Raw genomic sequence first — 54,959 nt, forward strand, 5'->3', positions numbered from 1 at the left:
GCTAGTCGAGGCGAGGCCGGTCGGCCCCGACGGCATTGTGATCTTGACCTATCAGCCGTCGGACAAGAGGCAACAGGCCGCAGCGTAGGTCGCGTCACCGGTTGACCACGTCTCCCTTCGCGGAGGGCACTTCTCTGCCAGGCCCCCACGCGGACGCATGATCACCGATGGCGCTCATCGTCCACCAACCGAATGACATCGCAGAAATGAGGATCCACATGCAGAAGGCGACATCGGCCGACGGCACCACCATCGCCTACGACCAGGTCGGGAGCGGCCCGTCTGTCATCCTCGTCGGCGGCGGCTTCGCCGAACGGACAGACCCGATCTTCGCTGCCCTGGCCCACGCGCTGGCACCACATTTCACCGTGTTCAACTACGACCGGCGGGGCAGGGGTGACAGTGGCAACACCGCGCCATACGAGGTCCGGCGCGAGATCGAGGACCTCGCCGCCCTTATCAAGGCGGCTGGAGGGCAGGCGATGGTTTTCGGCGGCTCCTCCGGCGGCGCCCTCGCCCTGGAGGCGGCCGCCGAGGGACTGGCGATCACCAGGCTGGCGGTGTTCGAGCCTCCCTACGTCACCGACGGCAACCGCCCCGCGCTACCGAGCGAGAAGGAGATCAGCTCGCTGGTGGAGGCGGGCCGCCGAGGCGACGCGGTCGAGCTGTTCATGATCAAGGGTGCCGACGTTCCCGCCGAGATGGTCGGGCAGATGAAGACGCAGCCGTTCTGGGCAGGAATGGAGGCGGTGGCGCACACCCTCGCCTACGAAGCGGCCATCATCGGCCCAGGGACTGTCCCCGCCGAGCGGTTCGCTTCCGTCAACACCCCCACCCTGGTGCTGGCAGGTTCCCAGAGCCCGGCCCGTATGCGTGACGCGGCACAAGTGGTCGCCGACGTTCTCCCTAACGCCCGGCTTCAGCCTCTGGAAGGCCAGGCGCACGGACAGGTGGACCCGGAGAGCCTTGCCTCCGCGCTTGCAACCTTCTACGCAGCCTGACGCCAGGTACCGACCTCGACGCCCGCAAACGACCCCTACGAAAAGACCGAACACGGCACCTGTCAAGCATGTCCTGGGACTGCACTGTCAAGCATGTCCCGGGACAGGACATCAGCGTCAGCGTCTGTGCTGCCGAATTGTGCTTATAGGGACCGCGAGGCAGAGCACCGACTACTCCTCAAGGACCCGCCATTCACCCGCCCACCAGCCTTCCCCGCTGGTGTCCCGCACAGCCGACACGATGATGTCATCGACTATCTCGATGACGACCAAATCCCACGGCTCCTCGAAACCGTGAGCATGGCAATGTGGGCAACCCTCTAGAACGCCCTGGGCCGCCACGCGATGATGTCCGCGTTCGCCCTCTACATCCCACGTGTAGTCCCAATTCACCCTCTGGCCTACCTTGTACTCTTCAAGGTCGAGAGCGCCGAACTTGAACTGCGCTTTCCATGTCCCGGACTCCCCGCACTCCGGACAGACAAGCGGTTCGGGCATTCTTAACACGCTGAACATTCCCATAAGCACCGATAGTCCACGCCAGAGCGTTGGCCGGCCAACCCCATGTCCACCTGTTCCGACTCGTCCAGCAGAAGGCACCACGCCGCAAGATCGCGTCGCGCTTACGTCAGATGTCTTGCCTTCCGGACGAGCACCCAGGGCAGTTGGCCGAACGGCTTGTAGGAGCTGAGCGCGACGGTCACGATCAGCACGCCGCACGCACCTCCGGAGTCCTTGACCAGCGCGAACGGGTCAGCGAGAGCTCGACCGGCGAGCGCCGTGGCGGCAGCGTCTTCGAGGGTGGGCACAAGCACGAACAGGGCCAGGATGGTGCCGCCGGTGGTGAGCAGGAACTTGAGGAGCACCCACCAGTGGCGCAGCACCCCCCACGGAGTGAGCAGGCCCAGCGCAAGGCCGGTGGCGAGGGAGAGCAGCGCCAGGGGAATGATGAGCGCCAGGCCCAGCAGGTGCGCCGCCGGATAGATGCTCACAGGGTCGGCTCCCTGCCACCCGGCGATGACGAGAGCGAGGATGGCGGAGTCCGCACCCAGCAGCCCCACCGAACTGATCACATGCAAGGTGCGCAGGGCCTTGCGCCACGGCGGGGACAGCAGAGTCCCGGGCCGCCCGCGGAGCTGCCGCGCTCCGACCGTCCCGCGCGCGTCAGGCGGCCTCGGCCTGCCGTGAGATGCCTGCGCGCCTTGTCCCCTGTCCACTGGAACTCCCTCTGAGTTGATTGCCGGATTCGCTGGGCCACGCCCGGCCGACCGAACCGTCAGCCGGGCGTGCCGTTGGGGGGGAGGTGACGGTTCAGTTGCCGTTCCAGAAGGCGCAGTCATGCTCGGTGGCGAGGTCCACCGGCCGGATGCCGTCCGGCCCGGAAGCGAGCGAGAGCGTGGCGCCACCACCGGAGCGATAGGCCGGCCAACGCGGCAGCCCGGGACCGTTGGGGTCGCCGGTCGCGGCGAAGCGCGTCCAGTAGGCGATCATGCCGCGTGACAGCTCCTGCTTCGCAGGGGTGGTGGGCGGCGTGCCTGGGCCGTCCAGGAGGTAGGGCACGTCGGTGCCGTGCGCAGCGCCGAGCGGGAGGCCGACGATCTCCTGCCCAGAGTCTTCGGCGAACTCGAATTCGTATACCGGCATATGGCGGGCCGCCGCCTCGGCGGCCGGAAGCTGGGAGCAGGCGCCGAGCTTACGGCCCCAGTCGCTCAGGACGGTGGCCAGCGCCAGACTGGGCGTGGCGAAGCGGCCGAGCGGATAGCGATCGAGCACGGCTCTGGCGTCGTCGCCCATGAGGTCGACGAGGATCTGCGGGTACTGCTGCGCCGTTACGGGCAGACCCTGTGCGTCGAACTGCACGGCGACGAAGGGACGCATTTCATCATGGGTGCCGCCCTGGATCAGCGGCACCCGCGCGGTGCGCGCGCGGCGCAGCGCGTCAAGGGGCTGCAGCGGAAGCGCGGGCGTGCCCGCGGTGAAGATCCAGGGCATGTCGCCGATGCGGGCGGTCGCGGTGAAGACCCGGTCGGAGCCGATGGGCAGCAGATCCATCACGGGCTTTGCCCGCAGGCAGGACAGCACCTGCGTCGTACACCCGAGGTCGGAGGCGATCTTCGTGGCCCGTGCCCGGGCCTCCTTGAGGGTGACGAAATCATTGCCGCAGGGACCGCTCTGCACGATCGCCTTCTGGAACAGCCCTCGTGAGCCCGGCGCTTCGAGATGGGCGCACACGCTGAAGCCGCCGGCCGACTCGCCGAAGATCGTGACGTTGGCGGGGTCACCGCCGAAGGCCGTGATGTTGCTCTTCACCCAGCGCAGCGCGGCCTGCTGGTCCGCAAGCGCGTAGTTGCCCGCGTACGGGTCACGCAGGTCGGGATGGGCCAGATAGCCCAGAGCTCCCAGCCGGTAGTTGAGGGCCACCGTGATGACCTTCCCCTGCGTGGTCAGTCGGGTCGGGTCGTAGTCGCTGCCCGCGCCCTGCACGAACCCTCCGCCGTGGATCCAGACCATGACGGGAAGCGGCCCGGAGGAGCGCGCAGCGGGGGTGGTGACGTTGAGGAAGAGGCAGTTCTCGTTACCGACCACCTTGGGTGGCTGGCCGGGGGTGCTGCCGTCGAGCTGGGGACAGGGGCTGCCGGGTTTGGTGGCGTCGCGCACCCCCGTCCACACCGGAGCGCGGCCCGGGGGTTGCCAGCGCCGCGCGCCGATCGGCGGCGCAGCGTAGGGGATGCCGGAGAAGGTCCGGACGTCTGAGGTGACGACACCCTCCAGGGTGCCCTCGGCGGTATGCACGGTGGCCCTTTGGGGATCACCCGACGCCTGCGCATGCGTTGTCCCTGGCAGCAAGGCTACGACGGCGGCCAAGATCAGCAATGGGAACCCTATTCGCATGGAGAAAGCGTTTCAATCCTCCCGCTGTTTCACGTCGTCTCACTGATGTCCCCGCGACTACACCCCCCGTCGTACGGGTCGGCCGGAGCGAACCGACCCACTTCATCGTCGCGCCATTAGCCATGGTGACGAGCACCATGATCGTCGTGCCGTTAACCCCGGTAAGACAAGGGCACTCACGGTCATTAACGACCGGCCCCAGCCGCAGGCCAGCGCCCTCCACAAGGCATGTTCTCTGCAATGGCGCTTTCAGCGCGGGTTCGATTCCCGTCACCCGCTCCAACAGCAAAGGCCTAGGTCAGAGGATGTTTCCCGACCCGGGCCTTGATTGTTTTCTGGGTGATTTATCTTCACGGGCTCCCCCGAAAGCCGGCGCCATTCGGACGTGAGGGTGCGCGGTTCAGACGACGAGGGTGCCGATGTCGGCGGCGACTCGGGCGAGGGCCCGGATGCGCTCGTTCTCGGTCTCGGTGCGCCACACCAGGGCATATGGCAGGGCGTCGATGTCGCTGACGGGCAGATAGGCGATGTCGGGCCGGTTCCAATAGCGCGTCATGTGGGCGGGGAAGAGGTTGACGAGCTCCCCGGTGCTGGTCAGGGTGAAAATCTCCTCCGTATTGCGTACCAACGGGCCGCGTTCGATAGGGCGGCCCTTTCGGGTGTAGAACGGGCAGAAGCTGTCGGCCCAGTAGTCCGGTATCGACGGGCCGTCGCTGTGCTGGAAGTCGGCGAGCATCTCCAGCGAGACGGAGGTGCGCCGGGTGAGTTCGTGGTCGGCGGCCACGGCCACCACCCGCGGGTCGGCGAACAAGACCGGGCCCACCGTCAGGTCGGGTTCTTCGACCGGCAGCCAACAGATCAGGATGTCGAGGTCGCCGCGGCGCAACCCGGCGAACGAGTCGACGAAGGGGGCGTGCTGGATCTGCAGCTTCCACTGCGGGTGGCGGGCGCGGAAGGTCTCCCAGTAGGGACGCAGCTCGTGGGCGTTGAGGGGGATCATGCCGACGCGCAGCACGGCGGTGACGCCCTGGGCGGCCAGCTTGGCACGGCGCATGCCGTCCTGCAGCCCGGAGTAGACGGGCGAGAGATCGTCGCGGAGCTGCCGGCCGAGCGGGGTCAACCGGACCGTGCGGCTGGTGCGCTCGAACAGCTGGCCGCCGATCTGGCGTTCCTGTTTCTTGACGGCCTGGGTGATGCGGGCGGTGGTCACGCGCAGCCGTTCGGCGGTCCGCCCGAAATGCAGCTCTTCGGCCAGGGTCAGGAAGATCTCGATGTCGCGAAGTTCCACGACTCCCTCTCGCGTTAACTCGGGGGGTTAGTACGGCCCTGCGCAAGTTGCTGTTGTTTCGGGGTGTTCGTCACGTTGATCCTAGTCACCGGCCCGAGTCGGGCCACTTCTGCAGTGACGACATGACACCTTCGATGGGCAAACCTGGCGGCCCCGGCGACGAGGTCATCTGTGATCGACAGGCTATTAGCGGGCCAGCGCTCGAATCCCGGCCGGCCGCGTTGAAGAAGTCAGCTCAGCGCGGCCGCCTTGCGCAACAGCACGGAGCGTTCGCGCTGGTTGGCGCACAGCCGGGCCGCCAGCTCCAGCTCGGCGCGCGCCTCCGGTCGCCGTCCGAGGCGGGCCAGCAGCTCACCGCGTACGGTCGGGACCAGATGCGAACCGGGGAGCCGGTCCAAGGCGATCAGCTCGTCCACGATGGCCAGGGCTTGCGCCGGACCTGAGGCCATGGCCACGGCGACGGCCCGGTTGAGTTCGACCACCGGCGAGGGTGCGACTCGGCCGAGTGCCTCGTAGAGCACCACGATTCGGTCCCAGTCGGTTGCCTCGACGGAAGGACCCGACGCGTGGGCGGCGGCGATCGCGGCCTGCAGGCCGTAGGGGCCGAGCCCGCGAGTCGATGCCTTGGCCAGCGCGGCCAGCCCACGGCGGATCGCCGAGAAGTCCCACCGCCGCCGGTCCTGGTCCGCCAGCAGGATCGGCGAGCCGTCCGGGCCGGTCCGGGCCGGGAAGCGCGCGGCCGTCAGCTCGCACAGCGCGAGCAGGCCGTGCACGTCGGGCTCGTCCGGTTGCAGCGCGGCCAGTGTGCGGGCCAGCCGGATCGCCTCGTACGCGACGTCGGGGCGTAGCAGCCGGTCGCCCGACGTGGCCGTCGACCCCTCGGTGAAGATCACGTAGATGACGCTGAGCACGCCGCCCAGCCGTTCCCGGCGGTCGGCGGCCGGCGGCAGCTCGAACGGAACCCCGGCCGCCGCGATCGTCTTCTTCGCCCGGGTGATGCGGGCCTGCACGGTCGGCACGGGTACGAGGAACGCGCGGGCGATCTGTTCGGTGGACAGGCCGCCGACCACGCGCAGGGTCAGCGCCACCCGGGCCTCGGGGGAGAGCACCGGGTGGCAGCTGACGAACATCAGCGCCAGGATGTCGTCGTCGATCTTGTCGGGATCGATTTCTTCGTCAACCGCCGAGTCGACCGCCACGTCGGTCGCCAGCAGGGCGTATCGATCCTGGAGGGCGGTCCGGCGGCGGATCGCGTCGATCGCCCGCCGCCGGGCCGTGGCCATTAGCCAGCCGGCCGGATTCGCCGGAGAGGCGAGCGGCCACGACACCAGCGCCTCGGCCACCGCCTCCTGGGCGGCGTCCTCGGCCAGCCCGAAATCGCCGGTGAACCGGGTCAGCGCGGCGACGATCCGCGCCGACTCGATCCGCCAGACGGCCTCGACGTCGGCCGTACCCATCAGATCCGGCCGGTGCTCTCGCGCCCGGCCCAGTCCTTTACGGTCACTCGTCGACCTGCGGGACCTCGTCGTCCCCGGGCACCCGCCGGATCTCGATCTTGGACCCGGGGGCCGCCGGGACCCGCTTGGCCCACTCGACCGCCTCCTGTTTCGAGGCGACGTCGAGCATGAAGAAGCCCCCGAACAGTTCCTTGGTCTCTCCGTACGGCCCGTCCGTGACCACCGGGGCCTCACCGCTGAAGTCGACCACGACGCCCTGGCCTGGATCGTCCAGCCCTTCCGCCGCGAGGAGAACGCCGGCCTTGACCGTCTCCTCGATGAACTGGCGGGTCTTGGCCATCATCTCGTGGATGTCGGCCATCATGGCCGCGTTCGACTCATCGGTGCCCCGCATGATCAGCAGGTACTTCGGCATCGCGTTCTCCTCATCCGGCGGGGCCGCCTCTCGACCCTCGCACCCTCACGTCGAACGAGCGGACCGCGGATCGACACGGCCCCGGAGAAATCTCTCACCGCGACCCAGCCGAATCCGTCCGACCCGCGTTGCGCCCGTCAGACCTGGAAACGCTGATCGAGATCACTTGAACGCGTCACCGGTCGGGACAGAACGACAGGGCTCTGGGAACCCGGTCGCCCATCTGCATCCGGTCAACGAGTGCGAGCATGTCGGCGCGCTCGCCTGCCGTCAATGGCAGTTCCTCCTCGGAGAGCACGTCGGCCATCCGTTCGAGGGCAAGGCCCAGTTCGTTCGCGTCGATGAACTCAGCGATCAAGTTGAGGTCCTTGCCCGAGATGTTCCGCGGCCTGAGTCTTGCGCCGTGAGATGACTGTCCTATCCGCAGAAGCCCGCGTCATGGGTGCGGGTGGTGTCGGTTAGAGGGTCTTGACCTGGCCGCCGTCGAGGATGAACTCGGCGCCGGTGGTATTGGCGGAGCGAGCGGAGGCGAGGAACAGCACCAGGTCGGCGACCTCGCCGGGCTCGGTGATCCGGCCGGTGCTGATCGCCATGCTCTGCGGCACAACCTCGTCGAGCGCTTGCTGGGCGGTGACTCCGGCGCCGGAGGCGACGGCGTCCGCGAAGCCGCCCGGGTCGGTCCAGAACGGGGTCCGCACCGGGCCGGGCGAGACAGCGTTGACCCGCACGCCACGCGGCGCGAACTCCTCCGACAGGGTCTTGGTCAGGTTGGCCACCGCCGCCTTCGCCGCCGAGTAGTCGACCACCATCGGGAACGGCAGCCGGGCATTGATGCTGCTGATGTTGACGATCACCCCGCCGGTGTCCAGCAGAGCGGGCAGGGCCGCCCTGCTGGTGCGCACGGCGCTGAAGAACGTCACGTCGAAGATCCGGGCCCACTCGGCGTCGTCGACGTCGAGGAAACCCGACCGGGCACCGCCGGCGCCAACGTTGTTGACCAGCACATCCAGGCGCCCGTACGTCGAGAGCGCGGCGTCGATGAGCCGCTGCGGGACACCCGGGTCAGTGATGTCGGCCAGCACCACAGTGGCGCCACGCGCGGCCAGGGCGTCTAGTTCGGGGGTGCTCGTGCGGCTGCTCGCCACCACGTGCGCACCCTCGTCGAGCAACGCCGCCACGGTGGCCAGGCCGATGCCCTTGCTCGCGCCGGTGACGACCGCGACCTTGCCCTGCAGTTCGAGATCCACTACAACTCCTCAATTGTTGACTGATCAGTTCCTAATTCGGGCAGCAAAAATACTTCGGGTAGCAAAAGTCAGTCGAGCGCGCCCACGGCCACCTTGACGGCGTTTTCGAGGAACACTCGATCCGCGCGGGCCTTGCCCATCACCCGCAGACCCTGCAGGAACGTGGTCAGGAACTGGGCCAGTTCCTGCGGCTTCTTGTCCGCTGCGATGTCCCCGCGGGCCCGGGCCCGCTCCAACGCCCCGGCCAGGGCCGACTCAATCTGGCCCATTGTGCGGGAGGCCTGCTGCACCGTGTCCGGGTGCGCCGAGCGCTCCGTGGCCGCGTTGACCAGCAGGCACCCCCGCTCCGGATCGGCCAGGTCGGCCTCCACCAACTCCAAGAGCACCGCCCGGATCGCCGGACGCACCTGCTCCGCCCGGTCCAGTATCTCGATCAGCCCCTCCGCGTGGCGCTGGCAGTAACGGCGAAGCGCCATCGCATAGAGCTGCTCCTTGGATCCGAACGCCTTGTACAGGCTGCCCCGGGCGATCCCGAGACCCTCCACGAGATCCTCCGTCGAGGTCGCCTCGAACCCCTGACGCCAGAACAACTCCATCGCGCGGTCCACCGCCGTATCGATGTCGAACGTCCTTGGCCTACCCATGCGACGACCATACGGATAAGGAACCGATCAGTCAACAACTGTCCGCCGCCGTCTGAGCAACCACCTATATATGCAGTAGCCGCGATGGCCAGCATGACGATCTTGGCCGGAGTACTCTGTTGCTGATCTAGCACGTAGTGGCGACGCCAGGGCGGGGGCGGCGATGAGCGCCGAAGACCGGATCGAACGGGCCAAGACGCTCTATGAACGGGCAGTGTTCAGCGGTGACGCCAGCGTGCTGACCAACGCCGAACGGGGCCTGGACGCGGTGGAGGCCGATGCCGCGTTGGCCCGTGGGCGGATCCTGCATGCGCGGTTTCTCAACGAGCGCGCCAGCGCCGGCTCGTCACCCGTCGAGGACCCGGCTGAACTGCCGTTGTTCGAGCGCGCGATCGAGCTGTACCGGGCGCTGGGCGACGCGCGCGGCGAGGCCGAGGCGTTGTTCTGGATCGGCTGCCTACATCAGGTCATCCGGCGTGACAACGAGACTGCGGTTCCGGAACTGGAGCAGTCCTGCCGGCTGGCGGCGCAGGTCGGCGACAAGCCGACCCAGTCCGAGGCCCTGCGGCACTTGGGCATCGCGGCACACATGGCCGGTCGGCTGGATGAAGCGCGCGAGCGACTGGAGGAGTCGTCGCGACTGCGCCGGGAAGTCGGGGCCCTGCCGGGCGTGGCCGCCAACATGGTCGGGCTGGCCTACATCGCCGCCGCCCAGGACCGCCGGGCGGACGCGCTCGCGACACTCGACGAGGCTCACGCCATCGCACAGGCGCATGGTGCCCATGCCATCGTGCGGCAAATCGAGCAGGCGAGAACGGAGATCTAGCTAGGAAGATGTATCGCTTTCGGACACCTGCTTGATTCAAGCTGTCAGAAAGTCCGAGTGAGCAACGGAACGCCATACGTGTTGCGCCCAGGACAGGTCCTGCGGGTCGTCCCTCTGAATGCTCGGAGCACGCCTAGAAGGACAGCAGGGCCTCCTTCACTCCTTCGCGGCCGCCGCCACGTGTTCAAGGACGTATGTTGCCCACGTCTCCGGCGCCTCCAACGGGCTGAAGTGCCCGACGTTCTTCATGACGTGCAGGCTGTAGTCGCTGTAGTAGTCGTCCAGGGTGTCGCTCCACTCCGGGGGGAAGAGCGGGTCGCTGTCCGGCCACAGGATGGTGATGTTTCTTGGAGAACCGGTCGGACGGAGCCGGCTTGGTCTCATTGGCGTAGTAGGTGATCGGGTTGCCTTCGGGGTGCCGGAACCACATCACGCCGGCCAGGAAGGCGCCCGGTGCGGAATGGTTCTCGGTGAGGTGGTCGAGGAGTTCGTCGACGACGGAGGATCCGGGGGCCGACCAGTTCTGCAGGTTCTCCTTCAGCGCAGCCCGGACGGCGTCAGGCTTCCCGTCGATGAGATCCTCGACGAGTCTGGTTTTGTACAAGATCGCGTGCAGGAAGGCGTTGACGGCATCTTCCTCCAGGACCCGCCGCCCCACCCCGATGGGCGGATTCGAGTGATCATCGCAAGGCTTACCGGTCAGGTGGAGACTGGTTGCCGATGAGTTCCAGCAACGCTGCGTGCGTCTCCTGGTCAGCTGCCACGACGAGCCCACCTGCGCCGGTGTGCAGTGGCTGACCATGGATGCCGGTAACCACGCATCCGGCGGCTTGACACAACGCGATCCCGCTGGCGAAGTGCACGCTGTCTTGTAGATGGCCGTCAGTGACGTATGCGGCTCGCCGGCCGGCGGCGACCCAGGCCACGGCCAAGGTGGTGGAGACGACTCTCGGCCGGAATCGCTCGACGAACCCCTCGTCGGCAAGCAGCCGGACAGCCCGGAAAGTGGTTCGTTCGGAAACGGTGGATCAAGGTTGACATCCACCAGTCGCGAATCGGGCGACGGCGTGAGTTCCTCATCCACGCCGTCGCGGCGGACGTACGCGTGGTCGCTGTCCGAGCACCGGATGGTTTCCCCCAGCCACCCTCGCCCATCGGGCCATTAGCCAGGCTGACGGCGGTCGCGAAAACAGGTGGAGCTTGTGGACGGTGATCGCCTAGCTTGGGTTCTCCCCCAACGTGAGGACTTCGCGCGCATGACGCCGCCTGCTCTTTAGACCTGACACTCCCCTGCGCATTGGTCGCCGACGACGCCGTCGGCTCTGTTTTCCATGCTCTTCGTCGGGTCTTCAGAGAGATCATGTCTTCACATCCTCATATCGTGCTGCCCTGGGCCGTGCGGCGCACCCGCCTGCCCCTGCTCGCCCTCCGGTGCGTGGCCTGCCCCTCCGACCGCGCCACCGTCGGCAACGGCAGATTCCGCGTCAACGCCAACGGCAAACTTCTCGACGTCTGGCTCCTGGTCAACTGCGTTTCCTGTGGCTGGACCAGCAAGCTCACCGTCCACGATCGCGTCCCGGTCCGCTCACTGCCCGCTGACCTTCTGGCCGGTTACTCGGCCAACTCGCCTTCCCTCGTCGTGGATACCCTTCTCGACCCGTTGATCGCCCGGCGCAACCGGTTCGCGCTCGTTTGGGACGGGTGCTGGGAACTCCACGCACCTCCCGTTCCCGAGGATCCGTGGCCCCTTCAGATCACGGTCACCTTCGACGATCCCGTGCCAGTCCGTCCCGAACGGCTCATCGCTCATGGATTAGGCATCAGCCGTAATGAGCTCGCCCACAGAGTCAAGATCGATATGCCGCTGAACCGCAGGACGAAACTGGATTTCTCATTCGTCCTGATGCCGTCGGTCAAGTAGGTCCAGGTGTCGGGACGACGCTCTCCGCCAGGCAGGCGGGCCCAGCAGCCCTTCTCCTCGGTCGCCTCGAGCACCCCAACGCCTCTCCGCGGGCGCGATGAGTTCCGACCCCACCGCCGGTATGTATCGACGAGTTCGCCCGAATACCCCGGGCGAACCGATCACAAGGGAGAATCCGATGTCAGACAGTCGTGCGGAAGACAAGGCCGCCATCCAGGCGGTACTCGTTGCCTCCTACAAGGCGTGGGAGGCCGGCAACGCCGACGGCATGGTCGCCGACTACACCGCGGACGCGACCGCCATCATGACCGGCTCGCTCCGCGACAGCCGTGACGTGATCCGCGAGAACATGGCCCTGGCCTTCGACGGGCCGCTCAAGGGCAGCTCGACCTACAACAAGCAGCTCAGCCTCCGCTTCGTCGGCAGGGACGCCGCGATCGTCGTCAGCGAATCCGGCATCCTGTTCGCCGGCGAGACCGAGGTTCCGGACACGGGCAAGGTGAATGCGACCTGGGTTTTCGAGAAGCGGGACGGCCGGTGGCTGATCGCCGCCTATCACAACAGCCCAATGCTGGCGCCTGGGCAGTGAACCCTTCCCTGTAACCGGCGGTGTCCTTGTGTGGTGACGCAGGGGTCTGACGTAGCTGGCCCCGAGGTTCGAGCCCTGCCGTCGAACGGCGTGAAGCCCCTGGTAGAAGTCGGTCTTGACTAGCGACCAACTTTCATGGGGGCTTCACGTGGACACCATCGTGACAAGCCCGAGCGACCTATGGATTCAGGATCCGGGCTTTGATCTTTCTCGGACTTGTGGCCTACCGGAGTAGCGGTCAGTGGGTCGAGGTGGCCACGTGCAGGCCCAAGGCAATGAGAACGGCGCCGCTAACAGCTTCCAGGCGACGACGGGAACCAGCCTCCGGCACGGCCCACCGCGGCCGCCAGGGTGAGATAAGGGCGGTCTCGATCGCCACCTGCGCCAGCGCCAGCAGAGCGGTGGTGGCGAACAGCGGCCGGTTCGACGGCACGAACTGCGGATAGAAAGCGATCATGAACACTGCGGCTTTCGGGTTCGCGAGCATTACCACGATGCCCTCGCCGAAGGCCGTCCACCAGCCACGCGCGCTGCGCGACAGTGACTCTTCAACGACCTCCGGCGTCACTTCGGCCCCGCGGCTGCGCCAGGCCGTACGCCAGGCCTTCACCCCGAGATACAGCAGAAACAGCTCACCGATCACGCGGAGGACGACGAAGGCCACCTCCGAGGCGGCGACCAGGACGGCCAGGCCGCCTGCCGCGCATAGCGCCCAGACATACAGACCCGCCTCCAGTCCCAGCACCGTGGGCACCGCTCCGGTGAAGCCCCGCAGCGCGGCACGACGAAAATCAATGCCATCGCCGGCCCCGGCGAGGCCGAGATCAGCACGACGGCGACCACGAAGGCGAGGGCTGACAGCGCGGGTTCGATTCCCGTCATCCGCTCTAATCACAAAGACCCAGGTCAGGGAATGATTACCGACCCGGGCCTTGATTGTTTTGGGTGCCACTTCGGCACCTTGCGAGCCCTGAACGCCGCTCCGGCGAGATCAGCTCGCTTCCCGTAGCGGCTGGAACTGGACACTCAGCCGCATTTCCAAAGCCTCCGCGAGCCGCTCCAGCATCGGTATGGTCGGCATCGTTCCCCCCGCTTCGAACCGTGCCACCGCCGGCTGCTTCAGCCCTGTGCGCTCGGCCAGCTCGGCCTGGGTCAGCCCTAGCTGCTCACGCCGCAGCCGTACCGCCTCACCCAGTTCGAACCGAACCCTAGCCGCCTCATATGCCGCTCCCGCACCTGGACGACTCATGATCTCAGTTTTCTTGTCAGCCCAAGTCCTGCGCTCCCCCATGCCGCTCACTCCTCATCTGCGATATGAGCCTCAGCGATACACCGCTGCAGGGCCCGCCACGCACGCCCGATCTCGCCGTCCTCACGCATCCGCTGCTTGCGGAAAACCGTCAGCATGACGATCCGCCTTCCTGGGGCGATCCAGTAGGTGATCCGTACCGCCTCCCGATGAAGGTGGAACCGCAACTCTCGCAGCTTGCCGCGGAGTTGACGGGTGTGGGGCTCGTCGAGCAAGACGCTCGGCCAGCAGGTCGACATAGAACGCCGCTGTCTCCTGGTCTTCCTGATCAAGCTCGTCAAACCACTCATCGACTTCTGGCTCCACCTCTCCCCAATTCATAACACGGACGTTATAGCGGAAGCAAGAGTCACGTCTCGGGGAACGTGAGATCCGCCTGCTTCCGAGACAAGGTGACCAGGCAGACAGGGTCCGTCGCCAAGACAGAGCGTGCTCACCTCCCCGTGCCCGGCGTCGAGTGGCTGCTGTTCTCAGTCACCACGCAGGCTGGACGCCGGTCTGCGCCAGCCGGTATGCACCGGTTGTTGGGAGTCCGGCTGCGCCTGCGGCCTCTATTTCAGCAACCCCACATCTTGGCTCTGACCCTCGACGAATCAGCGCCAAGGACGACTGGGTGTGCAGCCTTGAGCCCGAATGCCGGGTCTCGCCCTGCGCCGGCGTTCGGCGCGGCGGCCCCACACTGATGCGGCAGCGATGGAGACGCCGAGCAACACGCCGCTTCCGACGATGTCGAGCACGTAGTGGTTCCCCGTGACGAGCACATTTGCCGCCATGACGAGCGGGAACACCCACGACAACAGCGCCGATCGCGGGTGAGAGGCCCGGAGCGCGGACCAAACGGCATACGCGCACCACGCCGACCATCCCACATGCAGACTGGGCATGGCCGAGTAGAGATTCTGGCCGTTCCCGGTCCCCTGTGAGGCATGGCTCCCCAGGATGTCGTATTCAGCGACGATGTCGACGACGCCCGGCAGGGCGAACCGCGGGGGCGACATGGGCAGCGCCCAGAAAACCAGCAGAACGAGGGCGACCATCGCGAGAAGGGTCCGGCGGACCTTGATGTAAACATCGGCGTGCCGGACGAAAAGCCATAGCAGCACACCGACAAGCACGACATAGTACAAGCGGTAGTAATACACCGCCGGCTGGATCAGGGCCGGATGTTCGGTGAGCCACTCGTTCGCCATTTGCTCGATGTCCACGTGGAGGGCGTGTTCCACGGACTGCAGGGCAAGAGCGTTGGCGGTGGCAGACGCGATGTCCTTGCCGGCGGCGGCGTGGAAGTGCGTGAAGAGCAGAAACCCGAGCAGCAGAACAATGACTTCAATGAGCACGGCGGGGCGCCCACGAACGCCTCCGACAAGCGCGGCCGATCGGGCACGCTCGATCTGGCGCGAAAATCGGCCGGTGACAACCTCGCGCCGCCGGTTTCCACAATCCGGCGGTGGGCCCATGTGGTCACCATAGCTGACCATGATTGAGTAGCGGACGTTCAATTCGTCCGGCCCTGGGGTCCGGCTCAAAGTAACAGGTTGATGCCGAACATCCTTTGTGGATCAGCGTAATTGCGGAGTGCGGCACGAATCGCTTGCGGCCGGGACCGGCCCCTATGCCGCAGCGACCCGATAGAGACGACAGGATATTGCCATGTTCAAAGCAAATGAGGTTCTTCGAGTATTGGCACTGCTTCATAGCGCGGGCTCCGACGTCTGGGTCGCCGGCGGGTGGGGCATCGACGCTCTGGTCGGCAAAGTCACCCGGGAGCATCGTGACCTTGACCTGATACATCGCATCGAGCAGGAACCTCTGCTGATCAAGACACTGGAAACCGCTGGGTTCATCGAAAAGCCCGCCTGGCCGGGGCGACCCGTCCGCTTCGTCATGAGCGATCTCAATGGACTCGAGTTGGACCTGCACCCGCTGCTATTCCACTCGGACGGCTCCGCCGTCCAGTCGGCCGATGATCACGGCGGCACTTTTCCCTACCCCGCGGACTCTTTTGTCGCAGGCCTGATTGAGGGCGTTCAGGTGCCCTGTCTGTCGGCTGCTCAGCAGGTCTACTTCCATCAGGGATACGAACCCAGCGACCGGGACCGTCACGACATGGCCCAACTCCGCGATGCATTCGGAATCACCACCCACTTCTGACCACATCGCCGGTCGCAGAACATCGTGTGTTCACGCCGATACAGATTCGGGCTTGATCGCGTGCTGTCGCCGGTCGGGTCCTCGGCGATCGTTCGATGAGTTTGCGTCCGGACGCCGGTCTAAGTTCGTGCCGGTACAAGCCGGGACGCAAAGAGGAGGACACCATGGGCACAATCCACATCGACCTGTTCGCGACGCTCGACCTGGTCGGCCAGGCGCCGGGCGATTCCGAGGAGGACCCCGACGGCTTTCCGTTCGGGGGATGGCAGGCGCCCTTGTTCGACGAGACGGTCGGCCGGCAAGTCGGGGCCGGAATGGAGGGCATGGACGCCCTACTGCTGGGCCGCAAGACCTACGACATCTTCGCCGCGTTCTGGCCGAACCAGGTCGACGGCGTCGACGGCGGGATCGCCACGCTGTTCAACGAAATCCCGAAGTACGTCGCCTCGCGAGGCAACCCGGATCTGGACTGGGCGGGCTCGACGCAGCTGGGACCTGACCTGGTGAGCGCCGTACACGAGCTGCGTGGCAGGCATGAGCACGTCCACGTGATCGGAAGCCTGAACCTGGTGCAGACCCTCCTGCACGAGCGCCTGTTCGACCGGCTCAACCTGTGGGTCTTCCCCATCGTGCTCGGCGTCGGCAAGAAGGTGTTCGACGGCGGTGCGGTGCCTGCCAACCTGATGCTCCTCGAGCCGCCCGTCGCCTCGCCCAAAGGCGCTGTGCTGCTGCGTTACGGCCTGGATGCAGGGACCCCCGGCACCGGAGACATGCGACGCGAAGACCGTGGCGTTGGTTCGAGCTGAACAGTAGCCGTATCGGTGGCGACCACTCCGCACCCGTACATCCAGCCGACGGTGCCGGTAGCAGCACAGGGTTCGAAGACAGGCACGTGGTCGTGGCTCGGTTGAGGTCAGCCTCCGATGGTGACGGGCATGGCGACCGGCCGATAGACCAGACCATCGGTCCAGGTCACCGACTCGGGCGAAATCGTCAGGCGGAGGGCGGGGCGCTGCGTGACCAGAGTCCGGATCGCCTCGGTGAGCTCGACCCTGGCGAGGCTGGCGGCCAGACAGCGGTGCGGGCCGTAACCGAATGCCACATGCGGGTTGGGAGGGTGGTCGGTGAAGCGGTGGATGTCGAACCGGCCGGGATCGGGAAACGCCTGCGGGTCGTGATTGGCCGCGTTCAGGTTCGGCATGACGACCGTCCCCGCACTCAGCGAGCCACCGGGGAGGTCGGTGTCTTCCGTGATCCGGCGCATGAAGGCGCTGGCGGGCGGCCCGTCGAAGCGCAGGATCTCCTCGACGGCGGTCGCCACCAGCGACGGGTCCGCGACCAGCTCAGCCCACTGTCCGGGATGCAGAAGCAGCCGGAAGACACCACGGCCGATCATCGACGCCGTCGTCTCGTGACCGGCCGTGATGAGAGAGAAGACGGTGTTGACCAGCTCACCTTCCGACAGCCGGTCATCCTCGTCCCTGGCCTGGATGAGCAGGTCGATGAGGTCCCTGCCGGGCGTGGCCCGATGCTGGGCGACCAGCTCCGCGGCATAGGCCATGAATTCGGTGTAGCCCTCGTAACGCGCCTGCTCGGTCACCGTGGAGGTGGTCAGGAACATGTCCGTCCACCGGACGAACTGCTCGTAGTCGTCCAGCGGCACGCCGAGCATCTCGCAGATGACACGGCCTGGTAGCTGCAGGGCGTATCCCTGGACGAGATCGAAGTCGTCACCCAAGTCGTCGAGGAGTTCTCCGGCGATCTTCGCGATGCGAGGGCGCCACGGTTCGATCTGGCGCGGAGTGAAGGTGCCGTGCATGATCCGGCGGTAGCGGGTGTGGTCCGGCGGGTCCTGATTGATCAGCGCGTCCGGGTCGTCGTCGATGCCGACGCCGCTCACGAACCGCGGCAACCCCGGCAGACGCAGATTGCGGCTGGAGGTGGGTGAGGCCAGCAGAGCCCGGATGTCCTCGTACCTGACGGCCACCGGGACATGGTCGCCGCTGGGCATGGGTGCGGGCTCCAGCGGCCCCGACTCGCGCCTGCGGGCGAACTCCGGTGACGGTGTCGCAAGTGGTCCTGGCACGATATCCGGCCAAGTTCCGTTCGGATCCAGCTCGGTGGTCATCGCAACCCCTTCCGGTTCCGGGCACCCAGGGGAAGGCCCACGCGCAACGTATGAAATGCCGTGTCGGCCGTCAACAGGCGGATCAGGGGCATAGACGGACCGCTTCATCGGCATCGGCATCGGCATCGGCCGGCGTCACACGCTCGCAGGAAAGGGTCGTTTCGATAGATTTGATGCTGGAAGGTCATAGATTGCGGGGTAGTGGTGTCGGAGGAACGAGGTTCGCGGGTGACGAGGCTGGGACTCCGGCGCTATGGGTGTCGCGCGTGGGCTGCACTCGACCGCCTGGACCGTCGCGCTGGCCGCGTTGCTGGGCGGCGCCACTTCCCACCTGCTTGACCGGCTCTTCCGCGCTCCCGGCTTCGCCCAGGGGCACGTCGTCGACTTCATCGACTATGGCGGCCTGTTTGTCGGCAACGTCGCCGACATCGCACTCACCGGGGGCTGCGCCGTTCTCATGCTGCTCAGCCTGCGTGGCGTGCCCCTCGGTGTCGTGGCCGACAAGGGGCATCCGTCCGCATAGAACGTGCGCACGAGCCGGAATCGCGATCCTGCCGGCCGTACCTCACCACAGACCTTGAGCCGTCTGCCGTGAGCACCGCGCGCCTTCGATATCCGCCACCCGGAGCCTCAGGCACTCAGCACCCAGCGGCCATCTTCAGGGCCGTGCCAGCACATCAAACAGGGTCTGCACCCCGCCAAAGATCTCCACAGCGGCCAAGACGGAGATCAGGAAGTTGAGACAGATGGCCATCAGGCAGCCTTGACCACCGCTCATCCGGCCAGAGGCAGGTTCCTGAGGTCCAAGCCCGCGCCACACCGCACGGGGCTCGGAGAACAGGAACATGATGGCACCGATCTCACCCACCGAGAAAAGCCAGAACCACGCCCATCGATTGCCGAGGCGGGGCCGTGCCGTACCGATCATGATCACGAACGTGGCGATCCATGCCACCGTGACCAGCCAGCTCACGCGCGGAACGGGAACCTGGAACGGCCAATCAGGCAACAGCCCGCCACCGTTGTTACGGCTTGAAACCCACCGCACCACCGGACGTGGACTCACGGCGCTGAGATCGTTCAGCAGATCGCGCCTCATGTAGGTCAGCGTCGACGACGCCTTCGCCTGATACCAGAACAGAGGGCCAATGGACCAGCGCAAATCATGCAAGTGATCACCGCTGCCCTCGTAGATCACGTACGTGATCTGCCCAGCGTGTAGCGCCGTCTGGAAGTCCGTGGCAGAACGCTCCCGGGGATTCGCGCTGAGAACGGTTAAAAGAGCACCCCATAGCAGCACGACCAGAAGGACCACACGCACCCACAAGCCCACGGTCCGATACGGCTCCCGCATGACCAGCGTTTCCTGCTGCAGGCGCACGTCTCCCCCGTCATGTGGCTACCTCCGAACCATAAGTATTCTCCTCGAAACGGGCACAGTCTGATCGATGGACGAAAGTGGGCCGTCAACCGGGCGACAAGGGAATCCACGGTCACTCATAACCGGCCTGACGCCCAGGTCAGCGGCGCTACGTGCCCACGATCACGTCAACCTCTCTCGTGGGCCGCCTCGCCGAGGTACAGCTCCGCGAGTTCGCGTGCCCTGGACTGGACGCGAGCGATCCCCGTCGGGCTGTTGAACGCGGCATAGGGCGGCCAGAGGAAGACCAAGACGGCGAGCTCTTCCGCCACCAGAGCGCATTCCAGAAGCTTGTGGTCCCCGGGGCGACGGTCCACGTAGGCATGGATCAGCGCCGAGGGGACGACCACACCCGAGGACGTTGCGCGCACGCTGAGGAAGGCCAGGTCGGATACGGCCCGGCCGACTCCGGTCGACTGCCAGTCGCAAAATACCGGTGGGCCCGTGGCGTGCACGATGTTGTCGGTGTGGCAGTCCCCGTGGACGAAGACCGGCGGCAGCGCACTGCACGGGAGCGGTCGGTGCGAGGTACCGGTAGAAGCGCAACTCCCGCCGGGCAGCCGCCAGCGATTGCGTACCCAGCGTGGGCGAAGTGACCTTGAGGTAGGCGGCCTCACCGTCGATCGTCCGCACGGCATGAACACCGGCGCCGGACCGGGACTCGATCCGCACATCACGCCGCTCGGGGGCCGCGCGAAACTCTCGTAGCGCCAGTTCCACGAGTTCGCTCGGCACGAGAACAGCATGCCACCGCTCGGCGGGGCTGACCCGCATGCTGTATTTAGGCATTCCGGGGCTCATGGACGTACGGCGAGTTCAGCGCATCAGCGGTGGCGTCACCCCTGATCGATGCGGACCAGATTGCCCGCGGGGTCGCGAACGGCGGCGTCACGGGCGCCCCACGGCCGATTGGCGGGCTCCTCCAGCACCTCGGCGCCGGGCGCGGCGACGACCTTCTCGAAGGTCGCGTCGAGGTCGTCGGCGCGGAACTGGATCATCTGCAGCTCACCTTTGGCGAGCAGGGCGGCGAGGGCGTCTCCGTCCTCCCGCGAGCGGCCGGCGTGCGGCTGCGAGAGCACGATCGTGATCTCGGGCTGGCTGTCGGTGACGAGGGTGATCCAGCGGAAACCGTCGTGGGCGACCTCGTTGCGCACGGTCAGACCTAGCGTGTCGCGGTAGAAGACGAGGGCGGCGTCGGGATCGTCGACGAGGACATGGACGCCGCTGAGTGAAACTGTCATGCCCCTGACATTAGGCGGACGCGGCGACGGATGAGCTGTTCTGTTGCCCGCGCCCCCGCCGCGGCCGGGTCAGCACCATCGCCTGGCAGCCCGACAGGAGGCGGAGGTCGTCGTGGTCGCCCGCGCGGTACGCACTCGGCGTCTGCCCGACGATCTCGGTGAAGCGCGCGCTGAAGGACCCGAGGCTCGTACAGCCGACCGCGAAGCAGACATCCGTCACGCTCAGGTCGCCGCGGCGCAGCAGCGTCTTCGCCCGCTCGATACGCCGCGTCATGAGATAGGAGTACGGCGTTTCGCCGTAGGCGTCGCGGAAGCGGCGACTGAAATGCGCGGTCGACATCAGCGCCGTACGAGCGAGCGCGGGCACATCGAGGGGCTGCGCGTACTCGCGGTCCATCCGGTCGCGGGCCCGCCGCAGTCGCCGCAGCTCGTCGAGGTCGGAGGTCATACGACCATTGTGCCCACACCGACCGATCCGCGGCGACGAGGTGCACCGTTACAAGCGCGATGCCTCCGACAAGGGCACTTCGGCTCCGGGGCGATCGCCACGGGCCTGCTCATAGCCGTCAACCTTGACCACGTACCGGAACGAACGGGCTCTACTCGGAACGAGGACCGGTCGTCTCGTCGGCCAGGCCCGCGTGCTGGGGTTCTCTTCGACCGAAGGCGCCCGGTCCCGCGTGGAACAGTCCGATGAGAAGTACGCCGAAGGCGGCGGAGCCGAAGGCCCAGACGGGATGACGGTCGGCATGTGCCCAGTACACGAGCAGCACCGCCAGGACGAGCCCGGCCCACCCGCTGACGAAATTGGACAGGGGCCCGTTGCCGGTCATGTTCGGGTAACGCTCCCTGGTGATGCCCCGTACGAAATGAGGGAGGGCGTTCCCGCCCATCACTCCACCGAGAAAACTGAGGATGATCGTCTGGCCCACGGCGTCTCCTTAACGGGCGCTGGACTGGTGATCGAGGAGGGGGAGAAGCACGGCGTCGACCAGGTGGCGGATGAAGGCGTCATCGAGTGGTTCGCCGGTGACGAACAGTCTCGAGAACAACATGGCCGAACTGATCTCCACGAACATGGTGTCGTCCACCGACGCGGAGAGCTCCCCCCGTCCGACGGCCTGGGCGATGACCGCGCCGAAGACCTCGCGCTTGTCATCGATGAGTTGTGCCCGCACCGTTCCGGCGAGCCCCTGATCGCGGTGCATCGCGATCATGAGGCCGAGGATGAGCGCGGCGTCCTGACCGACCAGGTTGTTCCGCATGAGGCGCAGCACCGCCAGCAGGTCCTCGCGCAGGTTGCCGGTATCGGGCGGGGACTTCGCCGGATTACCGGCGCGCCGCCTGACCGCGGTCACCACCAACTCGGCCTTTCCTGGCCATTTGCGGTAGATGGTGGCTTTGCTGGATTGGGCCCGCGCGGCCACGGCGTCCATGGTCATCTGGTCGTAACCGACCTCGGCCAGCAACTCCAGCGTGGCCCTCAGGATCGCCTCCTCGCGCAACTCGCTGCGCCTGGGCGTTTCCAACACCGTCACCCCGATTCGAAACGAAACCGTTTCGTACGGTACCCCGAAGACGAAGTGTACGCAATCGTTTCGTTCGCGCATGGCCCGGAGTTCACCCAGGAACCTGAGTGGTCAATGCCGGCGTACGCTCCCGCTGCCACATCGCGACTCCCAACGATCCGATCTGATGGATCAAGACTCTCAGCGCCAGATCCTTGGCAACAGAACGATCAATACGCGACGGGCGAGGACAAATGTCACAATCCCTGGCCGCCTTCCCGCCGGTCAGCTTGCGGGTGGCAGGTAGGGGAAGGTCCGCGTGGGCTTGGCCGTGACCGACTCCTTGGTGATGCCGAGGGCGACCGGGATGTTGCCGGCGAAGGAGAACATGACGTCCGGTGCGTTGTCGGTGAGCGAGCGGCCGTTCCATCCGGCGAACCCGAAGGAGGCAGGGGTGCCGACGGTGTAGGGCAGCACGTTGGGGAAGATCCTGCCGACGACGGTCCGCGCGTAGGCCTCCGGGTTCTCGGCGGTGCCGTACGCCCGCACCACGCCGGCCACCATGTCCGCGACCGTCTCGCCGTGGACCTCCAGGTCCTCGACCGGCCGGTTGGTGTTCAGCCAGTCACCGAGGTCCTCGTTAAGCTGGGTGAACAGTGGATGGATCATGGGCAGGCCCGCCCGGTTGATCGGCCGTCGGCCTCCTGCGTCGGTGGCGAGGGAGGCCAGGCCCCACACCCCCAGTCCGCGGTCCGGACCGGCCACCGGCAGCAGTTCCTCGTCGGCGATCTCCAACACGATGGAGTAGACCGTGTGCCCGGCGAACGCGTTCTTCGCCTCCTCGGGGTTCCAGCCGGAAAGGTCGATCGTGGTCCCTTCCTGGAAGGCCCTGCCGACCGCGTGCAGAACGTCCGGCTCGATCCAGAACGGGTCACCGGCCTTCCCGACCCACACCCGGCCGCCACCGTCAAGCTCCACGGTCTCACCGGTACGGCCCTGGGCGATCAACGTTCCGGCGGCGAAGGCCTCGCACGCATCGGGGCCGGCCAGGCGCCGCACCTGGTACGTCTGCGTTCCCTGCTCGTCGCGCTCGCCGAAGGTGAAGCGGTAGGTCAGGTCCTCGACGGCATCGCCGTTCGCGTCGATCTTGAACTCGTACGTGCCCTCCGGGTGCAGGCCCCGGGGAACGTCGTCGCCGGCGAGCGAGTGACTGTGGTTCGTGACGAAAACCGTGCCGCGCTCTCCCCGGAAGACATAAAGATCGGTGATGTCCAAGCGCGGGTCCTGCCGAGCGATCGGCGAATCGAGGTGGTGGGACATGTCGCACTCGCTTTCTCTGAATGATCCAGCAGGGCAGAAAGTGGCCGCCGGAAACCCGACAGAGCCGGCAGCAGGCCATCGCCACGATCCTGGCCAGGGACGCTCGAGGCCGGTACCCGTCAATCCGGAATGAGGTAATAACCTGCAGTTATGGGTGGGACGCCGCCGGATTTCGAGAGCCTCCTGCTGTTGACCCTCGTTGCGGAGCTGGGCAGTCTCGGACAGGCCGCCGAGCGGATGGGGATCAGCCAGCCCGCCGCGAGCAAGCGCCTGGCCATGCTGGAGCGGCGGCTGCGGCTTGCCCTCGTGGACCGGGGCAGCCGTGGTTCGGCGCTCACCACGGAGGGCAAGGCGGTCTGCCAGTGGTCCGAACGGGTGCTGGCGGAGGTGGGATCGCTGATGGCCGGCGTGGCCGCGCTACGCGCCGACCAGGACGACGACCTGCGAGTGGCCTCCAGCATGACGCTGGCCGAGCACTTCCTCCCGCACTGGATCGGCGCTCTGCGGCAGCGGTCGCCGGACGTCCGCGTCAGCCTCAGGGTGACCAACTCCGAACAGGCGGCGGCGATGGCCACCCGCGGCGAGATCGGCATGGGCTTCATCGAGGCACCGGCGGTTCCGCCCGGACTCAGCTCGCGTCAGGTGGGTGCCGACCGACTGGTCGTCGTAGTCGCGCCGAACCACCCCTGGGCGCGGCGACGCCTGCCGGTCGAGCCTGACGAACTCGCCCGTACGCCGCTCATCGTCCGCGAGCCGGGTTCAGGCACCCGGGAGACCCTGGAGCGCATCCTCACCGGCATCGACGTGGAACCGGCGCGGCCGCTGATGGTGCTGGACGCGAACGCGGCGATACGCGCCGCGGTGGTCGCGGGTGTCGGACCGGCGGTACTCAGCGTGATCACCGTGCGGGAGGAACTCACCGAAGGGCGCCTGCTGGAAGTCCCGGTGGCCGGGGTGGACCTGCACCGGCGGCTGCGCGCGGTGTGGCCGAAGGGCCGCCGGCTGACCGGCTCCGCCGAGGAACTCCTGAGCATCGCCTCACGCCGCCGGCGGATGGGCGCGACCTCTGTCCGCGAGTCGTGAACCTTCTTCCACGCACGTACGTCACATGACTATGCCCATCGATTTGCCGGGCCGGATACTACGGCGGGAATTCTTGGCGGTTTCCCTGCTCGCGGCCGCCGCGGCGGCCTGTGGGGGTGTCGGAGGTGATTCGCGGGTGCTGACGGTCGAAGGCGTGAGCCGCGAGGTTCCGAAGAACGCGCCCGTCGCCGAGGTCGTACGGGGGCTGACCGCCTTCGGCCATGCCTTGTACGAGACGACGGCGACTGCGACGGCCAACACGGTGATCTCGCCGCTGAGCGTCGCGTACGCGTTCGGCATGGCCAGGGCGGGAGCGGCCGGCGCCACCGCGTCGGAGCTGGACGAGGTCTTCGGTTTTCCCGCTGCGGGACCGCACACCGCGTTCAACGCGCTGACCAGGCAGATCGTCACGGTCGACGGTCCGCCGCCGGCACTTGACCGGAAGGCCGTGAGGGACGCGCAGAGCAGCGAGCCGAGTGCGCCCGTGGTCGGGATCGCCAATGGGCTGTTCACGCAGCAGGGCATGCCCGTCAAGCAGGAGTTCCTTCGTACGCTCGCGTCGCAGTACGGCGCCGGTGTGCGCGCCGTCGACTTCGGCGAGGACGCCGCCGACGTCATCAACGCGTGGGTCGACGAGCAGACCGCGGGACGTATCAAGAAGCTGTTCGAGCGGCTGGACTCGGCGACCCGGCTGGTCATCGCCAACGCCGTCTACCTCAAGGCGGAGTGGGAGCAGGGATTCGCCGACCCTCCAGAGGAGAACGCCACGTTCACCAGGGCCGACGGAACCACGGTGCGCACGAAGCTGATGCGTCAGAGCTCCGACCTGAGGTACGCCTCCGGCTCGGGCTGGCAGGCCGTCGAGTTGCCGTACGCCAAGAGCGACCTGGCCATGTGGGTGCTCGTACCCCAGCGCGGTGCGTCCCCTGCCGAACTACTCAAGCCGGACACCCTGCGGCAGGTGGCGACCGGGCTGACAACGACCGGTGTCGACCTTTCCCTTCCTGGCTGGGACTTCGGCACAGACCTCGAACTGAAGGCGGCGCTGAAGAAATTGGGGCTGAACACGGTCTTCGACGGCGCCGACTTCTCCGGCATCGCCGACGGCCTTTTCATCGGCCAGGCGGTCCACCGCGCGAACATCACGGTGGACGAGTGGGGGACCGAGGCCGCCGCGGTCACCGGGCTGGCGTTCGTCACCTCCGCTCGGGTCGGCCAGAACGCCGAGGTCCGCGCCGACCATCCCTTCGCATTCGCGATCATGCACCGGCCCACGTCGACGCCGTTGTTCATCGGCCATGTGGCGGACCCGACCGCATCGGCCTGAGGGACGCATGCGGGAGACGGGCAGGGGTGCGCCGGCCGGGCTGATGGTCGGCGCAGCGCAGGTCCACCCGGTGCGGTGAAGGCGTCAGCGCGCCTGCGTCTCCTGCTCGCGAAGCGCCTGCTCGACGGCGTCCCGTACGCGGGCGTCCTCACGCAGCTTGCGCTGTACGCGGCCGCGGCGCGAGAGAAGGATCGCGGCGACGATGACCGCGATGAGTACGACGACCAGCAGAGACAGCGTCCACGGGACGGCCCAGCCGCCCGCCGTCACCTGGACCGGCTTGAGCGGGCTGGTGGAGCCCGACGCGTCGGTGAGCAGGGGTGTGATGGTCGCGGTCACGCCCAGCCTGACGGCGGGTGCCGCACCGCGGACGGGCACCGTCACCTTCCAGCTCTCACCGGGGAGCAGCTCCGGGGGCGAGGCGATCTTGTCCGCATCGGCCTGCAGCCACCCGAAGGGGCCGGCGACCGACACCGTCTGCTGGGCGGACAGCATGGCGTTGCCGGTGTTGTGGATCGTGTACGTGACGGTGGCGTCACCCGTGGCGAACGGGTTGAACGAGCCCGCGTAATCGAGGGAGAGGTTCTCGATCGCGAGGGTCGGCTTGAGCTCGCCGCTGACCCGCAGCTTGACCCGGATGCCGAGGCGCCGATCCACGTTGATGCCCTCGGCCTCGTCGGCCTGCGTCAGGGAGGTGAGGATGCCGCCCACGTAGTCGCCGGGCGTGGCGTTGTCCGGAACGGTGACCGTGAAGGGAATCTCGACGGACTTACCGGGCTGGATCGTGACGCTGTCGCGGCCGGCGCGGACCCAGGCACCGATCGCGACGGATTTCTTGTCCTTGGTGAGCAGGTCGAGCTGGCCCGTGTCGGTCGTGAAGCCGTCGGCGGCGTAGACGCCGAGTTTGAGCGGGGACTTGCCTTTGTTGGCCACGACCATGGCGTCCTCGACCCGGCCACCGGGGTTGACGTCATAGCTGTAGCTGGACCGGTCGTCGCCGTAGTGGTTCGAGACCGTCCTGACCGTCCATGTGACGTTGCCGTCGTCTGCCAGAGCGGGGCCGGCCCCCAGGCCGGCGACCGCGAGAGCGGTGAGCATGGCCAGGACGGCGGTACGGACGAAGGCGGCGACGGGGGTCTTCCGGCGCGTTATGGGCATCTCGGAGTCCTCGGACGATCTTTGGTGAATCTGGAACGAGAGGCGGGGTAGGCCGCCCGAAGGCGCCTACCCCGCCAGGTCAAACGAGTACGATCAGCTGCTCAGCGCGGTGACCGTGAGCGTGGCGCGGTAACCACCCTTGGCGACGCTGTCCGGGATCTTCAGATCCAGGTCGGCGCCCAGCTTGGCCCCACCGCGAGGGTGACCCTGCACGGCCGAACCGAGGCCGCGCGAGACGGACAGGCCCTGGCCGTGGTCGACGTAACCGGAGGCCACCGGCTTGGCGGCCGTGGCGCCCGCGCCGCCGTCGAGGACGTACGGCGTCCAACCGAGGTTGGCGCCGGAGAACGTCTTGTCGGCGTCCTTGAAGTCGCTGACGTTGGCCGAGATCGACCACGGAGCGAGCGAGCGGCGGCTGTCCGACACGAGGATCGGGTTGATCTTGCCCGACGCCTCGAAGTGGTCGCCGTTGGTCTCCTTGGCGGTGCCGAGGTCGACGAGGCCGTTGTAGCCGTCGATCGTCCAGCCGAACTCACCCGGAGCGACGTTCGGCACGTTCACCTGCAGGGCCTGGCCGTCACCGTTGTACGGGTGGACGGTGACCTTGTCGACGAGCGAACCGACGGGCTGGCCCTCAGTGGTGTTGTTGCACCAGTTGCCCTTCTCGACCGACGAGTTCGGGGCCGCACAGGTGCCGCTCCGGACGTTCTCGACGACGAGCTTGTCGTTGCGCACCTGCACCTTGACGTAGGTGCGGACGTGCTCCTGGTTCTGAACCGAGTTGTACCAGTAGCTGTCCGGGTTCAGCGGGTCGGCACCGTTGCCGGCGCCGCTCGTGCCGGTGGTGTCCGGCTTCGTGATGTCGTAGTACTTCGAGCCCGAAGCCGAGTTGCCCGTCACGTAGAGGACGCCGCCGGGACCGGCGTAGACGTCGGCGGCACCGGGCTGCTCGTCCGGGTTCGCCTTCTCGCCGTTCTTGATCAGGTAGCTACGGGAGTAGCTGTGGTCGTGACCCTGCAGCACCAGGTCGACGCCGAGCTTCGAGAAGGTGGTCGGGAAGTCGACACGCCGGACCTTGTTGTCGCTGTCCTTGGCGTGGTCGGCCGGCGAGTAGATCGCGTGGTGGTAGGTGAGGACCTTCCACTTCGCCTCGTTGCCGTGCTTGTTGATGACGTCGGTGACGAAGCCGATGTGCGCCGCGTCGCCGCCGCCGTTCGCGGAGTTGTAGCTGTTGCTGTTGAGGTCGATGAACAGCACATCCTTGTAGATGTACCAGTAGTCACCGCCCGACTTGGTTCCCGCCGGGTTCCCGTTGTCGTAGTACGGGGCCGTGCGGTCCGTGTTCGGGGTGGTGAAGTGCTGCTCGTAGGCCTTGCCGCCGACGTCGTGGTTGCCGATGGTGGCGGCCCACGGGTACTGGCGGAGCTTGTCGGACGCGAGGAAGGCGTTCCACTGGGTCTCAGTGTTGGCCGTCTCGACCTGGTCGCCGCCCGACACCAGAAGCTCGGCGTTCGGGTTGGCCGCCAGCGCGACGTTCAGGGTGTCCGCGAAGCCGGCCCCGTCCTCCGCGACGTCGCCGGACGAGCCGATCTGCGGGTCGCCGAAGAACAGGAAGTCGTAGTTGCCCTCGAAGTCCTGCGTCTTGAAGGAGTACGCCGGGGACCAGTTGCCCTCGGAGCCGACACGGTAGGAGTACGCCGTGTCCTCCTTCAGGCCGGTGATCGTCGCGTGGCGGTTGAAGCCACCGCTGGTGGCGATGTTCGCCGCGCCGGTGGCGTCGAAGGTGGGGGCGTCAGCGGGGAACTCGCCGTTGGCGACCTGTGCGGTCGGGGCGAGCTGGACCTTCTGCGCGGTGTCGGCCGAGGAATACCAGGTCACGGTGCGCTGGGACTCGTTGGAGCCCACACCGAGGATGATGCCGGTGAGCGTGGCGGACTCGGCGGCGCTGGCGGGGGCCGCCAGGCTGCCGACGGTGGCCACAACACCCAGGCCCAGGAATGCCGCCGTGGCCCCTGCGGCCACGCGGCGCCGCACGAGGCCGCGGGCCTGTGCGGAGTTGCTCGAAGTCATCGGTGATGTTCCTTTTGCCGATGGGTTTGGAGAGAAATGCCCAGCAAACCTCTCGCTGCCAGGTAAACCGACCGTTAATGCGATCTAGCAGGTCAGCTGAACCTCCCAAGAACCTGTGAGGTCACAACCCGAACACCCGTTGCACAAACCAGATAAGCCCCATAACGGACACGCCCGCAGAAATCACGCCTGTTGCCCAGAGGCCGGCCCTCGGCGAACGGCGACGAAGCACGGCCAGCAACGGGAAGACGACGGCGATGATCGCCAGCTGCACGGTCTCGATGCCGACGTTGAACACCAGCAAGGACCACAGCAGGGTCCACGACCAGGCCTCGTTGATCCCCAGCGCGCCCGCGAAGCCCAGGCCGTGCACGAGGCCGAAGCAGAACACCACCGCGAGGCGGATCCAGCCCGCACGGTCCAGGCTGAAGTGACCGCGTCCCAGCGTGGCGATCTCGGTGGCCTGGTCGCCGCGGCGCCAGATCTGCCACAGGTGCCAGCAGGCGACCGCGGCGATCGACAGCGCGATGACGGGCTCCACGACACTCGCGGGGACGTCGACCAGCCCGAGGGCGGCGAGCATGAACGTCACCGAATGCGCCAGGGTGAAGCTCGTGGCCGCGAGCACGATCTCACGCAGGCGCCGCGACCCGGCGATGAGCGCCAGCAGGAACAGGATGTGGTCGATCCCGGTCAGCAGGTGTTCGGTGCCCAGGCGGAAGAACTCCCAGAACCGCTCGTACCACGCCTGAGCGGTCGAGAAGGACGGGTGCGCGGCGTCGAGCGCGGCGCTGCCCGAACGTCCGTCGAGCTCGTAGGTGAGGATCGTCTTGGTGCCCTTGACGTAGGTCTCGGCGTCGGGGAACAGCCCGCTGCGCACCTCGTGGTCGTCGCCCTGCTCGGGACAGACCCAGTCGAGCAGCAGCCGGGTGTACGGCACGCCCTCCCGAGCGGTCATCGTGAAGTCGCCCACCTGCGCCGGCGTGCAGGCCTTGCCGCCCGAGGCGACGGAGAAACGTTCGGCGACGTACTTGACGGCCGACTGCGTGTGGGCGTTGAGCGCGGCGGCCTGTCCTTCGGTGTCCTGCGCGTCGAACGCGGCGGTTCCCGCCTTGAAGAGGGAATCGTCCTTCTCGTAGTCCGCGGCGGACACGACGAAGAGGTCGTACTCGAGTTCCAGCGTCGTCCGTACGTGACCATCGTCGCCCGCGGCGACGTGGACGTACACGGTCGACGTGAACCCGTGGGCGAGCGCCGGGCCGGCGCTCAATAAGGCGATCACCGCCGCTGTGATCGCGATGACGATCCCGACGACGGTGCGGCGCACCCGCTGTGACATGTGGCTCCTTACGTTGCCAGTGCACGTTGCACGTCACGGGTGAATGAGAGCCAGACCGCCGACGAACTGCGGAAAAACAAATTCCTGAACGCCTCCTGAGGATGGAAGGCGGCATGACCTGGGATAGGAGGATGGACCCCGCACCATCCGCCATCACTCGGAGGACGATCGCCTTGCGCCCGCTGCTTCGGGCCGTCGCCACGCTGGCCGCGGCCGCAACTCTGATCACCGGATGCGGATCCGGCGGCGACTGGTCACGACCGCACTCCAAGCCCACCCCCCTCGGCGCACTCGGCGCGGGGTTCATCGACCCCTCCGTCACGCCCGTCCCGGAGTCGACCGTCACGCCGCGGCCCGGCTCCTGGACCGAGGTCCGTCCGTCGAAGGACTACCGCGTGGTGCTTCTCACCGCAGGGGACGACCGCCCGACCAAGGCCCTCGTCACGGCGGTGAAGGGCTGGGCCGAGGACGAGGACGTCGACCTCAGAACGGTGGTCGCCGACCCGGCCAACCTCGTCACCGGCATCACCAAGGCTCTCGCGATGGGCCCCGACCTCATCGTCAGTGCGGGCAACGACCTCATCGACCCCCTCGCGCTGGTCACCGCGAACCACCTGTCTCAGCAGTTCCTCGTCGTGGGCGCGGAGTTGGCCGAGCCCACCCACAACGTCACGGCGGTCGACTGGTCCGGCGCGTCGTTCCGCGGCGAAGGGCTCGGCATGTCCTCGACGTACGACCCCGAGTCGTTCACCGCCGAGCGCTGCTCGGCCGCCATCAGGTCAGGCGTCGCGGCCGTCCTCAACGATCTGACCGGGATCGTGATCTGGCTCGACTAGCTCCGGCCTCTGCCAGGAGCGACCGCCACCGGGTGATACCGGTTGACGTCGACAGGTTCGCAGCAGAAAGCCCGCGACCTGCGAGTTTGGTCTGACGGTCAGCCGATCGGTGGATCGGCTCAGCCGTCCGGCGGGGCCGCCGGTTCAGCCGCGCCCTCAGGAGATCGGGCGATGCGTGACCTGGTGTGACATTGCGACGCTTGAAGCCGACCAGAGAAGGAAGGCTCGCAATGAACACCCCCATTTCGCTTCCCGCCGAGATCTCCGACGAAGCCCTGAACAATCCGCGCAGCCGCACGGCGTTCCGTACGGTGAAGCTCCTCGTCGGCGGCTACGTCGCCATCAGCGTGCTCACCCTCGTGGCCGTCTACCTGCTCCGTGACGACGCCGGATTGGTGACCGACACGGTTTGGGTGCGCGGCGGGATCGTCGTCCTCAGCTCCCTGCTGATGCTCGCCTTCGCGACCGGCACCACCCGTGGACGTCGCCGGGCCTATCTGCGGTTGCGGATCGCCTCGGGCGTCATGGTGGTGGCCATCGCGGTCCTCGTCGCACTCCCGGGATTCCTGCCGATGTGGATGAGGATCGAGCAGACCGTCTGCGGACTGCTCCTTGTGTGCGTCGTCGCGATCGTGAACGGCAGGCACCTGCGCTCGTTGTTCGCCACCAGATAAGACGCCCCAATACAGCTAGATTTGTCCGATATGAACATGAGCCGCACAGGAGGACGCGGATGAGCGGTCCGGTGCGTCGCCGGCCCGTACCGGCAACCGTCCTTCCGTACGCCTTGCTGGCGATCCTGGTCGTCGTCACGGTGGTCGCCAAACGGTCGGCGGGCGAGTCCCTGCTCATCGACCTGGCTCTGTGCGCGCTGGCCGCGGCGTGGATGTTGTGGGTCTTCACGCTGCATCCCGCCTGGCGGGAGCGCACGCGGGTGATGGCGGTGTTCTTCACCGTACTGATCGCGATCATGGCGGTCCTGGTGGCCAGGGACCCGTGGTTCGGTTTCTTCACGCCCGCCGGGTACATCTACGCGTTCGGGGTCCTGCGCTGGCCGTGGGAGCCGGTCGGCGTCGCCGCGGTGGCGATGGTGTCGGGCACGGCGCAGGCGTACGGCGTGGAGAAGACCTCGCTTTTCGGCGTGACCATATGGGTCGTCATCATGGCCGCGAACGTGATCCCCCTGTGTGGCTTCGCCTGGTTCGCCCGGCGCAGCGCCCAGCAGAACGAGGAGCGAGAACAGGCGCTCGCAGAGGCACGCGAGGCGAACCGGAGGCTGGAGACGACGCTGGCGGAGAACGCGGTCCTGCACGAGCAACTGCTGGCGCAGGCGAGGGAGGCCGGCGTGCACGACGAGCGGCAGCGGATGGCGCGGGAGATCCACGACACTCTGGCGCAAGGGCTCACCGGCATCGTCACCCAACTGCAGGCGGCCGAGCACGCCGTCGACGATCCAGCAGGATTGCGCAGGCACATCGAAGCCGCGACCAGGCTGGCCAGGGAGAGCCTGTCCGAGGCTCGGCGGTCGGTGCACGCGCTGCGGCCGGAGCCGCTGCAGACGGCACGGCTGAGCGAGGCGCTGGCGAACGTCGCCGGCCACTGGTCGTCGCTGCACGAGATCCCGGTCCAGGTCACGACGACCGGTACGGCACGGCCGATGCGGCCGGAGGCGGAGGTCGCGCTGCTCAGGACCGCACAGGAGGCCTTGGCCAACGTGGCCAAGCATGCACGGGCGACGAGGGTGGGAGTGACGCTGTCGTACATGGAGCACGAGGTGGCGCTGGACGTGCGTGACGACGGCGGCGGCTTCGATCCGTCCCGGCTCGGTGACGGTGCCACCGATGGCCTGCACGTGGATCGCGGCGGGTTCGGCCTGATCGCGATGCGGCAGCGGATCGAGGGCCTGTCAGGGACGCTGCAGGTCGAGTCGGAACCGGGCGCCGGCACGGGAATCTCGGCCTGCGTCCCCGCCGAGCCGGCGGAGGTCTCCGCATGAGCCCCGGCACCGTGATCAGACTGCTGATCGCCGACGATCATCCAGTGGTCAGGGACGGCTTGAGCAGCATGTTCGCCCGCGAACCGGGGTTCGAGGTGATCGGTGAGGCCTCCGATGGGGCCGAGGCGGTCCGGCTCGCCGAGGCTCTGCGGCCGGACGTGATCCTGATGGATCTGCGGATGCCCGGCATGGACGGGGTGAGCGCGACAAGAGAGCTGGCCGGACGCGGGAGTGGCGCGCGCGTGCTCGTACTGACCACGTATGACACCGACAGCCATGTGCTGCCCGCGATCGAAGCGGGTGCCACCGGTTACCTGCTCAAAGACGCTCCCCGTGACGAGCTTCTGCGGGCGGTCCGGGCGACGGCCCGGGGTGAGGCGGTTCTCGCCCCGTCGGCGGCTGCCCTGCTGATGACCCGGGTACGTGCCCCCACCCCCGGTCCGCTCAGCCAGCGGGAGCTCGAAGTCCTCCAACTGGTGGCGGCCGGGGCCACGAACCGGGAGGCGGCGGCCAAGCTGTTCATCACCGAGGCCACGATCAAATCTCACCTGCTGAACATCTACGCCAAGCTCGGTGTGAGCGACCGCGCCTCCGCCGTCACCGAGGCGTTCAACCGAGGACTACTCGTCCCGCGAGCGCCGGAACAGGCCTGACTTCCAGCCTTTCCGGCGCCGCCCGCCGTCGGGCCGGCCTATGCTTCGGCGACCGGCTGGTAGGTGCACACGTGCACACCCGCGTCGCTGATCACCGTCGAGACCAGTTCGAGCGTGCGCAGTGTGCCGTCGCCAGGGAAGATCGTCTTACCCCCGCCGAGGATCACCGGCATGATCATGAGCCGGAGCTGGTCGACCAGGCCCTCGCCCAGGAGGGTGCGCACGAGCGTGGGGCTCCCCATGACCACCAAGTCGCCGCCGTCGGTCTTGTGCAGCTCCCGGATGCGGGCGACGGCGTCGTCACCGGGGATGCGTGTGGTGTTGTTCCACGTCAGCTCGTCATCGCCCAGCGTCTCGGACACGACGTACTTCGCAATGGCGTTCATCCGGTCGGCGAACGGGTCGCTGTCTTGCTCAGGCCACGCCGCGGCCATCGTCTGCCACGTGCGGCGCCCGAACAACAGCGCCTCGGCCTTGCTCAGCGCGTCGTCGAAGGCGCCACCCACCACATCCAGATCGAAGAACGGGTGCGACCAGCCGCCATGGGCGAAGCCGCCGTCCGTGTCCTCGTCCGGTCCGCCTGGCGCCTGCACGACTCCGTCCAAGCTCATGAACTCAGTGATCACGATGCGCATGGGACTCGCTCCTCGGGGGTTGCGTTGCCGGGATGGCAGCCGACCTTCTGCCGTCGCAGGCCGCTCCTGGCGGCCGCGTGATCGCAGGCTATCGCCGAAAAATAATCCAGTCAAGGACGTTAAATTTGTCGGTGCTGACCAGTCGGCGCGACCTGTGTCCGGTCGGTGAAGTCGGTGAATAGGCTGTCGACCATGCTGAGGTTGGAGCGGCTCCGGGCTGACCATGCACCTGCTCTCCTGGTCTTCGAGCGGGAGAACCGGGAGTACTTCGCGCGGTCTGTGCCGGATCGCGGGAACGCGTACTTCGTCGAGTTCGCCTCACGCCACAGCGCCCTGCTCGCCGAGCAGGACGCCGGTCTGGGCCACTTCCATGTCATCGTGGACGATCAGGGGAAACTGATCGGCCGCGTCAATATCGTGGACGTCGCGGATGGGTCCGCTGAGCTCGGCTACCGGATCGGTGAGCACGCCGGGGGCCGGGGCGTGGCGACGGCCGCGGTCGAGGAAGTGTGCCTCCTGGCCGCCTCGGCATACCGGCTCTCCGTGCTCACCGCGGTCACCACCCTCGACAACCCGGCCTCCCGGACCGTGCTCGAACGTAACGGGTTCACCGTTGTCGGGAGCATCTTCCTCGAGGGGCGCCCCGGTGTGCGGTACCAGCGCCGGCTCATGGCTTGACGCAGGTACAGGTGCCGAACAGGGATCCCGTGAAGTCCGAATCGCCGATCTCGATCCCAGCAGCAGCGATCATGGGCTCGAGCGGCTTCAGGACAACGGGGCGAGCCAGATCCGTCGCACGCCCGCGCTCAGTCCGCGCGCCTCGCCTTCGGGAGCGCCCCCGTGGGGCCACGTGGGTCAGCGGCCGGAGAGGGTGCGCATCGGGGGAGGCGCAGGACGAAACGTGCCCCTCGTTCACTGTCCTGGATGGTCAGGGTGCCCTCGTGCGCTTCGGCGATCTCCCGCGCGATCGCCAGCCCCAGCCCGGTCCCTCCCGCGTCCCTGTCGCGGGAGGCGTCCAGCCGGGTGAAGCGGTCGAAGACCATCTCCCGGTGTTCGGGGGCGATTCCCGCGCCGTCGTCGACGACCTCCAATATCGCCGTGGAATTCTCGGCCCGGACGTTGACGGTGACCTGCGAGCCGGCGTGGCGTTCGGCGTTGTCGAGCAGGTTGACCAGCACCCGGGTGATCCGCAGCCGGTCGCAGTTGATGGAGACGTCCTGCCGTAGATTCTTGACGATCTCGATCCGATAGGTCCGGCGGCCCAGTTCCTCGCCGACCAACCGGCCCAGATCGGTCGGCTTGCGGCTGAAGGGGGCCCGCGCGTCAAGTCGGGCGAGTGTCAGCAGGTCGGTCACGATCGCTTGAAGCCGTTCCACCCCGACGAGCACCGCCGCGGTCATCTTGGGCCAGTCGGTGTGGTTCGGGTACATGAGCGCCTCCTCCAGTTGCGCCCGCATGGCGGTGATGGGGCTGCGCAGGTCGTGGGAGGCGTCCGAGGTGAATTGGCGTAGCTGCTGGTAGGCGCCCTCAAGGCGGTCCAGGGTGTCGTTCACCGTTTCGGCCAGGAACTTGATCTCTTCGTACTTCTTGGGCACAGGCACCCGCCGGTCGAGGTCGGTGGCGGTGATCTCCGCCAGTTCCGCCCGGATGGCGTTCACCGGGGCCATGGCCTTGGTGAGATCACGGAAGACCCAGGCGCTGATCATCACCGTCACCAGCACCGACACACCGATCGCCAACAGCAGCGCCGTGGTGGTCCCGTACCAGAGGACCACGGGAACCGCTATGTAGAGAACCCAGAATCCGTCCGGCTGATAGACCTTGTAGGCGACGACGGTCATGCAGCCGCCCGTCAGCCCTGCCGGAGGGCACAACACCTGTGTGGAGCGCACCTGGCCCTTGTCCGAGTGGAAGGTGGCCATCCGCGGTTTGCCTACGAGTTGCCGGGTCGCCGCGACGACCCGGCCCTGTGAGTCCACGACCTGGATCGCCTCGACCCTGCCCTGCGTCAACACGGGCGGGAGGGGACCTTCTCGGATGAGGGGCACAACGCGGTCCCAGGCCGAGGTGACCCGAGTCTGGGCACCGTCGGCCTCCTTGTTGCCTGCGAACAGAAGGAAGAGCAGGCTGACTCCGATGCACAGCAGTGCCGCGAAGGCACCGGTCCCCGCCGTCCTTCGCGCCCGGAACGATGGTCGGTACCAGGCCGGCATCTCACTCCCCCCGAACGTGAACTGCTCGCCCCCCGCTAGTCAAAGAAACCGCACTATTCGGGCATTACGTCCCACAGCCAGGCAAAGTTTTGAGGCAGGCCGACAAGGGATCACGGTCGGCGCACCCGCATTGACGGTCTCTGTGACGCCGCATTTCCCCGCCCAGCGGGCAAATCGAATGCTCACGATGTGATCGTTCACATTGAATGCGGTGCCCACTGCGGTAACGTCGCCTCGGTCTCGCGCGCCCGTGGAGGAGTAAATTGCACGGTTTGCAGCAACTTCGTTCAGGTGATCCCCAGCAAATCGGCCCGTACCGGATCGTCGGCCTGCTCGGAGAGGGCGGCCAAGGCGTGGTGTACCGGGGCGAGGCCCCGAACGGCGAGCCGGTCGCGATCAAGATGTTGCACGCGCGGTTCAGCGGGGACGCCAAAGCGCGATCCCGATTCGCCGCGGAACTGGCACATGCCGAACGGGTCGCCGCGTTCTGCACGGCCCGCATGCTGGACGCCGACGCGGACGGCGACAGGCAATACATCGTCAGCGAGTTCGTCGACGGCCCCGCGCTGTCCGAAGTGATCGCGGCCGGCAAGGCGCCTCAGGGGCCCGCCCTGGAGAGGCTGGCGATCGCCACGGTGACCGCGCTCGCCGCGATCCACGAGGCCGGGATCGTGCACCGCGACTTCAAGCCCAGCAACGTCATCATGGGCGCCGACGGCCCCCGCGTCATCGACTTCGGCATCGCCCGCGCCCTGGACGCCAGCGGCACGTTGTCGAGCGCGATCGTCGGCACACCCGCCTACATGGCACCGGAACAGATCAGCGGAATCACCGTGGGTCCGGCCGCCGACGTCTTCGCCTGGGCGTGCACCATCGTCTACGCCGCCAACGGCGTCACACCGTTCGGGCAGGACTCGATCCCCGCGGTGATGCACCGCATCCTGAACGGCGAGCCCGACCTCGGCCCCCTGTCCGGGCCACTACGCGACATCGTCGCCGCGTGCCTCGCCAAGGACCCCGCCCGGCGCCCCACCGCACGGGCGATCCTGCTCCGCTTGATCGGTGGCAAGGACATGTCGGCGGACACGCTGCTCATGGAGGGCGCGCAGTTCGCCACCGCCCCGGCTTCGCCGTACACACTGCCGCTTCCCGGCGACGCCGCTCCGAAGGACGCCATGAGGCCCGCCGGGCCGTCAGAGCCCACCCGGCCGGTCGCGCGCGGGCCCGCATCCTCACCGGGGAGCGCACCAGCGCGGTCGAGGACAGGCGGCCTCGTGATGGCCACGCTCATCGTCGTGGTCCTCCTCGGCGGCGCGGCACTCGTCGGCACCGGGACGATCGCCGCGATGCCCGTGCTCGCGTTACTCCTGTTGCTGGTGCTGTTCTGGGTGCTGGTGGTGAGACGGCGCTAGCGGCTCACCCCTCCTCACTTCTCGGAGCCACCGCTGTCCGCCGTTGCGCGGGCATTGACGCTGGCCGGGCCACCTGTCAGTCTGGACTTACAGGTGAAATATCGAGACGACAGGAATGGGACTCTGACCAGTGAGGAGCTGCTGGCCGTATTGGCTGCCATCGGCCATCCGCAGCGGCTACGGATCATCGCCGGGCTGTCCGAAGGCCGGGTCCATGTCAGCGAACTGGCCCGGCGGCTCGGCATGTCCCGTCCCCTTCTCTACCTCCATCTGGAGCGTCTGGAGAAGGCCGGACTGGTCGCCGGAGACCTGGAACTGTCATCGGACGGCAAGGCGATGAAGTATTTCGAGTTGGTGCCGTTCGACGTCCACCTGACAGTGGACGTGGTCCTGGCCGCACTCCGAGCAGACGAAGAAGAAGGGCTCAAAGACGTGCAGGAGAATCCGAGATGAAGAACATCATCGTTCCCGTCGCGGCGCTCTTCGGCGTATTCGCCGTCGTCGTAGTAGGCCTCATCTACTACTTCAGGTTTCTCCAGCATCGTGCGGACACGGCCGTGATGGCGAGATACCAGGAGCTCGCCGAGCAGTCGAGCCAGAACCAGGAGCGACTGCACGCTCAGCTCGCCGAGCTGACGTCACGGCTCGCCGCCGTCGAACAACTCCTGCGAAGCGTCGGATGAGGCACCTGCGGCCCATGAGCTGAATTCACCCGATGAAGGCCCGGGGTGGCGAGCGGCAACTCGCCACCCCGGGAAACAGAAGCCGCGCGACCACGCCGTTACGGCGTGCCTTGAAGCGCACGTACCTCCGAAGAAAGGAGAGCAGCTCATGCTGCTCATACGCAAATCCCCTCGTGCGTCCGCTCCAGCGATCTCCCGCTCGACCCAGGTTCCCGGTGTGTCCGCGCTGTCGCGATCGGACCGACGTGGCAGTGCAGCCTGATGCCGGCGCAACGGAAAAGGCGACCACTCACCGTACGGGTGGCCGGCTGGAGCGCCACCCATCCATGGCGGGCGATAGCCGCATGGTTCGTGTTCGTGGTGCTGTGTCTGGGCACGGGCTCGCTGGCCGGAACCCACAGCGCCACCAGCGCGGACTACCGGGTGGGCGAGGCCGGCCGCGCTGAAGCCATCGCGGCGGAGGGCAACCTGGCGCGCCGGCCGATCGAGCGTGTCCTCATCGAGTCGCGGTCCGGTCCTGTGGACGGCCCGGCGGCGGACCGCGCCGTTCGCGATCTGACGAGTCGGATGCGCGCCCTTCCCGAGGTGGATCGGGTGGAAGCCCCGGTCCGCTCCGAGGACGGCACGCTCGTGATGGTCGCGATCACCATGAAGGGCGAGGAACTGGCCGCCAAACGCCACATCGGCCCGCTGGTCGAGCAGACCGCCGCGGTGCAGGCGGCCAACCCGGGCCTGCTCATCACGGAGACCGGCCGGCCTTCGATGAGCCAGGGCCTGGACACGCAACGCGGCGACGACCTCTTCCTCTCCGAAATGATCACGCTACCGGTGACGCTGGCGGTTCTGCTGCTCGTCTTCGGGTCGGTGCTGGCGGCCGGTGTGCCGTTGTTGCTGGCGCTGTCTTCGATCGCCGCCTCCATGGGGTTGGCGGCGATCGCTTCACACGTGCTGCCCGACGCCGGGGTGGGCAACAGTGTGATCCTTCTGATCGGCATGGCGGTCGGCGTCGACTATTCGCTCTTCTACCTCAAACGGGAGAGGGAGGAGCGCGCGCGTGCGGGAGGTCGCGTCAGCCCTTCAGCCGTGGTGGAGCTTGCCGCGGCCACCTCGGGGCGGGCGATCGTGGTGTCAGGTCTGGCGGTTATCGTCTCGACGGCCTGTCTCTATCTGGCCACCGACGTCATCTTCTCCTCCTTGGCCACCGGCACCATCATCGCCGTCCTGGTGGCCATGGTCAGCTCGCTGACCGTCCTGCCGGCCATCCTGGCCAAGGTCGGCGACCAGGTCGACCGCCGCCGTGCCCGCCGGGCCGTACATCCGGCTTCCGGGCGGCAGAACACCGGGCGGGTGTGGGCGGCGATGTCACGACCGGCGACGCGACACCCTGTCGCCACACTGCTCGTCGCCACGACGGTGATGCTGGCGCTGGCGCTGCCCGCCCTGGCCCTGAGGCTGAACGTGCCGGGGACCGACACGTTCTCACGGGAGATCCCAGCCGTGCGGACCTGGGACCGGCTGACCGCGGCCTTCCCGGATCTGAACGTGACACACCTGGTCGCGGTCCGCGCCGACCCGGCGCACTCCGGCGAGGTCGTCTCCGCGTTGAAGGACCTCGCACGGCGCGTGGAGGCCGATCCACGGTTCGCCGGGGACGCGGCCGCTGAGCCGAAGACCTCCTCGGACAGGGGGGTCAGCACGCTCGAACTGGCGGTCCCGTTCCCCGCGGGTTCCGAGCAGGCGCAACAGTCACTCCAGCGACTGCGGTCCGAATACATCCCGGCCACGGTCGGCACGGTGACCGGTGCCGAGGCGGCCGTGAGCGGGGACGTCGCCAGAGACGCCGACTACGTCACGCACCAGAACGAGAAGCTCCCCTGGGTGATCGGGTTCCTGCTGCTGCTGACCTTCCTCATGACGGTCGCGGCGTTCGGCTCGGTGGTGATCGGCCTCCTCGGAGTGATTTTGAATCTGCTGTCGGCAGGAGCCGCCTTCGGGCTGCTGGTCGTGGTCTTCCAGTACTCCTGGGCCGAGGGCCTGCTCGACTTCACCTCCACCGGATTCATCGGGTCCCGGGTGCCGTTGTTCCTGTTCGTCATCCTGTTCGGGTTGTCGATGGACTACCAGGTGTTCGTGATCAGCCGGATCAGGGAGTCCGCCCTGCGGGGCGTGCCGACCCGTGAGGCGGTGATCGAGGGCACCAGCGGCTCCGCCGGGGTGATCACCAGTGCCGCGGTCGTCATGGTGTCGGTGTTCGCCGCCTTCGTCTTCCTGTCGCTGGTCGAGATGAAACAGATGGGCTTCGGCCTCGCCGTCGCGGTGTTGCTCGACGCCTTCGTCGTACGGACGATGATCCTGCCGTCGATCATGACGCTGCTCGGCGAGGCGAGCTGGTGGCCGTCACGGGCGATGCGGCGCAGCCGAGCCGTACCCGCCCTGGCGGACGTCCAGCCGGTCGGCGCAGCGGATTGATGCTTCCTCCGGATGCCTGGTCACTGATGCGTTCCCTGCTCCGTGACCAGGCGTTCGACGACCTTCTCCAGCGGGGCCCTGAGTCGGGTGACCAGCTCGTGCCAGCGACCGTCGGCCATGCTCGCCGTCGCGGCAAGATAGGCGTCGGCCAGCTTCGGCTCATCCACCGCCTGCAGCCACTCGGCCTGGCGTGCCATGGCGTAGAACGTGCTCCAGATCGGGCCGATGGGCGACGGGGAGTGCTCGATGAGGCCCGCGTAGCCCTCGGCGACGTCCTGCCATGCGAGCAGTGCCTCCGCCGCGCCGGAAGCCTCCGCCGGACGCACCGGATACTTCGCGTCCGGCGCCAGCGCCTCGAACAGTCCCAGGGCCCGGGTCGCGTCCTTGATCAGAGGAGTCGCCCTGGCCGTGTTCCACATGCCCGGCGTCCGCACCCACAAGGCCTGGGTCTCGGCACGATTGCGGAGGTGGTCCGCGAGAACCTCGATGACGTCGCGGTCGCCCTTGTCACTCCGGTGAAGTCTGCCCGCCGCGCGTATCGCCCTGTCGCCGGCGTCCACCGCGATCTTGTAATGACCGTCGAGAAGGAACCGGGCGGCTTGCTCGCCGTAGTGGTTGCTCTCACGGGCGAGCGCCGTCCAACGCTTTTCGCGAAGACGCACGGGGGCTCTCCTCCGTCACCGATCGAGAGTGACACAGGCACGTGTTGGTCGAATCAAATTAAACACGGATAAGTCACGAATCACGCCTGGCTTCCTTGGGGTCTATCCCGGAAAACGAGGGAAGTACGCTGGTCAGCGTGCCGGCCGTAGCCACGAACAAGCTCGGGGAGTTCCTCCGGGCCCATCGCGCACGCCTTGAGCCCGCGGATGTCGGCCTGCCCGGGGGCGGCGACCGCAGAGTCGCCGGACTTCGTCGCGAAGAGGTGGCCGTGCTCGCCGGAGTGAGCATCGACTACTACGCCCGGCTGGAACAGGGACGAGAGCGCAACCCGTCCGCGCAGGTCCTGGACGCGATCGGCCGGGCGCTCAGACTCGACGCCGACGCCCGCGGCCACGTCTTCCGGCTCGCCGGGTTGAACCCGAGCCTGGCACCGGGCACCTCACGAGACCTGGTCCACCCGGCCCTGCTGCAACTGCTGGACTCCTTTCCCTCCGCGGCCGCGTACGTGCTGAGCCCGGCGTTCGACGTGCTCGCCGCCAACTCCGTCGCCGCCGCCCTGCTGTCCCCCTTCTCCGGTATGACCAACATGGTCAGGGTGTTGTTCCAGCATCCCCAGGCGCGAACCGTGTTCGCCGAATGGCCGGCCCTCGTGGAGAACGTCGTCCATGCCCTGCGCCTCAATGCGGGCCAGTATCCGGATGACCCGGAGATCCGGGCGCTCGTCGACGAGTTCCTGCGGAGTTCGCCCGAGTTCAGGACCCTGTGGCTCGACCAGACCGTCAGCGGACTCACCCGCATGTTCAAGGTCTTCGTCCACCCCGAGGTGGGCCGGGTCGAATTGACGTACCAGACCTTCGACGTCCGCGACGCTCCCGGCCAGCAGTTACTCGTCGGCACGCCGGAGCCCGGAAGCCGCAACGCCCTCGCCCGCCTGAGTTCCCCGCACGCGAGCGACGTGAGCCGGACCTGATCCGCAGGCTCAGACCTCGTGGATGTCGCCTCCGTGCGCGGCAGCCTGTGAGCGAGGCCGCGGCTACCTGGGAGTGCCGCCCCCAGGAAGACACGGCCTTCTCCCGGCGCGACCGCGGCCGCACGCTGGATCCCGCGGCACCTCTGCCGCGAGTTCGGCGTCTTCCAGGAGTTCTCATGCACAGCCCGTCGGCCACCGACAGCAAGATCGTTCTCATCACCGGAGCCAGCAGCGGCATCGGTGAGGCGACCGCCCGCCGCCTGGCCGCGGACGGCCACCACGTCGTCCTCGGGGCGCGGCGCGTGGACCGGCTCGCGGCGCTCGTCGGCGAGATCCACGCAGCGGGTGGCCGAGCCGACCACCGGGAACTCGACGTGACAAGCCTCGACAGCGTGCGCGCCTTCGTGGAGGCCGCCCATGATCGACTCGGTCGCGTCGACGTGCTCGTCAACAACGCGGGCGTGATGCCACTGTCGAGGGTCGACGCCCTGCGCGTCGACGAGTGGAACCAGATGATCGATGTGAACCTGCGCGGCACCCTGCACGGCATCGCGGCCGTCCTGCCGCACATGCGTTCACGAGGCGCCGGCCACATCGTGAACGTCGCCTCGACCTCGGGCCACCGGGTCGACCCCACAGCGGCCGTCTACTGCGCCACCAAGTACGCGGTCCTGGCGCTTTCCGAGGGATTGCGCCAGGAGAGCCGGGACATCCGGGTGACCGTCGTGAGCCCGGGCTTCACCCACTCGGAGCTCACCGACCGCGGCGGCGACCCGGAAGCACAGGCCGCCGCGCGGGCCGCGTCGCTGCAACTCGCCATCCCGGCCTCCGCCGTCGCGGGCGCCATCGGCTACGCGATCGCCCAGCCCGGCGACGTCGACGTCAACGAACTCATCGTCCGCCCCACCGCCCAGGGCTGATCGCGGACTGGCGAAGCCGTGCCCGGAGGGCGTCCCGGGCGGCGGGCCACTCGCTGTCGATCATCGAGTAGACGACGGTGTTCCGCTGCGAGGCGTCCGGCATGGTCTTGTGATTGCGGAGGACACCTTCACGTTGGGCGCCGAGCCGCTCGATGGCCCGCTGCGACCGCAGATTGTTGTGGTGGGTCATCCAGCCCACCCGCAGGACGCCAAGGGTGTCGAAGGCACGCTCGAGCAACATCAGCTTGGCCTCGGTGTTGAGGCCCGTCCGGTGCCAGCGACCGCCGATCCACGTGGAGCCGATGTGGAGCGCCCGGTCTTTGGGGGTGAGGTCGTGGTAGGTGGTGACTCCCGCCGGTTCCCCGGTTCGGATGTCGATCCGTGCCCACGGCGTCAGCGTTCCGGCCTCGTGCATCGTGAGCAGTCGCGTCACGTACGCGCGCATCGCCGCGAGGTCGGTCGGCTGCCCGTTGTTGAGCCAGGTCCACACCTCGGGGTCCTTGCCGGCCTCCAGCAGTCCCTCGGCATGCTGGAGCGTCAACGGCTCCAGCCGTACGTAACGGCCGGTCAGGACAGGTCGGTCGAAGTATGCGCTACTCATGTCCGAGAGGGTAGGCCGGGACAGAACCGGGCGGAATCACTTTTCCGTAGGCCCGCCACCACGCGGGGCCTACGGAGTGACCAACGTTCGCGCACAAGACCTCATACGGCGAAGGCAGGGCATGCATGATCACGCTCGACGTTCGCGCAGGTGGTGTCGCAAGCAGCCGAATGTGTGCATGATCATGAATGACGTTCACGCAGGTCAGGCCACATATCACCGAACCTGTGCATGATCACGCCGCAGGATCAGCTGGTTGACGCCGGCGCGGGCGTCTGGGCCAGAAGCCGCCTCACCTGCGGCACGACCTCCTCGCCGTACAAACGGATCGCGTTCATGAGCTTCTCGTGCGCGAGCGTCCCGGAGCTGTACTTGAACTCGAAACGGTCGACGCCGAGCGTGCTCACGGTCTTGGCGATCTTCGCGGCCACCGTCTCCGGCGAACCGACGTACAGGGCGCCCTCGTCGGCCTCCGCCTCGAAGCGGTCGCGGGTCGTGGGACCCCAGCCGCGCTCGCGGCCGATGCGGTCGTGCATGGCCCGGTAGTGCGGCCAGAGTTCCTCGCGTGCCTGCTTGTCGGTCTCGGCGAGGTAGCCCGGCGAGTGGACGCCGACCGGCAACCGCGGAACCTCCAGCTGGGTGAGCGCGCGGTGGTACAGATCGACGTACGGCGCGAAACGCTCCGGCTGGCCACCGATGATCGCGAGCATGAGCGGCATCGCGTAGCTCGCCGCCCGCACGACGGACTGGGGGCTTCCGCCGACGCCGACCCAGGTGCGCAACCGGCCGGACTCCGTCTTCGGATATACGTGCTGGTCCTTCAGCCCGGGGCGGAGTTTGCCCTCCCACGTGACCGGGCCCTCCGGGAGCAGATGGAACAGCAGGTCGAGCTTCTCCTCGAACAGTTCCTCGTACTGCGCGAGGTCGTAGCCGAACAGCGGGAACGACTCCGTGAACGAACCGCGGCCGAGAATGATCTCCGCCCGGCCCTGGGACACCGCGTCCAGCGTGGCGAACTTCTCGAACACGCGCACCGGGTCGTCCGAGCTGAGCACGGTCACCGCGGTGCCGAGACGGATGCGTTCGGTCCGGCCGGCGATCGTCGCCAGCACGATCTCCGGTGCCGAAATGGCGAAGTCGTCGCGGTGGTGCTCCCCGATGCCGATCGCGTCGATCCCCACGCTGTCGGCGAGCACGGCCTCCTCCACGACGTTGCGGATCACCTGCGCGTACGGCAGGCGGTTTCCGTCCGCGTCGAGGGTGACGTCTCCGAACGTGTCGATACCGAACTCAAGTGGTGCGGACATCATTCGCCTCTTTCTCTACGGCACAAGCTGTAGACCAAACCACTGTGCCGTGGCGAGAATTCCGGGCCCGCGACCCCTCGTGCCACCTGCGGCGGAGAGGCGGACCGCCACGTCATGACCGAGTGGCGCCGGCCGGTTTCCGGGCCAGGAGGAAGGCCTGCGGCGCAGTGTCCACGCCCTCGGGCTCACGCTCCAGCCGAGCGTGGACCGCCAGCCCGGCCTGGCCCAGCAATCCGGCGATGTGGTCCGGCCGCCGCCGCAGGAAGTCGAGCGACACCTCGTGGCCCCATGGTCGCGCCAGGTGCAGCGGCTCGTCGCCGGACTGGAAGGCGACCAGCAGATGGCCACCCGGGGCCAGCACCCGGTGGAACTCGGCGAACACGTCAGGCAGCCGGTCCATGGGCGTGTGGATGGTGGAGTACCAGGCCAGGACGCCGCCGAGGGCGCCGTCCGGCAGGTCCAGGGACAACATCGAACCCTCGTCGAACCGCAGGTCCGGGTACGTCCGCCGGGCCGACTCGACCATCTGCGACGACAGGTCGACCCCGAACACCGGCACCCCCAGAGCGTGCAGGTGTGCGGTCACGTGACCGGGACCGCACCCGAGGTCGGCGACGGGCCCGGCGCCGGCGTCCCGCACCACCTCGGCGAACCCTGCGAGCAACGCCCTGTCCAGGGGCCTGGTCTCCAGCGCGTCACGGAAGTGATCCGCGTAGTCGGTGGCGATGGTGTCGTAGAACGTCCGGGTGGTGCTGAGGAAGCCGGGTTCGGTCATGGCGGAACACCTTAGTCCCCTGTGGGGACGAGGCGGACGGCGCGAACCCGCACCGCCGCCTCGCGGTTCAGCCTTGGGCGTCCTGCGGATACCAGCGCAGTTCGACGGTGTTACCGTCGGGGTCCCGCACATAGACCGAGGTCGCACTGCCGCGCGCGCCGAACCGGCCCACGGGCCCTTCGAGGACGGTGAAGACGCCCGAATCGATGACCTCCTGCCAATCCAGCGGTTCCACGACCAGGCAGATGTGGTCGACGTTCGACTCTCCCCGGGGACGGCGCACGAAGTCGATGATGGTCTCCGGAGCGACCCTCGCGGAGGGGAACCCGACGTCGCCGGCCCGCCACTCGGCGACGCGCACCGGTTCCAGGCCAAGGAGCCCGCAGTAGAACTCCAGGGCACGCTCGACGTCCTCGACGTTGAGCACCAGGTGGTCAAAGGCTTTCACGCGCATCGTCGTCACTCCGAATCCAGGTCGCGGGCCTGAAGCAGTCTCTCGCCGATCTCTCGTGTCCTGTCGTCGAGGCCGGTCAGGTAGCCGGTGATGCCCGTCGTGCTCATTGGGGGTTCCCTGTCTCAATCGGCAAAGTGTCGGACCGGCTGGTGGAGCTGGGGTGAACCACGCCGGTGCCACCACCTACGATGCTCCGGGCGACGGCGGCGACCAAGCCACAATGAGACTACGATCGTTGACCCAGATTCAACGGTGGAGAGTCACATGCTGGAGCGGCACGAGATCGAGACGTTCTTGGCGCTCGCCGAGGAGCTGCATTTCGGCCGTACGGCCGAGCGCCTGGGGGTGACGACCGGGCGGATCAGCCACGTCGTCAAGAAGCTCGAACGTCGCATCGGCGCTCCGCTGTTCGAGCGCACCAGCCGCGTCGTCCGTCTCACTCCGATCGGGCGCCGACTGGCCGACGACCTGGCGCCGTTGACGGCCCAGATGGACGAGGTGATTCGCAGGGCCGTCGAAGCCGGGCGCGGTGTGACCGGACGGCTGCGGGTGGCCTTCCTCGGCGAGTGGACCGCGCCGGTGCTGCTCAAGGCCGTCGGCCTGTTCGCCGACCGCCACCCCGACTGCGAGGTCGACGTCCACGAGGTCCAACTGTTCAACTCGCGATCGAGCCTGCTCGACGGCTCGATCGACATCCTCATCGCCTCGTACCCCTTCGACGGCATGGCCCGCGGGCCGGCCCTGCTGTCGGAGAGACGTTCACTGGCCGTGTCCGCCGGGCACCCGCTGGCCCACGAGGAGTCGGTGTCCCTCGAAGTGCTCGCCGATCATCCAGTGGTGCAGTACCCGCAGGTCACCTCAGTGGAGTTCAAGCGCGACCGCACACCCGACCACACCCCGTCGGGGAGACCCGTCCCGAAGGGGCCGATGGGCAACACGTTCTCCGAGATGTTGTCCCTCGTCGCGATGGGCAGGGGCGTCCTCCCCGTGGGCGAGCACAGCCGGCGGTACTACCCCCGCCCGGACGTCGCGTACGTGCCGATCCACGACGCGCCGCCGATCGAACGGGGACTGGTCTGGCTGGAGACCAACACGACCGCCCGGGTCCGCGAGTTCGTGCGGGCCGCGACGGACGCCAACCGCCCGGCCGCGACGGACACCGACCCTCCGGCCACGGCGGACGCCGACCGCCCGGCCGCGACGCCGTCCCCGCGGCCTCATCGGGCCGGCGGGGCCGGCGGCTGAGTGCTCTGGGCCTGCGATCCGAAGGCCGTCAGGAACCGGTCCCTGAAGGCGCTCATCTGCCAGACCGGAGCCTGCGGGCCGGGCTTCAGGCCGTCCTGCCAGCCCCACCCGGAGATCCGGTCCAGTACGGCCGGGTCGTGGGCCACGATGGTGATCGGCACGTCGTGGTCGGCGCCCACGCCGCTGATGAGCGGCGCGGCCTGATGGTCGCCGAGGAAGACGAGCACGAGATTGTCGTCTCCGTACGTTTCCACGTAGGAGATGAGGCTGTTGAGCGAGTACTCGATGGAACGCCGGTAGTCGGCGCGTACCTGGGTGAAGTCGCTCCACACGCCGCCCTGTCGCTGGCCGGTGGTGGTCATGCCGTTGAAGGCGGAGCCGTCGCCGACGGCGTTCCAGCCGATGAGCTGGGGGATGGGCGTCCAGGGCGCGTGGCTGGAGACGAGGACCGTCTCCGCCATCACCGGGGCATGGCCCGGCTCGGCGCGCTCGGAGCGTTGGAAGTTCGACAGGGTGTACTGGTCGGGCATGGTGCCCCAGTTGAAGCCGGGGCCGTGATACCCGAGGTCCTGTGCGGTGTAGATCTTGTCGTAGCCGAAGAACGCCCCCTCCGGCCAGGGCTGGGTGGTGCCCGGCATGACGGCGACCGTCCGCCAGCCCGCGCGCTGGAAGGCGCTGCTGAGGGTCAGGCGGTCACTCGAGAGCAGACTGTCGGAGCGTTGCTGGTTGTCGATCCAGAGGCCGGAGAGCAGTGTGTCGTGGGCCAGCCAGCTGCCGCCGCCGTACGTGGGCGAGGTGAGGAAGGCACTGCGGGAGTCGAACCCGGCCGCGCGCAGCCGGCGGGTCCCGGCGGCGAGCACCGCGCCGACCTGCGACGCGTACGCGGGGTCCTCGACGGCGGCGCGGCCGTAGCTCTCGACGAAGGAGACGATGACGTCTTTGCCCCGCAGGCCGGTCAGCAGTTGGTCGCCCGGGGTGTCGCGGAAGGCGTCGACGGAGGCCTCCTTGGCGAACGCCTCCTTGTCGTGCAGGCTCGCACTCACCTGGAGTAACTGGTCGTCGGTGAAACCGGCGACCAGCACGCCCGGGACGATCTGCACGCCGAGCACCGCGCAGACGACCCAGGTGACTGCGAGCACCGCGACGCCGTGGGCCGCCGCGGTCTTGTGCCGGACCACGTGCCGGGTCAGGCGCAGGACCGACAACGCCATGAGGACCAGCACGGCCACGGCGAGAGCACCGACCGCGATCACGGAGCCGACTGCGCCGGCCTTGCCGATCGACGCCGAGAGGAAGTCCACGCCCGCCCCGAAGAAGCTCAGGTCGAACACCGGATTGAACGGCCGGTCGAGGACCGCGGAGAAGCCCAGGTCGATGATCTTCCAGATGGTCAGCAGGCCAAGGGCCACCCCGGCGAGCACCGCCGCCCATCGCTTCGCCCTCCCGGGCAGGACGAGAATGAGGGCCACGCCGAGGAGCCCCTCCGCCGGGATGCGCACGAACGCCCCAGGCGTGAGGTGACCGATCTCGTTCGGAGCCACGAGGGCGAACAGAACGAACAGACCGGCCAGGACGGTGACCACTCGCGCCGCGACGGAGCGCAGGCCCCGGCGGGCACCGGCGTCGCCACCCGCCGCTCCGTCCTCCGCAGTCAGGCCATCCGCGGTCAGGTCCTCCTCCGTGGTCGTCCGTCCCTGAGCCGGCGGCCGATGAAAGCGCGTGATGAGCGACAAACCGAAGGTCCTTCCCTGCGAAACCGATGATGCCGCCGCCGGTCGATGTCGTCGTCCGGGGCGGCGGCGCCACCTGTTTGTACGGCTCGCGGCCGCCGCTGGTTCACGGGCGGGCTACAGACCAGGCACGTCATCGGGCCCGCTCCCCCACGAGACCGGGAGCCGGGAGCCGGAAAAAGGGGCCTACGGCCGGACGGACGCCGCGGGTAGTCTCGTCACGTCATGGCGGACGAAGAGGTGCTCCAGAACTCACCGCATCGCCGGGTCGTGCGAGTCGGCGACACCGTCCGCAGGCCCACGCAACCGTGGACGCCGGCCGTCCACTCCCTGCTCCGGCATCTGGAGGAGGTCGGATTCCCCTACTCGCCCCGCGTTCGGGGAATCGACGAACAGGACCGCGAGGTCCTCACCTACCTGGACGGCCGATCCGGCGCGCAAGGCTGGATCGAAGCGGCCGACGACGCGGGCCTGGTGTCCTCCGCCCGCCTGCTTCGCGACTATCACGACGCGGTCGCCGGCTTCCGGCCGCCCGATCAGCTCAGCTGGTTCACCGGCCAGACCGGGCTGGGCGACGGCGAAGTGGTCTGCCACGGGGACTTCGGCCCCTGGAACATCGTCTGGCGGGACGGGCGTCCGGTCGGGCTCCTCGACTGGGACTACGCCCGGCCGGCGGACCGCCTGCACGACGTCGCCTACGCGCTGGAATACCTCGCGCCGTTCCGCGACGACGACGAATCCCTGCGCTGGATGGCCCATCCCCGGCCGCCCGACCGGCGCCGCCGTCTGGAACTGTTCGCCGGCGCCTACGGCCTGACCTCCCTCACGGGGCTGGTCGACGCCGTGATCGAGGTCCAGCAGGACGGGATCGACCAGGTCCGCCGCCTGGCGGACGCGGGATGTCAGCCGCAGGCCGGTTGGGTCGCCGACGGCTATCTCGGCGAACTGGAACACAAGCTCGCCTGGAGCCGCGCCAACCGGCACCTGTTCGAGTAGCCGCCGTCCAACGCCTCCGGCCCACGATCCGATCACGTCCAGCCCGGCGAGCGGCCCCGCGCCTTCGCGCTAATGGAGTGGGACCGTTCCGGCAGGGTCCGGTGCTCCAGCCCGGTGGACGGGACCATGGGGATCCGCGCAGTGACGCTCGGCCCGGTCGGCGGCGGGCCGCTCGGCTCCGCTGTGGTCGACCTGCAGGGTCGTGTGGTCGATGCCGTATTCGTCGTGCACGAGGCGTTCGGCCGCCTGCCGTACGGTGTGACAGTCGGCCAGCGGCTCGACCAGGATATGGGCGGACATCGCCGCGTAGCCGGAGGTGACCTCCCAGATGTGCAGGTCATGCACCTCGGTGACCTGGTCGAGAGTGGCGGTTCTCTGACCGATCTCCGCGGGATTCATCCCGACCGGCGCGGCTTCCATGAACACCCGGCCGGCATCGCGGACGAGCCCCCAGCCCGCCTTGAGCATCAGCCCGGCGACGACGAGCGCGGCGATGGCGTCCGCCCGCCCCCAGCCGGTGAGCACGACGACCACTCCGGCCGCGGTGGTGGCGATGAAGGCGTACAGGTCGTTCAGGATGTGCTGGAATGCGCCCTCGACGTTGAGACTCGAGCGGTCGGCCCTGCTGAGCAGCCAGGTCGCGGCAAGGTTGACGGCGATCCCCGCGCCTCCCGTGATGACGACGTACAGGCCCTCGACCTCGGGCGGGACGACCAGTCGCCGGACGCCCTCGTAGATGAAGTAGACGCTCAGCAGAAGCAGCGTGATGCCGTTGATCTGCGCGGAGACGATCTCGGCGCGCTTGAGTCCGTAGGTGAAGCCGCCTTGTGGCGGCCGGGCGGCGATTCTCATCGCGATCAGGGCGAAGACGATCGCGATGGCATCGGTGAGCATGTGGCCCGCGTCCGAGATGAGCGCGAGCGACCGGGCGACGAACCCGATGATCACTTCTGCCGCCATGAAGGCGACGATCAAGGCGAGGGCGCCGGACAGGTAGCGGCGGTCTGCCTCGGCGCTGACACCGTGCCCGTGACCATGTCCATGCCCGTGACGATCCCGGTCTCTGTCACTGCTTCGGGTGACGGTCTGCCGGTCAGTCATCGCCGCGGTCTCCTTCGTCATGCCCGATATGGGTGATGGCCAGGTCGAACAACATCCGCACGTGTGAGTCGGCCAGCCGGTAGTAGGCCATCCGCCCCGCTCGGCGGACTTTCACCACCCGGTCGGCGCGCAACAGCCGCAACGCGTGCGAGGCGGCCGACATGCTCTGCCCCGTCGCCGCCGCCAGGTCGCACACGCACATCTCGCCACCCTCGAGGAGCGCCGATATGAGGCGGAGCCGTCCGGGGTCGGCGAGCAACCCGAAGACGTGCGCGAGGTTCCGCACGGAGTCGTCGGACGGCAGCGCCTTCTGTACCGCGGCCACCCGATCGGCGTCCACGACGGACAACGAGCAGGCGTCCGCGGCGATCGGGACGACATTTGAACGACTATTCACATGTACAAGCATAGGGAGGGGTCCCCATCTGTCAAGACATCGAGTGACCGGCAGGTCGCACATGGTCATCACTGCAAACTCGCCGCAACGTAAAGAAACGATCGATCATCCGGTCGCGGGTGTAAGCGCTAAGTAAACAGAGCACTACTTAGAGTGAGCATCGCGGACCGGGTCCTCCTGACCCTGACCATCACACTGACCACCCCGGCCAGGGCGATGCGAACGAAGGGAGACATCGTGAAAGTCGCCAAGAGGGTCGTCCCCGTACTGACCATCTGCGCCACCGCAGGCTGGCTCGCGGTCACCGCCCCTCCGGCCCACGCGACCACCATCCCGGCCGCCGCACCCGCCCCCCAGACCGGTGCCTGCACCTACCAGGTCGCGAACCTGCGCGCAGGCGGCTACCTCAACGTCCGGACCGCACCCGCTTCCAACTCACGGACGGTGGGCACGCTCAAACGGACCGACGGGAGCTTCACCGGAAGCTGCACGTCCACCCGCGGCTGGTTCACCGTCACGTCCTCCAACGGCCGATCCGGCTGGGCCTCCGGCCGCTACCTGCGCAGGAGCGGCCCGGTGCCTCGAACCACCGTTCCGAAGCTTCCGACCATGGCCTGCAACTACCAGGTCGTCAACGTGCGGCGGGCCAGCTATCTGAACGTGCGCACCGCCCCCGGCGTCGGTGCCCGGCGGGTCGGCACGCTGAGGGCGTCCGACGGACGGTTCGCGGGAGGGTGCACGTCCACCCGCGGCTGGATCGCCGTCACATCCTCCAACGGCCGATCCGGCTGGGCCGCCGCGCACTACCTGCGTAAGACGAACAGGACCCCCCTCGCCGCATCCGCGTCGCGCCCCTGGGGATGCACCTACCAACTGACCCATGTCCAGCCGAACGGCGTCGTCACCGTCTACAACGGCCGCGACAACACCTACCAGCCGGTCGGCACGCTGAGGCCGGCCGACGGGCGATTCGGCGGCGGCTGCACCGCCACCCAGGGCTGGGTTCCCGTCACGTCCTCCAACGGCCGGCCCGGCTGGGTCTCCGACTACTACCTCCAGAGGGTGACCGGCTAGCCCGGATCGGCTGACCGGCGCCTGCCCTGCCAGGCGGATGCGGCCCGCTTCCGAGCTCGCCGGCGCTCGGAAGCAGGCCCACCCGCCTGCCGGCAGTGGATCACGACGTCGCCTTCGGCCGTACGGCACACTCAGAACGCTCCCGGGGAACCGGTGGAGGACCGGTCCGGACCGATCAGGGCGGGCACGAGTTCGTCCAGGGATCGGATCACGGTGATCCCGTCCGGGGGCGTGATTCCGGTGGCCGCCCTGTCGAGCCAGTACGAACGCAGTCCGGCCTCATGCGCGCCGACCGCGTCGATCTCGTATTTGTCGCCGACGTACGCCACCTGATGCGCCGGCAGGCCGAGAGTCGCGCATCCCGCGAGGAAGATGCCGGCGTCCGGCTTGGGGACACCGTGTTCGACGGCGCAGACGATCGCCTCGCCGAAATGGTCGAGCAGGCCGATCGCGCGGAGTTTGCCCTGCTGGTACGCGAGCGACGAGTTCGACACGATCCCGAGCCGGAACCTGGGCGCGAGTTTCCTGAGCACGGGATCGGCGTCGGGGAAGGCGGCCCACACGGCGTTGCGCAGTTCCCTGTACCGCGCGAACCAGAGCTCGGCCTCCTCGTCGGAGAGGCCGCCGGCCGGCAGGCGCCCCACGTACGACAGGAACCGCCTGGTCCGGGTGAGTTGCTGCCCGGCGAAGGTCAACTCGCCGGTGAGGAACCGCGTGTACTCCTCCTCCATGATCTCCCGCCAGACGGCCACGGCGTCGGCGGGCGACGGGAAGAGCTCCAGCAACCCCTCAGTCGTCAGGTGCCCCAGCACACCGGCCTGCTCCGACGACGAGTAGTCGAAGAGCGTGTCGTCGACATCGAACAGAACCCCGCGAATCGTCACTCACCCACCATGCCATCAGCAGGCCGGCCGGCTCCAACCCCGGGCCGTGCCCCACGATCAGCCGGCGACGGGACGGCCGAAGGTGACGGCGCCGAGGACGGCCTGCGGCGCGGTGGCGCCCAACTCCGCGTCGGGACGGGCGCCGAGCGCGTCGTTCACGGTCGAGAACGCGATGCGCAGCGCGACGAACACCGTGATCGCGAAGATCATCGCGTCGTCGAAACCGGCATCGCGCAACTCCTGGACGTCCGCCTCGCCGGTGTGGTTCGGATCTCGGGCCACCTTCCGCGCCCATCCGGCCAGCGCCCGCTCGGCGGCCGTCAGCGCGTCGTCGTCTCCTCGGAGGACCGCGGCCGCCGTCTCCTCTCCGGCCGCGTCGGCCAGTCTGGCGCCGTATGCCAGTGAGCAGTACGAGTCGCCGAACGCCGACGCGCAGGCGGCGACGAGGACGGCCCGCTCGCGCTTGGTGAGACCGTGGTCCGCCAGGGACCTCCGCATCAGGTCGAACAACCCGTCGGCCGTGGCGGGCTGGTGGGCCCATAACCGAGTGAGGTTCATCACGTAGCCGAGATCTGCCACGTCCTCGTCGTAGAGGCGCTGAGTGTCGGCGG

General features: G+C 67.8%; 61 protein-coding genes and 1 pseudogene (1 of these 62 running past the window's edge). 24 read left to right on the forward strand and 38 right to left on the reverse strand.

Going from position 1 to position 54,959, the window contains the following annotated elements:
• Positions 1-167: 167 nt before the first annotated feature.
• Complete coding sequence (locus Psi02_RS31710) at positions 168-1,001, forward strand: alpha/beta fold hydrolase (RefSeq protein ID WP_239095326.1); 834 nt, start codon at positions 168-170, stop codon at positions 999-1,001.
• A 171-nt stretch (positions 1,002-1,172) separates the two neighbouring features.
• Here the strand turns inward: Psi02_RS31710 and Psi02_RS31715 are convergent, their stop codons facing one another.
• The 9 genes and pseudogenes from Psi02_RS31715 to Psi02_RS31755 all read right to left on the reverse strand — a co-directional run bounded on the left by Psi02_RS31715 (position 1,173) and on the right by Psi02_RS31755 (position 8,944).
• Positions 1,173-1,499: a hypothetical protein gene (locus Psi02_RS31715; RefSeq protein ID WP_203979521.1), complete on the reverse strand. Its 327-nt coding sequence runs from the start codon at positions 1,497-1,499 to the stop codon at positions 1,173-1,175.
• 125 nt (positions 1,500-1,624) lie between these two features.
• Positions 1,625-2,218 carry a hypothetical protein gene (locus tag Psi02_RS31720; RefSeq protein ID WP_203979522.1) on the reverse strand — a complete coding sequence of 198 codons (594 nt, stop codon included), beginning with the start codon at positions 2,216-2,218 and terminating at the stop codon, positions 1,625-1,627.
• A 94-nt stretch (positions 2,219-2,312) separates the two neighbouring features.
• Positions 2,313-3,794, reverse strand: a complete 1,482-nt coding sequence (locus Psi02_RS31725; RefSeq protein ID WP_203979523.1) for a carboxylesterase/lipase family protein — start codon at positions 3,792-3,794, stop codon at positions 2,313-2,315.
• A gap of 499 nt (positions 3,795-4,293) precedes the next feature.
• Positions 4,294-5,181 carry a LysR family transcriptional regulator gene (locus Psi02_RS31730; protein ID WP_203979524.1) on the reverse strand — a complete coding sequence of 296 codons (888 nt, stop codon included), beginning with the start codon at positions 5,179-5,181 and terminating at the stop codon, positions 4,294-4,296.
• A gap of 230 nt (positions 5,182-5,411) precedes the next feature.
• Positions 5,412-6,638, reverse strand: a complete 1,227-nt coding sequence (locus Psi02_RS31735; protein WP_203979525.1) for an RNA polymerase sigma factor — start codon at positions 6,636-6,638, stop codon at positions 5,412-5,414.
• A pseudogene (locus tag Psi02_RS31740) lies at positions 6,638-7,053 on the reverse strand (YciI family protein). Before Psi02_RS31740 ends, Psi02_RS31735 begins: the two are co-directional and overlap by 1 nt.
• A gap of 175 nt (positions 7,054-7,228) precedes the next feature.
• Positions 7,229-7,480 (reverse strand): MafI family immunity protein, encoded by a 252-nt coding sequence (locus tag Psi02_RS31745; protein WP_308442289.1) that lies wholly within the window; start codon positions 7,478-7,480, stop codon positions 7,229-7,231.
• 31 nt (positions 7,481-7,511) lie between these two features.
• Positions 7,512-8,300, reverse strand: coding sequence for an SDR family NAD(P)-dependent oxidoreductase (locus Psi02_RS31750; protein ID WP_203979527.1), 789 nt, complete (start codon positions 8,298-8,300; stop codon positions 7,512-7,514).
• Positions 8,301-8,368: 68 nt separating this feature from the next.
• On the reverse strand, positions 8,369-8,944 hold the full coding sequence (locus Psi02_RS31755) for a TetR/AcrR family transcriptional regulator (RefSeq protein ID WP_203979528.1): 576 nt from the start codon (positions 8,942-8,944) through the stop codon (positions 8,369-8,371).
• A gap of 163 nt (positions 8,945-9,107) precedes the next feature.
• Here Psi02_RS31755 and Psi02_RS31760 point away from each other — a divergent pair, with 163 nt between their 5' ends.
• Entirely contained in the window at positions 9,108-9,770 is a 663-nt protein-coding gene (locus tag Psi02_RS31760) for a tetratricopeptide repeat protein (protein ID WP_203979529.1), read from the forward strand.
• A 156-nt stretch (positions 9,771-9,926) separates the two neighbouring features.
• Here the strand turns inward: Psi02_RS31760 and Psi02_RS31765 are convergent, their stop codons facing one another.
• Positions 9,927-10,154: an alpha/beta fold hydrolase gene (locus Psi02_RS31765; RefSeq protein ID WP_203979530.1), complete on the reverse strand. Its 228-nt coding sequence runs from the start codon at positions 10,152-10,154 to the stop codon at positions 9,927-9,929.
• 76 nt (positions 10,155-10,230) lie between these two features.
• Here Psi02_RS31765 and Psi02_RS31770 point away from each other — a divergent pair, with 76 nt between their 5' ends.
• The gene (locus tag Psi02_RS31770) at positions 10,231-10,494 is read left to right on the forward strand and encodes a hypothetical protein (RefSeq protein WP_203979531.1); all 264 of its coding nucleotides are present in this window, start codon (positions 10,231-10,233) and stop codon (positions 10,492-10,494) included.
• Here the strand turns inward: Psi02_RS31770 and Psi02_RS41185 are convergent.
• Positions 10,463-10,759 (reverse strand): inositol monophosphatase family protein, encoded by a 297-nt coding sequence (locus tag Psi02_RS41185; protein WP_203979618.1) that lies wholly within the window; start codon positions 10,757-10,759, stop codon positions 10,463-10,465. The genes Psi02_RS31770 and Psi02_RS41185 overlap by 32 nt on opposite strands.
• A gap of 392 nt (positions 10,760-11,151) precedes the next feature.
• On the opposite strand from Psi02_RS41185, the gene Psi02_RS31780 reads away from it, so the two are divergent.
• A complete protein-coding gene (locus Psi02_RS31780; RefSeq protein WP_239095328.1) occupies positions 11,152-11,691 on the forward strand; it encodes a DUF1062 domain-containing protein in 540 nt (179 codons plus the stop codon).
• A 178-nt stretch (positions 11,692-11,869) separates the two neighbouring features.
• The gene (locus Psi02_RS31785) at positions 11,870-12,280 is read left to right on the forward strand and encodes an SgcJ/EcaC family oxidoreductase (protein ID WP_203979533.1); all 411 of its coding nucleotides are present in this window, start codon (positions 11,870-11,872) and stop codon (positions 12,278-12,280) included.
• Between the two features lie 238 nt (positions 12,281-12,518).
• On the opposite strand, the gene Psi02_RS31790 is transcribed toward Psi02_RS31785, so the two are convergent.
• From Psi02_RS31790 to Psi02_RS31805, 4 genes are all read right to left on the reverse strand, one after another.
• Positions 12,519-13,232 carry a LysE family translocator gene (locus tag Psi02_RS31790; protein ID WP_203979534.1) on the reverse strand — a complete coding sequence of 238 codons (714 nt, stop codon included), beginning with the start codon at positions 13,230-13,232 and terminating at the stop codon, positions 12,519-12,521.
• 39 nt (positions 13,233-13,271) lie between these two features.
• Entirely contained in the window at positions 13,272-13,571 is a 300-nt protein-coding gene (locus Psi02_RS31795; RefSeq protein ID WP_203979535.1) for a helix-turn-helix domain-containing protein, read from the reverse strand.
• Positions 13,572-13,576: 5 nt separating this feature from the next.
• Positions 13,577-13,828 carry a type II toxin-antitoxin system RelE/ParE family toxin gene (locus Psi02_RS31800; RefSeq protein WP_239095329.1) on the reverse strand — a complete coding sequence of 84 codons (252 nt, stop codon included), beginning with the start codon at positions 13,826-13,828 and terminating at the stop codon, positions 13,577-13,579.
• A gap of 354 nt (positions 13,829-14,182) precedes the next feature.
• Positions 14,183-14,926 (reverse strand): phosphatase PAP2 family protein, encoded by a 744-nt coding sequence (locus Psi02_RS31805; protein ID WP_203979536.1) that lies wholly within the window; start codon positions 14,924-14,926, stop codon positions 14,183-14,185.
• 313 nt (positions 14,927-15,239) lie between these two features.
• Between Psi02_RS31805 and Psi02_RS31810 the strand changes: the two genes are divergently transcribed.
• Both Psi02_RS31810 and Psi02_RS31815 read left to right on the forward strand, forming a co-directional pair.
• Complete coding sequence (locus Psi02_RS31810) at positions 15,240-15,740, forward strand: nucleotidyltransferase domain-containing protein (protein ID WP_203979537.1); 501 nt, start codon at positions 15,240-15,242, stop codon at positions 15,738-15,740.
• A 164-nt stretch (positions 15,741-15,904) separates the two neighbouring features.
• Positions 15,905-16,546 (forward strand): dihydrofolate reductase family protein, encoded by a 642-nt coding sequence (locus Psi02_RS31815; protein WP_203979538.1) that lies wholly within the window; start codon positions 15,905-15,907, stop codon positions 16,544-16,546.
• 107 nt (positions 16,547-16,653) lie between these two features.
• On the opposite strand, the gene Psi02_RS31820 is transcribed toward Psi02_RS31815, so the two are convergent.
• On the reverse strand, positions 16,654-17,868 hold the full coding sequence (locus Psi02_RS31820; protein ID WP_203979539.1) for a cytochrome P450: 1,215 nt from the start codon (positions 17,866-17,868) through the stop codon (positions 16,654-16,656).
• A 253-nt stretch (positions 17,869-18,121) separates the two neighbouring features.
• Between Psi02_RS31820 and Psi02_RS31825 the strand changes: the two genes are divergently transcribed.
• Complete coding sequence (locus Psi02_RS31825; RefSeq protein WP_203979540.1) at positions 18,122-18,391, forward strand: signal peptidase II; 270 nt, start codon at positions 18,122-18,124, stop codon at positions 18,389-18,391.
• A 135-nt stretch (positions 18,392-18,526) separates the two neighbouring features.
• Here the strand turns inward: Psi02_RS31825 and Psi02_RS31830 are convergent, their stop codons facing one another.
• The 7 genes from Psi02_RS31830 to Psi02_RS31860 all read right to left on the reverse strand — a co-directional run bounded on the left by Psi02_RS31830 (position 18,527) and on the right by Psi02_RS31860 (position 23,357).
• On the reverse strand, positions 18,527-19,249 hold the full coding sequence (locus Psi02_RS31830; RefSeq protein WP_203979541.1) for a hypothetical protein: 723 nt from the start codon (positions 19,247-19,249) through the stop codon (positions 18,527-18,529).
• A gap of 167 nt (positions 19,250-19,416) precedes the next feature.
• On the reverse strand, positions 19,417-20,034 hold the full coding sequence (locus tag Psi02_RS40875) for a phosphotransferase (RefSeq protein ID WP_308442286.1): 618 nt from the start codon (positions 20,032-20,034) through the stop codon (positions 19,417-19,419).
• A gap of 90 nt (positions 20,035-20,124) precedes the next feature.
• A complete protein-coding gene (locus Psi02_RS31840) occupies positions 20,125-20,529 on the reverse strand; it encodes a VOC family protein (protein WP_203979543.1) in 405 nt (134 codons plus the stop codon).
• A 10-nt stretch (positions 20,530-20,539) separates the two neighbouring features.
• Positions 20,540-20,977 carry a helix-turn-helix transcriptional regulator gene (locus Psi02_RS31845; protein ID WP_239095331.1) on the reverse strand — a complete coding sequence of 146 codons (438 nt, stop codon included), beginning with the start codon at positions 20,975-20,977 and terminating at the stop codon, positions 20,540-20,542.
• A 151-nt stretch (positions 20,978-21,128) separates the two neighbouring features.
• On the reverse strand, positions 21,129-21,461 hold the full coding sequence (locus Psi02_RS31850; protein WP_203979544.1) for a hypothetical protein: 333 nt from the start codon (positions 21,459-21,461) through the stop codon (positions 21,129-21,131).
• A gap of 9 nt (positions 21,462-21,470) precedes the next feature.
• Positions 21,471-22,058, reverse strand: coding sequence for a TetR/AcrR family transcriptional regulator (locus Psi02_RS31855; RefSeq protein WP_203979545.1), 588 nt, complete (start codon positions 22,056-22,058; stop codon positions 21,471-21,473).
• A gap of 264 nt (positions 22,059-22,322) precedes the next feature.
• Positions 22,323-23,357 carry a DUF4331 family protein gene (locus Psi02_RS31860; RefSeq protein WP_203979546.1) on the reverse strand — a complete coding sequence of 345 codons (1,035 nt, stop codon included), beginning with the start codon at positions 23,355-23,357 and terminating at the stop codon, positions 22,323-22,325.
• 150 nt (positions 23,358-23,507) lie between these two features.
• On the opposite strand from Psi02_RS31860, the gene Psi02_RS31865 reads away from it, so the two are divergent.
• Both Psi02_RS31865 and Psi02_RS31870 read left to right on the forward strand, forming a co-directional pair.
• Positions 23,508-24,440 (forward strand): LysR family transcriptional regulator, encoded by a 933-nt coding sequence (locus Psi02_RS31865; RefSeq protein ID WP_203979547.1) that lies wholly within the window; start codon positions 23,508-23,510, stop codon positions 24,438-24,440.
• Between the two features lie 136 nt (positions 24,441-24,576).
• Positions 24,577-25,767 carry a serpin family protein gene (locus Psi02_RS31870; protein ID WP_203979548.1) on the forward strand — a complete coding sequence of 397 codons (1,191 nt, stop codon included), beginning with the start codon at positions 24,577-24,579 and terminating at the stop codon, positions 25,765-25,767.
• Positions 25,768-25,851: 84 nt separating this feature from the next.
• Here the strand turns inward: Psi02_RS31870 and Psi02_RS31875 are convergent, their stop codons facing one another.
• The 3 genes from Psi02_RS31875 to Psi02_RS31885 all read right to left on the reverse strand — a co-directional run bounded on the left by Psi02_RS31875 (position 25,852) and on the right by Psi02_RS31885 (position 30,334).
• Positions 25,852-26,925, reverse strand: a complete 1,074-nt coding sequence (locus Psi02_RS31875) for a WxL protein peptidoglycan domain-containing protein (protein WP_203979549.1) — start codon at positions 26,923-26,925, stop codon at positions 25,852-25,854.
• Between the two features lie 93 nt (positions 26,926-27,018).
• A complete protein-coding gene (locus tag Psi02_RS31880; protein ID WP_203979550.1) occupies positions 27,019-28,995 on the reverse strand; it encodes a purple acid phosphatase family protein in 1,977 nt (658 codons plus the stop codon).
• Between the two features lie 121 nt (positions 28,996-29,116).
• On the reverse strand, positions 29,117-30,334 hold the full coding sequence (locus Psi02_RS31885; RefSeq protein WP_203979551.1) for a HupE/UreJ family protein: 1,218 nt from the start codon (positions 30,332-30,334) through the stop codon (positions 29,117-29,119).
• Positions 30,335-30,507: 173 nt separating this feature from the next.
• Here Psi02_RS31885 and Psi02_RS31890 point away from each other — a divergent pair, with 173 nt between their 5' ends.
• The 4 genes from Psi02_RS31890 to Psi02_RS31905 all read left to right on the forward strand — a co-directional run bounded on the left by Psi02_RS31890 (position 30,508) and on the right by Psi02_RS31905 (position 33,819).
• Complete coding sequence (locus tag Psi02_RS31890; RefSeq protein ID WP_203979552.1) at positions 30,508-31,170, forward strand: type 1 periplasmic-binding domain-containing protein; 663 nt, start codon at positions 30,508-30,510, stop codon at positions 31,168-31,170.
• A 230-nt stretch (positions 31,171-31,400) separates the two neighbouring features.
• A complete protein-coding gene (locus tag Psi02_RS31895) occupies positions 31,401-31,844 on the forward strand; it encodes a hypothetical protein (protein ID WP_239095333.1) in 444 nt (147 codons plus the stop codon).
• A gap of 59 nt (positions 31,845-31,903) precedes the next feature.
• Entirely contained in the window at positions 31,904-33,166 is a 1,263-nt protein-coding gene (locus tag Psi02_RS31900) for a sensor histidine kinase (RefSeq protein WP_203979553.1), read from the forward strand.
• A complete protein-coding gene (locus Psi02_RS31905; protein ID WP_275415309.1) occupies positions 33,163-33,819 on the forward strand; it encodes a response regulator transcription factor in 657 nt (218 codons plus the stop codon). Before Psi02_RS31900 ends, Psi02_RS31905 begins: the two co-directional genes overlap by 4 nt.
• 38 nt (positions 33,820-33,857) lie before the next feature.
• On the opposite strand, the gene Psi02_RS31910 is transcribed toward Psi02_RS31905, so the two are convergent.
• Entirely contained in the window at positions 33,858-34,454 is a 597-nt protein-coding gene (locus Psi02_RS31910) for a dihydrofolate reductase family protein (RefSeq protein WP_203979554.1), read from the reverse strand.
• Positions 34,455-34,646: 192 nt separating this feature from the next.
• On the opposite strand from Psi02_RS31910, the gene Psi02_RS31915 reads away from it, so the two are divergent.
• The gene (locus Psi02_RS31915; RefSeq protein WP_203979555.1) at positions 34,647-35,132 is read left to right on the forward strand and encodes a GNAT family N-acetyltransferase; all 486 of its coding nucleotides are present in this window, start codon (positions 34,647-34,649) and stop codon (positions 35,130-35,132) included.
• 128 nt (positions 35,133-35,260) lie between these two features.
• On the opposite strand, the gene Psi02_RS31920 is transcribed toward Psi02_RS31915, so the two are convergent.
• The gene (locus Psi02_RS31920; protein ID WP_203979556.1) at positions 35,261-36,667 is read right to left on the reverse strand and encodes a sensor histidine kinase; all 1,407 of its coding nucleotides are present in this window, start codon (positions 36,665-36,667) and stop codon (positions 35,261-35,263) included.
• 272 nt (positions 36,668-36,939) lie between these two features.
• On the opposite strand from Psi02_RS31920, the gene Psi02_RS31925 reads away from it, so the two are divergent.
• The 4 genes from Psi02_RS31925 to Psi02_RS31940 all read left to right on the forward strand — a co-directional run bounded on the left by Psi02_RS31925 (position 36,940) and on the right by Psi02_RS31940 (position 41,231).
• On the forward strand, positions 36,940-38,079 hold the full coding sequence (locus tag Psi02_RS31925) for a serine/threonine-protein kinase (protein ID WP_203979557.1): 1,140 nt from the start codon (positions 36,940-36,942) through the stop codon (positions 38,077-38,079).
• A gap of 93 nt (positions 38,080-38,172) precedes the next feature.
• Positions 38,173-38,532 (forward strand): ArsR/SmtB family transcription factor, encoded by a 360-nt coding sequence (locus Psi02_RS31930; protein WP_239095334.1) that lies wholly within the window; start codon positions 38,173-38,175, stop codon positions 38,530-38,532.
• Positions 38,529-38,762, forward strand: coding sequence for a hypothetical protein (locus Psi02_RS31935; RefSeq protein ID WP_203979558.1), 234 nt, complete (start codon positions 38,529-38,531; stop codon positions 38,760-38,762). The genes Psi02_RS31930 and Psi02_RS31935 overlap by 4 nt, the downstream gene beginning before the upstream one ends.
• A gap of 300 nt (positions 38,763-39,062) precedes the next feature.
• Positions 39,063-41,231, forward strand: a complete 2,169-nt coding sequence (locus Psi02_RS31940) for an MMPL family transporter (protein WP_203979559.1) — start codon at positions 39,063-39,065, stop codon at positions 41,229-41,231.
• Between the two features lie 20 nt (positions 41,232-41,251).
• Here Psi02_RS31940 and Psi02_RS31945 read toward each other — a convergent pair whose 3' ends face one another.
• Positions 41,252-41,893 (reverse strand): hypothetical protein, encoded by a 642-nt coding sequence (locus Psi02_RS31945; RefSeq protein WP_203979560.1) that lies wholly within the window; start codon positions 41,891-41,893, stop codon positions 41,252-41,254.
• 137 nt (positions 41,894-42,030) lie between these two features.
• On the opposite strand from Psi02_RS31945, the gene Psi02_RS31950 reads away from it, so the two are divergent.
• Positions 42,031-42,864, forward strand: coding sequence for a helix-turn-helix transcriptional regulator (locus Psi02_RS31950; RefSeq protein ID WP_203979561.1), 834 nt, complete (start codon positions 42,031-42,033; stop codon positions 42,862-42,864).
• Between the two features lie 176 nt (positions 42,865-43,040).
• Positions 43,041-43,784 (forward strand): SDR family oxidoreductase, encoded by a 744-nt coding sequence (locus Psi02_RS31955; protein WP_203979562.1) that lies wholly within the window; start codon positions 43,041-43,043, stop codon positions 43,782-43,784.
• Here the strand turns inward: Psi02_RS31955 and Psi02_RS31960 are convergent.
• The 4 genes from Psi02_RS31960 to Psi02_RS31975 all read right to left on the reverse strand — a co-directional run bounded on the left by Psi02_RS31960 (position 43,756) and on the right by Psi02_RS31975 (position 46,921).
• Positions 43,756-44,385, reverse strand: coding sequence for a GNAT family N-acetyltransferase (locus Psi02_RS31960; protein ID WP_203979563.1), 630 nt, complete (start codon positions 44,383-44,385; stop codon positions 43,756-43,758). The genes Psi02_RS31955 and Psi02_RS31960 overlap by 29 nt on opposite strands.
• A 248-nt stretch (positions 44,386-44,633) precedes the next feature.
• Positions 44,634-45,692 (reverse strand): LLM class flavin-dependent oxidoreductase, encoded by a 1,059-nt coding sequence (locus Psi02_RS31965; protein WP_203979564.1) that lies wholly within the window; start codon positions 45,690-45,692, stop codon positions 44,634-44,636.
• A gap of 112 nt (positions 45,693-45,804) precedes the next feature.
• Complete coding sequence (locus Psi02_RS31970; RefSeq protein ID WP_203979565.1) at positions 45,805-46,467, reverse strand: class I SAM-dependent DNA methyltransferase; 663 nt, start codon at positions 46,465-46,467, stop codon at positions 45,805-45,807.
• A 67-nt stretch (positions 46,468-46,534) separates the two neighbouring features.
• On the reverse strand, positions 46,535-46,921 hold the full coding sequence (locus Psi02_RS31975; RefSeq protein WP_203979566.1) for a VOC family protein: 387 nt from the start codon (positions 46,919-46,921) through the stop codon (positions 46,535-46,537).
• A gap of 264 nt (positions 46,922-47,185) precedes the next feature.
• Here Psi02_RS31975 and Psi02_RS31980 point away from each other — a divergent pair, with 264 nt between their 5' ends.
• Entirely contained in the window at positions 47,186-48,166 is a 981-nt protein-coding gene (locus tag Psi02_RS31980; protein ID WP_239095335.1) for a LysR family transcriptional regulator, read from the forward strand.
• Here the strand turns inward: Psi02_RS31980 and Psi02_RS31985 are convergent.
• Positions 48,139-49,899 carry a sulfatase-like hydrolase/transferase gene (locus Psi02_RS31985; protein ID WP_203979567.1) on the reverse strand — a complete coding sequence of 587 codons (1,761 nt, stop codon included), beginning with the start codon at positions 49,897-49,899 and terminating at the stop codon, positions 48,139-48,141. The genes Psi02_RS31980 and Psi02_RS31985 overlap by 28 nt on opposite strands.
• Positions 49,900-50,121: 222 nt before the next feature.
• Here Psi02_RS31985 and Psi02_RS31990 point away from each other — a divergent pair, with 222 nt between their 5' ends.
• Positions 50,122-50,892, forward strand: coding sequence for an aminoglycoside phosphotransferase family protein (locus tag Psi02_RS31990; RefSeq protein ID WP_203979568.1), 771 nt, complete (start codon positions 50,122-50,124; stop codon positions 50,890-50,892).
• A gap of 69 nt (positions 50,893-50,961) precedes the next feature.
• Here the strand turns inward: Psi02_RS31990 and Psi02_RS31995 are convergent, their stop codons facing one another.
• Positions 50,962-51,993 carry a cation diffusion facilitator family transporter gene (locus tag Psi02_RS31995; RefSeq protein WP_203979569.1) on the reverse strand — a complete coding sequence of 344 codons (1,032 nt, stop codon included), beginning with the start codon at positions 51,991-51,993 and terminating at the stop codon, positions 50,962-50,964.
• Positions 51,986-52,390 (reverse strand): ArsR/SmtB family transcription factor, encoded by a 405-nt coding sequence (locus Psi02_RS32000; protein ID WP_275415311.1) that lies wholly within the window; start codon positions 52,388-52,390, stop codon positions 51,986-51,988. Before Psi02_RS32000 ends, Psi02_RS31995 begins: the two co-directional genes overlap by 8 nt.
• A gap of 153 nt (positions 52,391-52,543) precedes the next feature.
• Here Psi02_RS32000 and Psi02_RS32005 point away from each other — a divergent pair, with 153 nt between their 5' ends.
• Complete coding sequence (locus tag Psi02_RS32005) at positions 52,544-53,464, forward strand: SH3 domain-containing protein (RefSeq protein ID WP_203979571.1); 921 nt, start codon at positions 52,544-52,546, stop codon at positions 53,462-53,464.
• 131 nt (positions 53,465-53,595) lie between these two features.
• Here the strand turns inward: Psi02_RS32005 and Psi02_RS32010 are convergent, their stop codons facing one another.
• Together Psi02_RS32010 and Psi02_RS32015 are read right to left on the reverse strand one after the other, a co-directional pair.
• Entirely contained in the window at positions 53,596-54,348 is a 753-nt protein-coding gene (locus tag Psi02_RS32010) for an HAD family hydrolase (protein ID WP_203979572.1), read from the reverse strand.
• A 57-nt stretch (positions 54,349-54,405) separates the two neighbouring features.
• Positions 54,406-54,959: the 3' portion of a carboxymuconolactone decarboxylase family protein gene (locus Psi02_RS32015; protein WP_203979573.1), read on the reverse strand. 37 nt of this gene lie beyond the right edge of the window; 554 of the gene's 591 nt are visible here — the last part of the coding sequence; the start codon falls outside the window, past its right edge; the stop codon is at positions 54,406-54,408.

The organism is Planotetraspora silvatica (genome assembly GCF_016863315.1).
GTDB lineage: Bacteria > Actinomycetota > Actinomycetes > Streptosporangiales > Streptosporangiaceae > Planotetraspora > Planotetraspora silvatica.

Bases quoted from the DNA above. Each gene is read 5' to 3' on its own strand.
- Psi02_RS31710 (WP_239095326.1), top strand. From the start codon at position 168: ATGGCGCTCATCGTCCACCAACCGAATGACATCGCAGAAATGAGGATC.
- Psi02_RS31715 (WP_203979521.1), bottom strand. From the start codon at position 1,499: ATGCCCGAACCGCTTGTCTGTCCGGAGTGCGGGGAGTCCGGGACATGG.
- Psi02_RS31735 (WP_203979525.1), bottom strand. From the start codon at position 6,638: ATGGGTACGGCCGACGTCGAGGCCGTCTGGCGGATCGAGTCGGCGCGG.
- Psi02_RS31755 (WP_203979528.1), bottom strand. From the start codon at position 8,944: ATGGGTAGGCCAAGGACGTTCGACATCGATACGGCGGTGGACCGCGCG.
- Psi02_RS31760 (WP_203979529.1), top strand. From the start codon at position 9,108: ATGAGCGCCGAAGACCGGATCGAACGGGCCAAGACGCTCTATGAACGG.
- Psi02_RS31765 (WP_203979530.1), bottom strand. From the start codon at position 10,154: ATGAGACCAAGCCGGCTCCGTCCGACCGGTTCTCCAAGAAACATCACC.
- Psi02_RS31770 (WP_203979531.1), top strand. From the start codon at position 10,231: ATGGTTCTCGGTGAGGTGGTCGAGGAGTTCGTCGACGACGGAGGATCC.
- Psi02_RS31785 (WP_203979533.1), top strand. From the start codon at position 11,870: ATGTCAGACAGTCGTGCGGAAGACAAGGCCGCCATCCAGGCGGTACTC.
- Psi02_RS31795 (WP_203979535.1), bottom strand. From the start codon at position 13,571: ATGGGGGAGCGCAGGACTTGGGCTGACAAGAAAACTGAGATCATGAGT.
- Psi02_RS31800 (WP_239095329.1), bottom strand. From the start codon at position 13,828: ATGTCGACCTGCTGGCCGAGCGTCTTGCTCGACGAGCCCCACACCCGT.
- Psi02_RS31810 (WP_203979537.1), top strand. From the start codon at position 15,240: ATGTTCAAAGCAAATGAGGTTCTTCGAGTATTGGCACTGCTTCATAGC.
- Psi02_RS31815 (WP_203979538.1), top strand. From the start codon at position 15,905: ATGGGCACAATCCACATCGACCTGTTCGCGACGCTCGACCTGGTCGGC.
- Psi02_RS31820 (WP_203979539.1), bottom strand. From the start codon at position 17,868: ATGACCACCGAGCTGGATCCGAACGGAACTTGGCCGGATATCGTGCCA.
- Psi02_RS31825 (WP_203979540.1), top strand. From the start codon at position 18,122: ATGGGTGTCGCGCGTGGGCTGCACTCGACCGCCTGGACCGTCGCGCTG.
- Psi02_RS40875 (WP_308442286.1), bottom strand. From the start codon at position 20,034: ATGCTGTTCTCGTGCCGAGCGAACTCGTGGAACTGGCGCTACGAGAGT.
- Psi02_RS31840 (WP_203979543.1), bottom strand. From the start codon at position 20,529: ATGACAGTTTCACTCAGCGGCGTCCATGTCCTCGTCGACGATCCCGAC.
- Psi02_RS31845 (WP_239095331.1), bottom strand. From the start codon at position 20,977: ATGACCTCCGACCTCGACGAGCTGCGGCGACTGCGGCGGGCCCGCGAC.
- Psi02_RS31860 (WP_203979546.1), bottom strand. From the start codon at position 23,357: ATGTCCCACCACCTCGATTCGCCGATCGCTCGGCAGGACCCGCGCTTG.
- Psi02_RS31865 (WP_203979547.1), top strand. From the start codon at position 23,508: ATGGGTGGGACGCCGCCGGATTTCGAGAGCCTCCTGCTGTTGACCCTC.
- Psi02_RS31875 (WP_203979549.1), bottom strand. From the start codon at position 26,925: ATGCCCATAACGCGCCGGAAGACCCCCGTCGCCGCCTTCGTCCGTACC.
- Psi02_RS31880 (WP_203979550.1), bottom strand. From the start codon at position 28,995: ATGACTTCGAGCAACTCCGCACAGGCCCGCGGCCTCGTGCGGCGCCGC.
- Psi02_RS31885 (WP_203979551.1), bottom strand. From the start codon at position 30,334: ATGTCACAGCGGGTGCGCCGCACCGTCGTCGGGATCGTCATCGCGATC.
- Psi02_RS31895 (WP_239095333.1), top strand. From the start codon at position 31,401: ATGAACACCCCCATTTCGCTTCCCGCCGAGATCTCCGACGAAGCCCTG.
- Psi02_RS31900 (WP_203979553.1), top strand. From the start codon at position 31,904: ATGAGCGGTCCGGTGCGTCGCCGGCCCGTACCGGCAACCGTCCTTCCG.
- Psi02_RS31905 (WP_275415309.1), top strand. From the start codon at position 33,163: ATGAGCCCCGGCACCGTGATCAGACTGCTGATCGCCGACGATCATCCA.
- Psi02_RS31910 (WP_203979554.1), bottom strand. From the start codon at position 34,454: ATGCGCATCGTGATCACTGAGTTCATGAGCTTGGACGGAGTCGTGCAG.
- Psi02_RS31915 (WP_203979555.1), top strand. From the start codon at position 34,647: ATGCTGAGGTTGGAGCGGCTCCGGGCTGACCATGCACCTGCTCTCCTG.
- Psi02_RS31920 (WP_203979556.1), bottom strand. From the start codon at position 36,667: ATGCCGGCCTGGTACCGACCATCGTTCCGGGCGCGAAGGACGGCGGGG.
- Psi02_RS31935 (WP_203979558.1), top strand. From the start codon at position 38,529: ATGAAGAACATCATCGTTCCCGTCGCGGCGCTCTTCGGCGTATTCGCC.
- Psi02_RS31955 (WP_203979562.1), top strand. From the start codon at position 43,041: ATGCACAGCCCGTCGGCCACCGACAGCAAGATCGTTCTCATCACCGGA.
- Psi02_RS31960 (WP_203979563.1), bottom strand. From the start codon at position 44,385: ATGAGTAGCGCATACTTCGACCGACCTGTCCTGACCGGCCGTTACGTA.
- Psi02_RS31965 (WP_203979564.1), bottom strand. From the start codon at position 45,692: ATGTCCGCACCACTTGAGTTCGGTATCGACACGTTCGGAGACGTCACC.
- Psi02_RS31970 (WP_203979565.1), bottom strand. From the start codon at position 46,467: ATGACCGAACCCGGCTTCCTCAGCACCACCCGGACGTTCTACGACACC.
- Psi02_RS31975 (WP_203979566.1), bottom strand. From the start codon at position 46,921: ATGCGCGTGAAAGCCTTTGACCACCTGGTGCTCAACGTCGAGGACGTC.
- Psi02_RS31980 (WP_239095335.1), top strand. From the start codon at position 47,186: ATGCTGGAGCGGCACGAGATCGAGACGTTCTTGGCGCTCGCCGAGGAG.
- Psi02_RS31990 (WP_203979568.1), top strand. From the start codon at position 50,122: ATGGCGGACGAAGAGGTGCTCCAGAACTCACCGCATCGCCGGGTCGTG.
- Psi02_RS31995 (WP_203979569.1), bottom strand. From the start codon at position 51,993: ATGACTGACCGGCAGACCGTCACCCGAAGCAGTGACAGAGACCGGGAT.